This is a genomic window from Lysinibacillus sp. CTST325 (assembly GCF_054665055.1).
On the sequence record NZ_BAAFHO010000008.1, the window covers coordinates 57,672 to 115,342 of the forward strand.

At 36.4% G+C, this 57,671-nt stretch carries 56 protein-coding genes, 1 other RNA gene and 1 pseudogene (2 of these 58 cut by a window edge); 30 read left to right on the forward strand and 28 right to left on the reverse strand.

The window, feature by feature from the left end; all coding sequences use genetic code 11:
• Positions 1-1,208, forward strand: the 3' portion of a protein-coding gene (locus ACYQ73_RS17535; protein ID WP_460013681.1) for a DASS family sodium-coupled anion symporter. 274 nt of this gene lie to the left of the window's left edge; the window shows 1,208 of its 1,482 coding nt (coding positions 275-1,482); the start codon falls outside the window, past its left edge; the stop codon is at positions 1,206-1,208.
• Positions 1,209-1,388: 180 nt separating this feature from the next.
• Positions 1,389-1,652, forward strand: a complete 264-nt coding sequence (locus tag ACYQ73_RS17540; RefSeq protein WP_460013682.1) for a hypothetical protein — start codon at positions 1,389-1,391, stop codon at positions 1,650-1,652.
• Here ACYQ73_RS17540 and ACYQ73_RS17545 read toward each other — a convergent pair.
• Positions 1,641-3,161: a succinate CoA transferase gene (locus tag ACYQ73_RS17545; protein ID WP_460013683.1), complete on the reverse strand. Its 1,521-nt coding sequence runs from the start codon at positions 3,159-3,161 to the stop codon at positions 1,641-1,643. The two genes, ACYQ73_RS17540 and ACYQ73_RS17545, sit on opposite strands and share 12 nt — an antisense overlap.
• A 344-nt stretch (positions 3,162-3,505) precedes the next feature.
• Here ACYQ73_RS17545 and chrR point away from each other — a divergent pair, with 344 nt between their 5' ends.
• Both chrR and ACYQ73_RS17555 read left to right on the forward strand, forming a co-directional pair.
• Positions 3,506-4,237: a class II chromate reductase ChrR gene (chrR, locus tag ACYQ73_RS17550; RefSeq protein WP_460013684.1), complete on the forward strand. Its 732-nt coding sequence runs from the start codon at positions 3,506-3,508 to the stop codon at positions 4,235-4,237.
• A 196-nt stretch (positions 4,238-4,433) separates the two neighbouring features.
• Positions 4,434-4,859 (forward strand): hypothetical protein, encoded by a 426-nt coding sequence (locus tag ACYQ73_RS17555; RefSeq protein ID WP_460013685.1) that lies wholly within the window; start codon positions 4,434-4,436, stop codon positions 4,857-4,859.
• Between the two features lie 67 nt (positions 4,860-4,926).
• Here ACYQ73_RS17555 and ACYQ73_RS17560 read toward each other — a convergent pair whose 3' ends face one another.
• The gene (locus ACYQ73_RS17560; RefSeq protein WP_460013686.1) at positions 4,927-6,606 is read right to left on the reverse strand and encodes a hypothetical protein; all 1,680 of its coding nucleotides are present in this window, start codon (positions 6,604-6,606) and stop codon (positions 4,927-4,929) included.
• A gap of 154 nt (positions 6,607-6,760) precedes the next feature.
• Between ACYQ73_RS17560 and ACYQ73_RS17565 the strand changes: the two genes are divergently transcribed.
• The 3 genes from ACYQ73_RS17565 (at position 6,761) to ACYQ73_RS17575 (ending at position 9,780) form a co-directional block, all read left to right on the forward strand.
• Positions 6,761-7,420, forward strand: coding sequence for a lysoplasmalogenase (locus ACYQ73_RS17565; RefSeq protein ID WP_460013687.1), 660 nt, complete (start codon positions 6,761-6,763; stop codon positions 7,418-7,420).
• A gap of 74 nt (positions 7,421-7,494) precedes the next feature.
• The gene (gene pepT / locus ACYQ73_RS17570) at positions 7,495-8,724 is read left to right on the forward strand and encodes a peptidase T (RefSeq protein WP_460013688.1); all 1,230 of its coding nucleotides are present in this window, start codon (positions 7,495-7,497) and stop codon (positions 8,722-8,724) included.
• 90 nt (positions 8,725-8,814) lie between these two features.
• On the forward strand, positions 8,815-9,780 hold the full coding sequence (locus ACYQ73_RS17575) for a DMT family transporter (RefSeq protein ID WP_460013689.1): 966 nt from the start codon (positions 8,815-8,817) through the stop codon (positions 9,778-9,780).
• Between the two features lie 62 nt (positions 9,781-9,842).
• Here the strand turns inward: ACYQ73_RS17575 and ACYQ73_RS17580 are convergent, their stop codons facing one another.
• On the reverse strand, positions 9,843-10,331 hold the full coding sequence (locus ACYQ73_RS17580; RefSeq protein ID WP_460013690.1) for an N-acetyltransferase family protein: 489 nt from the start codon (positions 10,329-10,331) through the stop codon (positions 9,843-9,845).
• Positions 10,332-11,125: 794 nt separating this feature from the next.
• Between ACYQ73_RS17580 and ACYQ73_RS17585 the strand changes: the two genes are divergently transcribed.
• The 4 genes from ACYQ73_RS17585 to ACYQ73_RS17600 all read left to right on the forward strand — a co-directional run bounded on the left by ACYQ73_RS17585 (position 11,126) and on the right by ACYQ73_RS17600 (position 13,658).
• Positions 11,126-11,833, forward strand: a complete 708-nt coding sequence (locus ACYQ73_RS17585; RefSeq protein WP_460013787.1) for a Fe-S oxidoreductase — start codon at positions 11,126-11,128, stop codon at positions 11,831-11,833.
• Positions 11,834-11,999: 166 nt separating this feature from the next.
• Positions 12,000-12,491, forward strand: a complete 492-nt coding sequence (locus ACYQ73_RS17590; protein WP_460013691.1) for an RNA polymerase sigma factor — start codon at positions 12,000-12,002, stop codon at positions 12,489-12,491.
• A gap of 5 nt (positions 12,492-12,496) precedes the next feature.
• Entirely contained in the window at positions 12,497-12,982 is a 486-nt protein-coding gene (locus tag ACYQ73_RS17595) for a zf-HC2 domain-containing protein (RefSeq protein ID WP_460013692.1), read from the forward strand.
• Positions 12,983-12,998: 16 nt separating this feature from the next.
• Positions 12,999-13,658 carry a YesK family protein gene (locus ACYQ73_RS17600; protein ID WP_460013693.1) on the forward strand — a complete coding sequence of 220 codons (660 nt, stop codon included), beginning with the start codon at positions 12,999-13,001 and terminating at the stop codon, positions 13,656-13,658.
• A gap of 420 nt (positions 13,659-14,078) precedes the next feature.
• Here ACYQ73_RS17600 and ACYQ73_RS17605 read toward each other — a convergent pair whose 3' ends face one another.
• The gene (locus ACYQ73_RS17605; protein WP_460013694.1) at positions 14,079-14,759 is read right to left on the reverse strand and encodes a GNAT family N-acetyltransferase; all 681 of its coding nucleotides are present in this window, start codon (positions 14,757-14,759) and stop codon (positions 14,079-14,081) included.
• A gap of 12 nt (positions 14,760-14,771) precedes the next feature.
• The gene (locus ACYQ73_RS17610; RefSeq protein WP_460013695.1) at positions 14,772-15,884 is read right to left on the reverse strand and encodes a mandelate racemase/muconate lactonizing enzyme family protein; all 1,113 of its coding nucleotides are present in this window, start codon (positions 15,882-15,884) and stop codon (positions 14,772-14,774) included.
• Between the two features lie 122 nt (positions 15,885-16,006).
• Here ACYQ73_RS17610 and ACYQ73_RS17615 point away from each other — a divergent pair, with 122 nt between their 5' ends.
• On the forward strand, positions 16,007-17,209 hold the full coding sequence (locus ACYQ73_RS17615; protein ID WP_460013696.1) for a hypothetical protein: 1,203 nt from the start codon (positions 16,007-16,009) through the stop codon (positions 17,207-17,209).
• A gap of 197 nt (positions 17,210-17,406) precedes the next feature.
• On the opposite strand, the gene nhaC is transcribed toward ACYQ73_RS17615, so the two are convergent.
• The 8 genes from nhaC to ACYQ73_RS17655 all read right to left on the reverse strand — a co-directional run bounded on the left by nhaC (position 17,407) and on the right by ACYQ73_RS17655 (position 26,849).
• The gene (nhaC, locus tag ACYQ73_RS17620) at positions 17,407-18,852 is read right to left on the reverse strand and encodes a Na+/H+ antiporter NhaC (protein WP_460013697.1); all 1,446 of its coding nucleotides are present in this window, start codon (positions 18,850-18,852) and stop codon (positions 17,407-17,409) included.
• Positions 18,853-19,128: 276 nt separating this feature from the next.
• Positions 19,129-20,244 (reverse strand): amidohydrolase, encoded by a 1,116-nt coding sequence (locus ACYQ73_RS17625; RefSeq protein WP_460013698.1) that lies wholly within the window; start codon positions 20,242-20,244, stop codon positions 19,129-19,131.
• Between the two features lie 256 nt (positions 20,245-20,500).
• The gene (locus ACYQ73_RS17630) at positions 20,501-20,644 is read right to left on the reverse strand and encodes a hypothetical protein (protein WP_460013699.1); all 144 of its coding nucleotides are present in this window, start codon (positions 20,642-20,644) and stop codon (positions 20,501-20,503) included.
• A gap of 339 nt (positions 20,645-20,983) precedes the next feature.
• The gene (locus tag ACYQ73_RS17635; protein WP_460013700.1) at positions 20,984-23,023 is read right to left on the reverse strand and encodes a TRAP transporter permease; all 2,040 of its coding nucleotides are present in this window, start codon (positions 23,021-23,023) and stop codon (positions 20,984-20,986) included.
• Positions 23,020-23,535, reverse strand: a complete 516-nt coding sequence (locus ACYQ73_RS17640; RefSeq protein WP_460013701.1) for a DUF1850 domain-containing protein — start codon at positions 23,533-23,535, stop codon at positions 23,020-23,022. Before ACYQ73_RS17640 ends, ACYQ73_RS17635 begins: the two co-directional genes overlap by 4 nt.
• A gap of 293 nt (positions 23,536-23,828) precedes the next feature.
• Positions 23,829-24,821, reverse strand: a complete 993-nt coding sequence (locus ACYQ73_RS17645) for a TAXI family TRAP transporter solute-binding subunit (protein ID WP_460013702.1) — start codon at positions 24,819-24,821, stop codon at positions 23,829-23,831.
• A gap of 500 nt (positions 24,822-25,321) precedes the next feature.
• Positions 25,322-25,873 (reverse strand): superoxide dismutase family protein, encoded by a 552-nt coding sequence (locus ACYQ73_RS17650; RefSeq protein WP_460013703.1) that lies wholly within the window; start codon positions 25,871-25,873, stop codon positions 25,322-25,324.
• A gap of 187 nt (positions 25,874-26,060) precedes the next feature.
• Positions 26,061-26,849, reverse strand: a complete 789-nt coding sequence (locus ACYQ73_RS17655) for a 3D domain-containing protein (protein WP_460013704.1) — start codon at positions 26,847-26,849, stop codon at positions 26,061-26,063.
• Between the two features lie 269 nt (positions 26,850-27,118).
• On the opposite strand from ACYQ73_RS17655, the gene ACYQ73_RS17660 reads away from it, so the two are divergent.
• Positions 27,119-27,301, forward strand: a complete 183-nt coding sequence (locus ACYQ73_RS17660; RefSeq protein ID WP_460013705.1) for a putative motility protein — start codon at positions 27,119-27,121, stop codon at positions 27,299-27,301.
• Between the two features lie 136 nt (positions 27,302-27,437).
• Complete coding sequence (locus ACYQ73_RS17665; RefSeq protein ID WP_460013706.1) at positions 27,438-28,547, forward strand: response regulator; 1,110 nt, start codon at positions 27,438-27,440, stop codon at positions 28,545-28,547.
• Positions 28,548-28,764: 217 nt separating this feature from the next.
• On the opposite strand, the gene ACYQ73_RS17670 is transcribed toward ACYQ73_RS17665, so the two are convergent.
• Positions 28,765-29,787, reverse strand: coding sequence for a GGDEF domain-containing protein (locus ACYQ73_RS17670; protein ID WP_460013707.1), 1,023 nt, complete (start codon positions 29,785-29,787; stop codon positions 28,765-28,767).
• Between the two features lie 536 nt (positions 29,788-30,323).
• Between ACYQ73_RS17670 and ACYQ73_RS17675 the strand changes: the two genes are divergently transcribed.
• From ACYQ73_RS17675 to ACYQ73_RS17700, 6 genes are all read left to right on the forward strand, one after another.
• Positions 30,324-33,353, forward strand: a complete 3,030-nt coding sequence (locus ACYQ73_RS17675) for a hybrid sensor histidine kinase/response regulator (protein WP_460013708.1) — start codon at positions 30,324-30,326, stop codon at positions 33,351-33,353.
• Positions 33,354-33,554: 201 nt separating this feature from the next.
• Positions 33,555-33,758: a hypothetical protein gene (locus ACYQ73_RS17680; protein ID WP_460013709.1), complete on the forward strand. Its 204-nt coding sequence runs from the start codon at positions 33,555-33,557 to the stop codon at positions 33,756-33,758.
• 15 nt (positions 33,759-33,773) lie between these two features.
• On the forward strand, positions 33,774-34,463 hold the full coding sequence (locus tag ACYQ73_RS17685; protein ID WP_460013710.1) for a response regulator transcription factor: 690 nt from the start codon (positions 33,774-33,776) through the stop codon (positions 34,461-34,463).
• On the forward strand, positions 34,460-35,440 hold the full coding sequence (locus tag ACYQ73_RS17690) for a sensor histidine kinase (protein ID WP_460013711.1): 981 nt from the start codon (positions 34,460-34,462) through the stop codon (positions 35,438-35,440). The genes ACYQ73_RS17685 and ACYQ73_RS17690 overlap by 4 nt, the downstream gene beginning before the upstream one ends.
• Positions 35,441-35,556: 116 nt before the next feature.
• A complete protein-coding gene (locus tag ACYQ73_RS17695) occupies positions 35,557-36,318 on the forward strand; it encodes an ABC transporter ATP-binding protein (protein ID WP_460013712.1) in 762 nt (253 codons plus the stop codon).
• Entirely contained in the window at positions 36,308-38,152 is a 1,845-nt protein-coding gene (locus ACYQ73_RS17700) for an FtsX-like permease family protein (RefSeq protein ID WP_460013713.1), read from the forward strand. Before ACYQ73_RS17695 ends, ACYQ73_RS17700 begins: the two co-directional genes overlap by 11 nt.
• A 689-nt stretch (positions 38,153-38,841) precedes the next feature.
• Here the strand turns inward: ACYQ73_RS17700 and ACYQ73_RS17705 are convergent.
• Positions 38,842-39,282, reverse strand: a complete 441-nt coding sequence (locus tag ACYQ73_RS17705; protein ID WP_460013714.1) for a DUF2269 family protein — start codon at positions 39,280-39,282, stop codon at positions 38,842-38,844.
• Between the two features lie 328 nt (positions 39,283-39,610).
• Between ACYQ73_RS17705 and ACYQ73_RS17710 the strand changes: the two genes are divergently transcribed.
• Positions 39,611-40,249, forward strand: coding sequence for a YfbR-like 5'-deoxynucleotidase (locus tag ACYQ73_RS17710; RefSeq protein WP_460013715.1), 639 nt, complete (start codon positions 39,611-39,613; stop codon positions 40,247-40,249).
• A gap of 102 nt (positions 40,250-40,351) precedes the next feature.
• Positions 40,352-40,864: a zf-HC2 domain-containing protein gene (locus ACYQ73_RS17715; protein WP_460013716.1), complete on the forward strand. Its 513-nt coding sequence runs from the start codon at positions 40,352-40,354 to the stop codon at positions 40,862-40,864.
• Positions 40,865-41,078: 214 nt separating this feature from the next.
• Here ACYQ73_RS17715 and ACYQ73_RS17720 read toward each other — a convergent pair whose 3' ends face one another.
• Positions 41,079-41,417: a zinc ribbon domain-containing protein YjdM gene (locus ACYQ73_RS17720; RefSeq protein ID WP_415732860.1), complete on the reverse strand. Its 339-nt coding sequence runs from the start codon at positions 41,415-41,417 to the stop codon at positions 41,079-41,081.
• A gap of 246 nt (positions 41,418-41,663) precedes the next feature.
• On the opposite strand from ACYQ73_RS17720, the gene ssrS reads away from it, so the two are divergent.
• Positions 41,664-41,856: non-coding RNA, 6S RNA (gene ssrS / locus ACYQ73_RS17725), on the forward strand.
• A gap of 380 nt (positions 41,857-42,236) precedes the next feature.
• Here ssrS and ACYQ73_RS17730 read toward each other — a convergent pair.
• Together ACYQ73_RS17730 and ACYQ73_RS17735 are read right to left on the reverse strand one after the other, a co-directional pair.
• Positions 42,237-42,440, reverse strand: coding sequence for a hypothetical protein (locus ACYQ73_RS17730; RefSeq protein WP_079563224.1), 204 nt, complete (start codon positions 42,438-42,440; stop codon positions 42,237-42,239).
• A 30-nt stretch (positions 42,441-42,470) separates the two neighbouring features.
• A complete protein-coding gene (locus tag ACYQ73_RS17735; protein ID WP_460013717.1) occupies positions 42,471-43,100 on the reverse strand; it encodes a hypothetical protein in 630 nt (209 codons plus the stop codon).
• Between the two features lie 776 nt (positions 43,101-43,876).
• Here ACYQ73_RS17735 and ACYQ73_RS17740 point away from each other — a divergent pair.
• Entirely contained in the window at positions 43,877-44,365 is a 489-nt protein-coding gene (locus ACYQ73_RS17740) for a MarR family transcriptional regulator (RefSeq protein WP_460013718.1), read from the forward strand.
• On the forward strand, positions 44,355-45,554 hold the full coding sequence (locus ACYQ73_RS17745; RefSeq protein ID WP_460013719.1) for an MFS transporter: 1,200 nt from the start codon (positions 44,355-44,357) through the stop codon (positions 45,552-45,554). The genes ACYQ73_RS17740 and ACYQ73_RS17745 overlap by 11 nt, the downstream gene beginning before the upstream one ends.
• A 244-nt stretch (positions 45,555-45,798) precedes the next feature.
• Here ACYQ73_RS17745 and ACYQ73_RS17750 read toward each other — a convergent pair whose 3' ends face one another.
• Together ACYQ73_RS17750 and ACYQ73_RS17755 are read right to left on the reverse strand one after the other, a co-directional pair.
• Positions 45,799-46,260 (reverse strand): NUDIX hydrolase, encoded by a 462-nt coding sequence (locus tag ACYQ73_RS17750; RefSeq protein WP_460013720.1) that lies wholly within the window; start codon positions 46,258-46,260, stop codon positions 45,799-45,801.
• 200 nt (positions 46,261-46,460) lie between these two features.
• Positions 46,461-46,742: pseudogene (locus ACYQ73_RS17755) on the reverse strand (aminoglycoside phosphotransferase family protein); the annotation flags it as partial.
• A 697-nt stretch (positions 46,743-47,439) separates the two neighbouring features.
• Between ACYQ73_RS17755 and ACYQ73_RS17760 the strand changes: the two are divergent.
• The gene (locus ACYQ73_RS17760; protein WP_142509672.1) at positions 47,440-47,661 is read left to right on the forward strand and encodes a TM2 domain-containing protein; all 222 of its coding nucleotides are present in this window, start codon (positions 47,440-47,442) and stop codon (positions 47,659-47,661) included.
• A 104-nt stretch (positions 47,662-47,765) separates the two neighbouring features.
• On the opposite strand, the gene ACYQ73_RS17765 is transcribed toward ACYQ73_RS17760, so the two are convergent.
• The gene (locus tag ACYQ73_RS17765) at positions 47,766-48,047 is read right to left on the reverse strand and encodes a zinc ribbon domain-containing protein (RefSeq protein WP_460013788.1); all 282 of its coding nucleotides are present in this window, start codon (positions 48,045-48,047) and stop codon (positions 47,766-47,768) included.
• A 370-nt stretch (positions 48,048-48,417) separates the two neighbouring features.
• Between ACYQ73_RS17765 and ACYQ73_RS17770 the strand changes: the two genes are divergently transcribed.
• Positions 48,418-48,660 carry a DUF3923 family protein gene (locus tag ACYQ73_RS17770; protein ID WP_460013721.1) on the forward strand — a complete coding sequence of 81 codons (243 nt, stop codon included), beginning with the start codon at positions 48,418-48,420 and terminating at the stop codon, positions 48,658-48,660.
• A 218-nt stretch (positions 48,661-48,878) separates the two neighbouring features.
• Here the strand turns inward: ACYQ73_RS17770 and ACYQ73_RS17775 are convergent, their stop codons facing one another.
• Together ACYQ73_RS17775 and ACYQ73_RS17780 are read right to left on the reverse strand one after the other, a co-directional pair.
• Positions 48,879-50,060: a NupC/NupG family nucleoside CNT transporter gene (locus ACYQ73_RS17775; RefSeq protein WP_460013722.1), complete on the reverse strand. Its 1,182-nt coding sequence runs from the start codon at positions 50,058-50,060 to the stop codon at positions 48,879-48,881.
• A 388-nt stretch (positions 50,061-50,448) separates the two neighbouring features.
• Positions 50,449-51,030, reverse strand: coding sequence for a tetratricopeptide repeat protein (locus tag ACYQ73_RS17780; RefSeq protein WP_460013723.1), 582 nt, complete (start codon positions 51,028-51,030; stop codon positions 50,449-50,451).
• 369 nt (positions 51,031-51,399) lie between these two features.
• On the opposite strand from ACYQ73_RS17780, the gene ACYQ73_RS17785 reads away from it, so the two are divergent.
• Entirely contained in the window at positions 51,400-52,530 is a 1,131-nt protein-coding gene (locus tag ACYQ73_RS17785) for a CamS family sex pheromone protein (protein ID WP_460013724.1), read from the forward strand.
• A gap of 70 nt (positions 52,531-52,600) precedes the next feature.
• Here ACYQ73_RS17785 and ACYQ73_RS17790 read toward each other — a convergent pair whose 3' ends face one another.
• Positions 52,601-52,723, reverse strand: coding sequence for a hypothetical protein (locus ACYQ73_RS17790; RefSeq protein ID WP_460013725.1), 123 nt, complete (start codon positions 52,721-52,723; stop codon positions 52,601-52,603).
• Positions 52,724-52,823: 100 nt separating this feature from the next.
• On the opposite strand from ACYQ73_RS17790, the gene ACYQ73_RS17795 reads away from it, so the two are divergent.
• A complete protein-coding gene (locus ACYQ73_RS17795; protein ID WP_460013726.1) occupies positions 52,824-53,279 on the forward strand; it encodes a hypothetical protein in 456 nt (151 codons plus the stop codon).
• 166 nt (positions 53,280-53,445) lie between these two features.
• Here the strand turns inward: ACYQ73_RS17795 and ACYQ73_RS17800 are convergent, their stop codons facing one another.
• The 4 genes from ACYQ73_RS17800 to ACYQ73_RS17815 form a co-directional block, all read right to left on the reverse strand.
• Positions 53,446-53,859 carry a VOC family protein gene (locus ACYQ73_RS17800; protein WP_460013727.1) on the reverse strand — a complete coding sequence of 138 codons (414 nt, stop codon included), beginning with the start codon at positions 53,857-53,859 and terminating at the stop codon, positions 53,446-53,448.
• A gap of 186 nt (positions 53,860-54,045) precedes the next feature.
• On the reverse strand, positions 54,046-54,684 hold the full coding sequence (locus ACYQ73_RS17805; RefSeq protein ID WP_460013728.1) for a 3-oxoacid CoA-transferase subunit B: 639 nt from the start codon (positions 54,682-54,684) through the stop codon (positions 54,046-54,048).
• Positions 54,684-55,391: a CoA transferase subunit A gene (locus tag ACYQ73_RS17810; RefSeq protein ID WP_460013729.1), complete on the reverse strand. Its 708-nt coding sequence runs from the start codon at positions 55,389-55,391 to the stop codon at positions 54,684-54,686. Before ACYQ73_RS17810 ends, ACYQ73_RS17805 begins: the two co-directional genes overlap by 1 nt.
• A gap of 107 nt (positions 55,392-55,498) precedes the next feature.
• Positions 55,499-56,377 (reverse strand): LysR family transcriptional regulator, encoded by an 879-nt coding sequence (locus ACYQ73_RS17815; RefSeq protein ID WP_460013730.1) that lies wholly within the window; start codon positions 56,375-56,377, stop codon positions 55,499-55,501.
• A 295-nt stretch (positions 56,378-56,672) separates the two neighbouring features.
• On the opposite strand from ACYQ73_RS17815, the gene ACYQ73_RS17820 reads away from it, so the two are divergent.
• Positions 56,673-57,671 carry the 5' portion of a short-chain fatty acid transporter gene (locus ACYQ73_RS17820; protein WP_460013731.1) on the forward strand. 315 nt of this gene lie beyond the right edge of the window, so 999 of the gene's 1,314 nt are visible here — the first part of the coding sequence; the start codon lies at positions 56,673-56,675; its stop codon lies beyond the right edge, outside the window.

Consider the following 57,671-nt stretch of genomic DNA (forward strand, 5'->3'; position numbering starts at 1 on the left):
CATCGGATGCCTTAAAATTAGCATTAAGCGGATTTAGTAATTCTGCAGTTGCACTAGTAGCCGCAGCTCTTTTCTTAGCGGCAGCTATGCAAATTACCAATTTACATAAACGGCTTGCGCTATGGATACTTTCACTAGTAGGAACAAAAACGAAAGCCATTGTATTCGGTGCTATTTTAGTATCTATTGCACTCGCATTCTTTGTCCCTTCTGCTACTGCACGTGCAGGCGCAGTTGTGCCAATACTACTTGGAATGGTAGCAGCATTTGGTTTACCACGTGATAGTCGACTTGCTGCTCTACTTGTCATTACCTCGGTGCAAGCCGTCTCTATTTGGAATATCGGTATTAAGACGGCTGCAGCTCAAAATATGGTCGCTTTAAACTTCATCAAAGAACAGTTTGGTGTGGATATTTCTTGGGGTGCTTGGTTACTTTATGCTGCCCCCTTCTCAATCATCATGTCAATCGCTCTATTTTTCATTATGATTACACTAATTAAGCCTGAAACAAGTAATATTGAAGGTGGTAGAGAAGTAATCAAAAAACAGCTTGCGGAACTTGGTCCATTAAAAGCTCCCGAAATTCGATTAATCATAACATCGGCAATTTTACTATTTTTCTGGGCTACTGAGGGCAAACTTCACCCATTCGATACGACAACCGTCACAATCGTTGCTATTGCCATTTTATTAATGCCAAAAATCGGAGTCTATTCATGGAAGCAAGTTGAACCGCATATTCCTTGGGGGACAATTATCGTCTTTGCTGTAGGAATTATGTTAGGAACAGTCTTGCTTAATACAAAAGGTGCATCGTGGTTATCTGATAAAGTATTCGGTTCACTCGGTTTAGATTCTATGCCAATTCTTGCAACAATTGCTCTTGTTACTTTATTTAATATTCTAATTCATTTAGGCTTTGCAAGTGCAACAAGCTTAGCATCTGCGCTTGTACCGGTATTTATTGTTTTAGCCTCAACATTAACGACTAATGTCGATCAGGTTGGTTTCGTTATCGTACAACAATTCGTTATTAGCTTCGGCTTCCTCTTACCTATTAGTGCACCGCAAAATATGCTTGCCTATGGTACAGGAGCCTTTACAACAAAGGATTTCTTAAAATCCGGTATCCCATTAACGATTATTGGATACATCCTAGTTCTTCTATTTTCCGCGACGTATTGGAAATGGATTGGATTATTGTAAGGATAAGGGATCATCACCATAACGCGTGGTTGATTTCCGTTCCGGCTGGGCGCTTTGTTGCTGTCGCTTCGCTTTCGCACAGATAAAACATTTGTTGCTGTCGCTTCGCTTTCGCACAGATAAAACATTTGTTGCTGTCGCTTCGCTTTCGCGCAGAGCAGAGCTTCCTGGGGGCGTCCGATGAGCCGCTTGGGCCAACACGATGTTGGTCACGAAGGCGTTATCACAGGACTTGATGGTTTTAGCCTTCGTTCCCCTATCACTGATCCCCAAGGAGTCGCCCAGCCTCCACTCCAATCAACTAATATACATGACATATGTTTTTATAAATGTCATCCACAACTTTTGATGATGAGCCAGAAGAAGCCGTTATTAAAACAACAAGAAGCCTTGAAGGAACAAGTCAACTGTCCTTCAAGGCTTTTATTACTATTATTTCGATAAAGCAGGGTTCTTCATCGTACCATTCTTTGCGAAATTCACATGCCAGGAGAGCGCTTTTTCTAGATTGTGTGGCGTATGGTGTCCACCTGTTGCTTCATTGGCATCGTTAAAATACTTCCATAATTGCTCACGATATTCCGGATGTGCACAGTGATCGATAATGAGCCCAACCCGTTCTTTTGGAGCAAGTCCACGTAGGTCTGCTACTCCTTGCTCTGTGACGATTACGTCTACGTCATGCTCTGTGTGGTCTACATGCGAAACCATTGGCACGATACTAGAAATATTTCCGCCTTTCGCGTAAGATTTCGTGACGAAAATACCTAATCTCGCATTACGCGCAAAGTCTCCGGAGCCGCCGATTCCATTCATCATTTTTGTGCCAGAAACATGTGTAGAATTCACATTACCGTAAATATCCACTTCTAGTGCTGTATTAACAGAAATTAACCCGAGTCGGCGAATAATTTCTGGTTGGTTAGAAATTTCTTGCGGACGTAATACTAGTTTATCTGCATATTTTTCAAAACTACCATAAACTCGGTTTCCAACTTCTTCAGAAAGGGTAATAGACGTAGCGGATGCAAAGTTTACCTTCCCTGCATCAATTAATTCGAATACCGCGTCTTGCAGTACTTCTGAATATACTTCTAAGTTCTCAAACTCAGAATCTTTAAAGCCTAATAAAACGGCATTTGCTACTGAGCCTACACCTGATTGAATTGGTCTTAAACTTGTTGTTAAACGACCTACTTTAATTTCTTCACGTAGGAAGTTTAATAAATGAGTGGCCATAATATCTGTTTCTTCATCTGCAGGAACGATCGTTGAGGGTGCGTCTAAAATATCTGAAATCACAATGCCTTTTACTTTATCTAAATCTAGTGGTATACCAATTGTGCCAAGCCGATCGGATACATTTTGTAATGGAATCGGATCACGTTCCCCCTGTGGTCCCGGTACAAAAATATCATGGACACCCTCTAATGCATCAAGCTGAGCTACGTTCAACTCAATGATGATTTGGTCTGCTTCTTGCACAAAAATCGGGGAGTTACCAACTGAAGTTGTAGGAATTAGTAAGCCGTCTTCTGTAATAGCAGCCGCTTCAATAATCGCAAAATCAATAGGACCAATAATGCCTTGACGTACTAGCTCTGCATTATGTGATAAATGCGCATCAACAAATGTAATTTCGCCACTGTTGATTTTGTTACGAATACCGGCATCTGCTTGGAAAGGTCCACGTTTACGAATAACGCCAGCTTCTGCTAAGTATTGGTCAACTTCTGGGCCAAGTGATGCACCTGTATATACATCTACCTTGAAGCTCTCTTTTTTAGCTTTCTCCACAAGTGCAAGGGGTACCACTTTAACATCACCAGCACGTGTAAACCCGCTCATTCCAAGTACCATACCATCTTTAATCCAAGATGCTGCTTCTTCTGCTGTTACAACCTTGCTCCGTAGCTGTTCATTACGAAGCTTTTTTGCCAACTTTTCTGCCATTCCTTATTCCTCCATCCCACTTTATTTTGTTTAACTAAATTACTCGGTTTAATCCTTCTGGTATAGTCATCCAATTATTAGAAATCCAACCAAATAAACCGTCCACATATAATTTTAAACTATTTAGAATTTTTAATCTATAACTAACAAAATATTTTATATTACGAGAAATTTTATGCATTCTTAAATTATTTAAAAATAGTTCCAACATCTTCTAATCCATTTCACCTTGGCGTAATTACAGCTGTCGCTACAAAATATTTCCTGAAGGTAGATAAATTCGATTTTGAAGAAGAAGCGTGATATGCTCTTGATATATATAAAGGGGAAAAGGAGATTTTATAATGGTCAAAGAATTATTACGGAACCACTCTTCGGTTCGTATTTATGATGGAAATCCGATTTCGAAGGAAGTTATTGAAGAATTAATTTCCACTGCACAAATGGCTGCTACTTCCCATTTTGTACAAGCTTATAGTGTAATTTGGGTAACAGATGCGGAGAAAAAAGAAAAATTAGGGTTGCTCTCTGGTAATCCTCGTCAGTACGAAACTTCTGGCGGTGCCTTTGTCTTCTGTGTAGATTTCAAGCGTCTGCAATCAGCAGGTAAATTAGAAGGTGTAGATATTGTGGCTGATTCGGCAGAAAACGTACTTGTTGGAGTAGCCGATGTAGCATTATTCGCGCAAAACTTTGTCGTTGCTGCGGAATCTATGGGGTATGGAATTTGTTACATTGGAGGCGTGCGTAATAAGCCTGAAGAAATCAGCGAATTATTCAATCTACCTGACTATGTTTTCCCACTATTCGGCTTAACAATTGGGGTTCCTGCTCGTCGTAATGAAGTAAAACCACGTTTACCAGTTGCAGCAGTATTACATGAAAATGAATACAATGCAGACAAATACGAGGAGCTTTTACCAGCTTACAACGACACAATGGAAACATACTATAACAATCGCTCATCCAACCGAAAAATTGATAACTGGACTAAGCAAATGGCTGATTTTTTAATTGAACAACGCCGTCCTCATATCAATGAATTTTTAGCGAAAAAAGGTTTCAATTGGAAATAATTTCATCAGCAAACTGTGTGGAGTTACTATCGTATGATAGTAACTCCACTTTTCATTGTCCGTACTCTACACCTAGTATTTTTGTCCAAATTGATATGTTAAATTTAGGTTAAATTAAACAAAAAGACTCTTTCCTTTTTAAACAATTCCATTAATACTAATAGATGACCGCTATGAAAAAAGGAGTTATGTATAAATGTCCTATGTCAATAAACATCTTGCTCGTACCTTAGAACAACAACATAAGCGAAGTGTAAGAAGTTTATTTTTAAAGATTCAAGACTTAAATAATGAGTGTACATTATTAAGAAAACGACTTGAACCACAGATCGACTTAGCTTCGTATAAGAATGCTATTGATTATGTGAATCAATTTGTTTCCCACACTACCATATTCAACTTGAAATTTATTACAAATACACAAAATCTAGAGGTCGTAGTGTTACATGCACTTTTATTAGCACATATAGTAGAAAACGAAGATTCTTATCCTTTTGAATATGAACATAATTTACTACAAGGGTACATTCATGAAATATTTGCATTAAACGATCATGCAAAAGCACTTTTTACTAATCACCAGGAAAAGATGCTTCACTATATGGAATCTCAACCAACATAAAAAGAGACGATCTTCGTAGCATAGTACTACTAGATCGTCTTTTTTCTTCATTCAAATTGATTTATTTCTATTTTAATCCTTTAATAATCAATGATCGAACTGGTAAGAACTGCTCTCCTGTATCACCGTAAGTGAGAATAACATCATCACCTTCTTGCAAATAAATTGCAAGCGGTTCTGTTTCTGAGCTTACTAAATAGTTTTCACCGTTATTTAGTAAAAATGATACAACTGTATAGTCTCCGAGACGTTCCTTGTAAACGCGAAGCACCTTGCCACTTGCACTTTTCTCTTCCGCATGTGAGCTTCCTTCGACTGTAGTTCCACCGCGACTTAAGGCTGTTTTATATAATTTTAATGCCTCTTTAGGAGTTGTCGCATATACGGAAATTTCAGGATTTGCCGCAGATACGATGAAATAATTTTGTAAGAAACCATTTGAATCAAGTACCGCGGTTAGCCAGCTAGCTTCGCCGTAAAAGTTATACAACACCGGCATTTCTCCAGACCATTTTTTCTCGATAAATTTCTTCTCGATAATTTGCAAGTTACCTTGTGAATCCATATAAGAAGCGTCTTGATTTCCAGTATAATAGGTTGCTTGACCTGTTCGTGCATTTGTTAAGGAATAGCCAAGCATTGAATCGACACCCTCTTTAGGGCTCGTAAAGTCTGTGAAATAATACATATCGCCCTTCTCGTCAAAAATCGGGCTTACATTTGCCTCTGTTCCCTCATCAGAAGGAAGTTTTACATCTTTCTTACCAAACTTACTATTCCAAAATCCATTTACATAATTACCGAAATAGCTATTTTGTAAGCTTACTGTCTCTGGAGAAACCGCTCCATCAATAAATTCTGGGACATCCTCCAGCTTAATAACTTCTGATTTTCCTGTTAGCGCGTCTACAAGCACGATCCCTTTTACATCGAAGCCATTACGTGCTGAAATAAATTCACCATATGAACGAATATAGTATGGTTTACCGTCATCATCTATTTCAAGTTGTACATCTCCACAAAAAACAAGGAATGGATGTTGTAAACGTATATGACGCTCTAAATTTGAATTTAAATAAGCAGACGGAACATACTTCATTTCCTGCTTAACAAATTTAGGATTATCCGCCGAATCCGTTGCACTCATCATAAAGTAACCAGGAGTCGACCCGCCGTTCATCCACTTGAAGAAACCAGAGAACTCAACTGGTGCAATATAAACATACTCACCATTCACTTTTTGAATTTGTAAGCGCCCTAGCTCATAATAACTCGTATTCGGTACTTGTCCGAACGCTTTTTTCATCTTATTGCGCGCAAATTTAGGAGGAACACTAGCTGGTGTTTGTGTTTCATCGAATGGTTTTATTTCAACCTCTTCCTTCATTTCAGCTGATTTGAATTTTTCGTTAGCATTCCATAAAGGAGCTGATAATACATACACTGCAACACCTAAACTAGCTAAAAATAAAACACCTTTTATTTTTCTTTCTATACCACCTGCAAGAAGCGCGCCGCCTAATGTTAATAGTATAATAGCGGGCCAAAAAGCAAGCCAGTTTACATCCATTTTTGTCACATATACTGTTATACCAGTAGCTAAAAACCCTAGTACAAATACACCGATAAAGAAGTATCCAATGACCTTTTTAGATCCGCCATCTTCTCGTTTTTTTGTTATAAGCGGTGTTAATAAAACACTCGCGATTAGCCCAATGACTGCCGAAGCTATTAATAGCTTAGTCATTTTGTTCACCCTCTCTAACCTTACTGTCCACTTATTTACGGCTACATACCAAAAAAGTTTCATACATAAGATGAATGAGTACCCTCTCGTACATTTCCTTTACAAAAGAATAAAGGAAATTGTTACATAGATAAAGAATTTCAAAGAAAAGGAGATGAGAAATTTGTCTAAAAAAATTTTAATAGCATTTATTATTTTGTTCGGTCTTTATTATGTTTTTTTCCTGCCCCATATTGCAGAAAGCTTGATACTGATCTTTAAAGTTATTCCAATGTTTTTAATCATTATCTTAGCCGCTACATCAAAAAATTTAGGCATTAAAAAGTATCAACTACTGATTGTCATCGGACTTGTGTTTTGTATGGTCGGCGATTATACGCTACAGTGGTTTCTAATTGGGCTAACAAGCTTCTTAATTGGGCATATTTTTTATATCCTGGCCTTTTCTTCTACTAATGAACGACAAGTCCCTACTTGGGCGAAGATTGTCTTACTCGTTTACGGTGCAAGTATGGCTCTGTGGATTGCAGGTACAGTGTTTTCATCAGGAGATATCGTGCTTGGTATCGCGGTTATCGCCTATATTTCCGTCATATTAACGATGGGTTGGACTGCGATTCGTACAGGTTCTACATTTGCAACGATTGGCGCTCTGCTCTTTATTTTATCAGATTCCTATTTAGCTATTAATAAATTTGTTATGCCTTTACCTTTTTCACATGAGTTTATTATGTTGACATATTACAGTGCCCAAATACTCATTGCCTTAAGTATTTCTCAATATTCCGAAATCCGAAGTAAAGTGTTACAATAATATCAATTATGACTCGGCATAATTACGTCCGGAAGCTGAAAGAAGTTAAACATACACATTAGGAGGCCATACTTATGAAAGAACAAGTAATCGAGCGTTTAATTCGTTATGCAAAAATTGATACACAATCTGATTTCACAAGCGAAACAACTCCTTCAACACAAAAACAATTTGACTTATTGCATGTACTAAAAGATGAACTTGCTGCAATAGGCTTAACTGACATTACATTAGATGAAAATGGTTATTTATTTGCGACACTCGAAGCAAATACAGATAAAAAAGTGCCTACTATTGGCTTTTTAGCACATGTGGACACGACAACAGATTTTACTGGCACAAACGTTAATCCACAGCGCATTGACAACTATGATGGTGGGGCGATCCAGCTCAATGAAAATCTAGCGATGTCGCCAACAGATTTTCCTGAACTTAAAAATTATGTAGGTCAAACGTTAATTACAACGGATGGTACTACGTTATTAGGTGCTGACGATAAAGCTGGTATCGCAGAAATTATGACGGCTATGGAATACTTAGTAAATAATCCTTCTATTAAACATGGTAAATTGCGTGTAGCATTTACACCTGACGAAGAAATTGGCCGCGGTCCTCACAAATTTGATGTGGCTGCATTTGGAGCCGACTATGCTTATACAATGGATGGCGGACCACTTGGCGAGCTACAATACGAAAGCTTTAATGCTGCAGGCGTCAAGGTTGTGACAAAAGGTACGAGTGTACACCCTGGTTCTGCGAAAAATAAAATGGTCAATGCCATCACAATGGCGATCGCTTTCCAAAATGAAATGCCTACTGCTGAAGTACCAGAAAAAACGGAAGGCTATGAGGGCTTTATTCACTTAATGGGCTTTAACGGTGCGATCGAGCATACTGAGCTTTCTTATATCGTCCGTGACCATGATCGTCAAAAGTTCGAAGCGAAAAAACAGTTAATGCTTGATGCTGCGGCAAAAATTAAAGCCCAATATGGCGAGGATGCTTTAAGCATTACTATGGAAGATCAATACTATAATATGGGCGAAAAAATTGAGCCTGTTAAAGAAATCGTTGACATTGCACGTACTGCAATGGAAAAGTTAGATATTACTCCAATTACATTACCAATCCGTGGCGGCACTGATGGTTCACAGCTTTCTTACATGGGCTTACCAACACCAAACATTTTTGCAGGTGGCGAAAATATGCACGGTAAATTCGAATATGTATCTGGAGAAACGATGGAGAAAGCTACACAAGTGATTATCGAAATCGTACAGCTCTTTGAACAACAAGGAAAATAATTATGAAGAAGGGACTACCCCTTCTTCATAATTTTTCCGAAATTAATAACTGAATTTTCAAATTACATAAAGGATTTTGAGGTGAATTTATTGAAAGAAATTGCATTAGGCATTTTAGCCTCACTTTTTTTTGCTGTTACTTTTATATTAAATCATGCAATGGAAATGCAAGGTGGTAGCTGGCTTTGGAGTGCATCTCTGCGCTATTTCTTCATGCTCCCGTTTTTACTTGTGATTGTCTTCTATCGAAAAGGTTTTACCCAATTATCAGGTGAAATGAAAGCACAGCCTGTCGCTTGGCTACTTTGGAGCTTTATTGGATTCGTATTGTTTTATGCACCACTGACATTTGCAGCAGCATTCGGTCCAGGTTGGCTCGTTTCTGGAACATGGCAATTGACAATTGTCGCTGGCGTATTACTAGCTCCCCTTTTTGTTTCAGTAGTAGCTGGGAAAACAGTACGTCAAAAAATACCGCTTATTTCATTATTAATTTCATGTGTCATTTTAGTCGGCATTTTACTTATTCAAATACCACAGGCACAATCTGTTCCGTTTAAAAGTTTAATGCTTGGTATTTTACCTGTTGTCATCGCTGCATTTGCCTACCCTCTTAGTAATCGCAAAATGATGGAACTCTGTGGCGGACGCATCGATACATATCAACGAGTTCTTGGCATGACCATCGCCTCGCTGCCTGCATGGATTATTCTAGCTATTTATGCATTAGCAACGGTTGGGCTTCCTTCCATGAACCAAGTGATGCAATCTTTGCTTGTAGGTATAAGCTCTGGTGTTATCGCTACAACTTTATTTTTCATTGCAACGGACCGTGTTCGCGATCACCAAGGCAAGCTTGCAGCAGTCGAAGCAACACAATCGACGGAAATACTCTTTGTCATTATTGGTGAAGTATTATTGCTCGACATTGCATTCCCAAATCCAATTGCACTCGCGGGCCTAGGGGTCATCATTGTTGGTATGCTGTTACATAGCTACTATACGATGATACTCGGGAAGAGAAGCGCTGTTCATAGCAGTAGCACTACTCAGTAATATTAAAAATGTACATTACTAAATTTACTTTTAGTAGTGTACATTTTTTATTATAGAGAGCACTATAATTTGTAAATCATTGTTTTAGATGTTCCTACTACTTCATAATCTTGAAAACCTAGTTCGTTATAAATATTAATGGCCGAACTATTTTCAAGGTCTACACTCAGTGAAATGCTATTGTATCCTTCATCCTGCGCTTGTTGAATTATTTTACGCATCAGTAAAGTGCCTACCCCTCTTCCTCTTACGTCTTTTGAAACAGCAATTCCTATTTCAGGCGTATTGCCATCAATATATCCATAACTTTTATTATTTTCATCAAACAATCTGTACCAGACTGCACCAACAGTTTGATTTTCTGCGTCAAAAGCAATCAAAACTGTATCTCCCTTTCTCCCCCAACCTTCATGATATTTTCTTATGCCAGGCGAGTTTAGTAAAACTTCTTTTGATGGTTTATTCTCAGGAATATGAATAGATTCATATAACATATCTAGAAAGAACTCAAACTCTTTTTCATTACCTTCGAAGTTTCTAATAGAAAACATGAAATAATCACCCCTTCTTAACTAAGGTATATTATACATTAAATTGTAATTTTTGGTATAATAATCAAAGGTTACATATTTTTAAATGTACGCTATATATTAGTGTTGATTGGAGTGGAGGCTGGGCGACTCCTCGGGGATTAGAGATACAGAAACGAACGTGTTGGCCCGAGACCCTGGAGCGAAGCGAAGCGGCTCATCAGACGCCCCCAGGAAAGCGCCTAACCGGAACGGAAATCAACCACACATTATGGCGAGTTCATTTTTATAGGAATACTTTGAAGATTTATCGGAACATTATCTCATTTTATCGGAACAATTTTAGCTTTTATCGGAACAATATCTCGTTTTATCGGAACAATATCTCGTTTTATCGGAACAATGGCAGTTCCAATCAAAAAAAGACGACTCAATCACAATGGAGTGAGTCGTCTAGAGATTTTACGTTCCCAAAAAATGAGGGGGGTTTTAGGAGCGTTATCATGAACTAGCAAACTTCTGGAGAAAAGTAGCTAAAGTTCATCCTCTCTACACTGTATTGTAGAGGAGGAATAATCTTTATACGATAATGATAATCATTATCAATTATAAAGTCAACATTAATCTGAAAATTTTTTAAAGTTTTTTTATACCTTCTTCAACGAGCGGCCTTGGAATTGCATGAGGCTGCGACATTTCAAAACCTACCTTTCAGATATGTTTAATGCATTTTACTATATTGCATTCCATTTGTGAAGCAAAAATGATTAATTTATAATTGTAGTAGCAGAAGATTGAAAGAAAAGGTGATGACAATGCCAGCATTAACGATGGATCAAGTTCGACAATTGAATTCCTATAGCATTTATACGACAGAACCAAAGCGGACATTATTTACATTAGCGGATATACATAAGGACTTTTATCATCCTGACTTTTTAAACCTTATGATGGGAATTACAGACGCAGCAACGGAAACAGCCGCTATTTCTCACTTTGCACGCCGCTACGGTATGTTTTTCGCTATGCAACTTTACATGCTAGCTGCCTACGACGAGGTGTGGGCCGGTAAGCCAATCGAGCTTCGCTTTGATGCAGCAAAAGAATTCGACAGTTTTACAGTCGCAATGTTTGTGAACCCAAATGATTGGCGCTATGTCGAGGAGGAAGAACGTCAAACCGTTATTGAGAAGATTCTATATGATGGGCATGTTATCGTTCAACAGCTCCGTAAAGTAACATCTATTTCCCCTCTTACTATTTGGGAGAATTTCTTTGGATATCTACTATGGCATTATCATATATTGCTTTCTAATCCCGGTCTAGCCGATCAAGCAATGGAGGATATTGAAGCTTTAGAGGACCCTAAAACATGGGCCCGTTTCTCCAACAAATCTTGGTGGGCACAATATACAGGAGGTCAAAGCCCTACTGATTTAGTGAACGTCCCCGTGCGAAAATCATGTTGTTTTTCAAAAGACATACCTGGCTTAATGGCTTGTGGCTTTTGCCCGATGAAATAAAAAAGTCTTATCCCTCACATCAAAAATATTAATGAAAAAGAATCCATGTTGATCAATTTTTTATTCAAACTGGATTCTTTTTATTTTTTACTATTACTAAAAAAAGTTAAAACTTTTTCCAATTTGAGTCGTCTCTTTAGTGCGCGATATCTTACGGAGGATAAAAATGATTAATCAAAATCCATTTGAGGTGATTGAAGAGATTTATGAGGAGCATTACACATATTTGCGGAATTTTTTAATTGGATTGACTAAAAGTTATGACGTAGCCGATGACATCATTCAAGAGTTATTTGCAAAAATCTTAACGGATCCATCAAAAATTCAACAAGTTACTTATATGAAAAGCTGGTTAGTGAAAGCAGCTAAAAATACACTCCTCGATCATTACAAAAAAAGAAAACCAGCGCTGTTTCATGATGAAAGTGTAATTGAGAGCTTATTAATTGATAATCAAACACCTGAATCAAAAGCAATAATAAATTCCCAAATTATAACTATATTAGGTTATTTATCTACGAGTGATAAGGCCATTTTTTTAGCTAAGTTTCACTATGGTTATGATTATCAAGAAATAAGTACACTTTTGGATATACCTATCCCTACATTAAAGTCCAAGATATTTAGGATGAGAAAACAGATGGCTAGAAAGAGGTGAAAAAGATGGAGGATTCCCAAAAGATTCATATTCTTTCGCGGGAGTTAATCTCTGTATTTGATGAGCTAGAACAGGAAACAAAAGATGTGGTTTTGGAACATATTCAAGACTGTAGTGAGTGTAGGCAATTATTTAATGAATTAGCTGAAGAAATTTACCCGATGTTAGAACAGAGTGAAGAAGTAGAAATAAAGCCATTAAAGAAATTAGTTCAGTTTAATCATGGCCTTAAATGGTTATTTATTTCCATTAGAGCCCTCATTTTATTTTTTATCATATACTCTTCTTTTCACTTTTATAACTGGGAACTGTCTGCTGATGCAGCCATTGAATATATCAAAAATGTCACTTTCATGTTCTATTTCCCAGTAGCTATTTTTTTATCAGTATTCACGATGACCTTTTTTACCAAGAGGTGGATTATACTCTCAATTCTTTTTGATTTGGGGATTATATTTTTTTTAGATACATTTATCTCGATTTTCTATTAATGCATTAATACATGGGGTGAACAAATTGGGAACGATAAGTTTAGTTGGTTTCATTATAGGGGCATGTATTTTCCTTTTTACTTTAATAGCTATGAAAAAAACAGGAAAGTTCTACTTGGCTCCGATTGTGACATTTTTAATTGCTGTGTTTACTGTCCTATACGGAATGTTCAAAGTGGGAGGCTTTGAAGGGATGGGTTATGGCATTATTGGAGTAGGTATTTTGATAGCTGCAATAGCTGGGACGTTGTTACTTCCTTTTACGAAAGGCTTAAAAAAATCTGAATTTAACAAAGTGGATAAATCAATCTTGTTTATAGTCCCGGTCCTTATTTTTGCTATTATCGGTTGGGCGATCACTTTAGATAAAGGCTATTGGATCAATGAAGAAGGCGTTATTGCGGCTGGTAACGATACATCCTCCTACTACGAGGTATCTACGATTTCTGAAGGAATGAAACAAATTCATATTCAGTTAGGCGAGAAATATGAAGGAAAGCATCTGGAAGTAGAAGATGTAAAGACCATAGGGACCACTGAAATCACAGTTAAGGTCGTCGATAAAGGAAAAAAAACGAGACTCCCCTTTATAAAGATAGGTTTAGAAAAAATTGTTGAGCCGTTAGTGGTCCAAACAACTGATGGAGAGATCATCAATTCTAAATTTAATGACTAAAAAAACAACTTTAATGTAAATTGTAACTGTATACCCTTATTATCAGTCATTGTTATATAATTAAACAATTATATTTTTGACCCCGTCCTATAATTAGAACGTGGTTGGGCTTTGCTTTGAAAATTAAATAACTTTATTGTTATTTTTACATGGATTTGTTTTTTTATCATGGCTATAATACTATTTTGGATCAGCTTGTCGACTCATACTAATGATGAGGAGCTGTTGATTTTTCACGGAGAGTGGCGACTCCTGCGGGATTAGCTTGAGCTGAAAGCCCCGCAGGAACGTAGTGACGAGGAGATTGAAGCCAAGCCCGCGGAAAGCGCCAACTCGGAGTGAAAATCAACCATTGTTTATTGATCCGCCTTAATTTATATATTATTCTTTTGTCGACAAGGTAAGGCTTTTTACTATTATTTATTTTTCATAAACGACGAACCAATCATTTTGATCCTCATACATAGAAGTACCTATATATCCCTGCTTCAAAAGCTGTTGCTGACCAACTGTATCATCCATCGAAATCGTCTTCTTTTCTGTAAAGGTTGGTAGCTCTTGTCGCAAGTCTTTATAAAAAACATATCGTAGCTTATCTACATACTTTATCTTTAATCCCTTTACAACTAACCCTTGAGAAAATTTATCTTTCAAGCTAGGGATATTATATGGCTTTACTGTTGAGCATACATAATCATATTTTTCTAAATCGATATGGCTCATGACAACTTGGGCTAATGTTTTTTGTAATCCATAGCCACGATATGTTGGTGAGACATTCGATATTTCTTGATATAAAACTTTATGAAATTCATCCTCGGCAATCCTACAATCATAGCCAAGGTGCTCGTCATCAACAGGTGGGTTCAATAGTGCGCGAAAGGCAATTAACTCATCCCCTACGTAAGCACCAATCATCATGCCATTGCCACTTAAAATATAGTCAAATTCCTCAGCGCTTAATGGTTGTAATATACTTTGGTCTGCTAAGGATTCATAAACCTCAAGCTGTAATTTTTCAATTTCTTGCAAATGCTGAAGATTTAATGTTGTCACAAAAAACGGCGTTTCACCAAGCATGCCTTCATAAATTCTTTCCATTTCGCCGCCTCCTTAAGCTGTTACAATTGTTGAGAACTTACATAATTCTTTAAGGATCGCTTCATCTACGTCAACACCTAATCCTGGTTTTTCATTTAAACAAATAAATGGAACATCATAGTGTAAATTTCCGACATCCTTAGAGAATTTTAATGGACCTGTTAATTCTACACTTGTCATTATTTTTTTAGAGAATGCTACATGGAAGCCAGCTGCTGAACCAACTGATGATTCTACCATTGAACCGATTTGACATTCAATACCTGCCATTTCAGCCATTACTGCTAGTTTCATAGCAGGATAAATGCCACCGCATTTCATTAATTTAATATTGACTTTATCTGCTGCACGCTTTGCAATAATTTCACGCATTTCACGTACACCGCGAAGTCCTTCATCAATCATTAATGGGACATCTGTTTTCGACTTCACTTCTACCATGCCATCAATATCTTCACTATCTACTGGCTGCTCTAACCAATCGATATTTAAATCCTTTAATGCACGTAAGCCTTGTAATGTAGTGGACGCATTGCCCCATCCTTGGTTTACATCTACACGAATGGCGATGTCTTCACCAACACGTTCACGCACCGCTTTAATACGAGCAACATCACGAGCTACCTCTGTTCCTACCTTCATTTTAAATGATTGATAGCCCATCTCTACACGGTTAGCCGCCTCTTCTGCCATCGCCTCAGGTGTTCCAATGCTCAGCACATGCGTAATCGGGAATTTCTCATGATAACGTCCACCTAATAGTTGGTACACTGGAACTTGTAACGCTTTGCCTGCAATATCGAAACAAGCAATGTCAATCGCTGCTTTCGCTGCCGGCACATCCTTCACAACTTTGTTCAATTTATCATGAAGCTTTTCAAAGGTCATTGGATTTTCTCGAATGATTGCCGGAGCAAGCTGATTCTTTAATACAGCATATGTGCTCTCCCACGTCTCCCCTGTTACGTGCTCATCTGGTACTGCTTCACCGTAGCCTACAATACCTGTGTCTGTCGTCACCTTCAAAATAATAGAAGGCATCGTATCATATGTAGCATAACTGATGATAAATGGATCAATAAGTGGTAAATGGATTGCAAAAATTTCTACTTGTTGGATTTTCATTTTTATCAGTCTCCTGTATAATATAGTTGTCGCTAATACGTCGTTAATTATTGAAAAAATATAGAAGAAAAGGAACGTTGCCTATGTCTACTAAAATAGCGGTTATTTGCTCTAAAGCATTTATGAAGCGTATAAATAGTATCGCACAAAACATAGAGAATATTCAAATAGATTTTTATCTTTACAAGCAACCTACAGAGGCTCCCGCTTTGTTAAAGGAAATGAAGCCATGTGATGCCCTTTTATTCGGAGGAACACTACCCTATTTACATGCCCAATCTGCACTGTCAGAACTGCCCATACCTTGGAATTATATAAAACAAGATGAGACGGCAATTTCCACAACTTTGCTATCGCTTATAGCCAATCATGCAGTACCTTTAAATAGAATTTCCATTGATGTTATGAATCCTGCTATAGTCGAAAATGTTCTAACAGAAATAGAGTATTATGGACCAAAACCATATATTCAGCCTATTTCTATTACTAAACCTACTCGATCTATATTGCAGCATCATATAGCTTTATGGGAGGCTAATAGCATTGACTTTGTCATAACAAGTATCCATAGTGTGTTTGATGAATTACAAGCTCTTCCAATACCTGCAATGCGCATGTTAGATGCAACTAACTCCATTATTCAATGCTTAGAGGAGACGAAATCCCAATCACTTCTTTCAAAATCCGAATCTGTTAAAGCAGTTGTTGGACTATTGGAAGCTCCTGAAGATAAACCTATAGACTATAACCTGTTAACGCAAATCACAGCAGCTACACATGCAACTTATAAAGAAATTTCAGCATACTCTTTTGAGCTATATACGACAGCTGGACATTTGCAAAGGGCACTTGAAAAAGAGACCTTACAGAACTTATTACATCAAACTGATAAGCCATTTAAGCTAGCATTTGGTTATGGTCATTCAATATTTGAGGCTAATCAAAATGCTAAGAATGCCTTAACATTTGCTAAACCTTGTGAAATTTATATACTAGATGAACATAAAAATTTACTAGGTCCATTTCCAAAATCGGAAGTAAAACTAGCTTTAAAAACAGATGACCCTTATGTTTTACAAATGGCAAAGCAAACAAGCTTAAGTCCATTAAATATTTCCAAGATCATTCATTTTAGCCGAGAGCGACAATCAGCGCAATTTACATCCCATAATCTTTCAGAATACTTACAAGTTACACGTCGCACTACAGAGCGCATTATTAAAAAATTAGTGGATAACGGCTATGCTAAAGTAGTTGGTGAAGAAATGACACACCAACAAGGTCGCCCACGTACAATATATGAATTGAACTTTGCCATCTACTAAGATCCATTATACCTCGGCATAATTGCGTCCCAGATTCAGCTTTGTGCTTAGGCCTGCACAAGGGCCGACACAATGTCGGTCATTTCGGCAGTGCCAGGACGTGGCTTTTTTACCGATGCAGGTCCGTTAGCCTTTATAGAAAAGCTCTCGCAGATGCCTTGCATCCGCGAGACTTTTAGTTAACTATCAGAAGAGATTTAGTCAGCCATGACCATCTCAGCATCATTTATTTCTTGCTCTTTTTTACGCTTCTCTGCTGCTTCCATTTCTTCCGGTGTCAGCTTAACAATCGCAAATCCGATATATGCATAAAAAATTGAAATAATAGGTACCAGGAAATTAATAATTGCATATGGCGCATATTCCATTGCCCCTACACCTAATGTTGCTAAAATAAAGACTCCACAAGTATTCCATGGGAAGAATACAGAAGTAAGTGTGCCCCCATCCTCTAACGCGCGAGATAAGTTTTTTGAATGTAGGCCACGCTCTTGATAGACATTCGCAAACATACGTGATGGAACAACAATTGAAATATACTGCTCAGAACATGTAGCATTTGTTGTAATACACGCAGCAATCGTTGAAGCAACTAGGCTTCCTGTAGATTTAGCAAATTTCACAATGACATCCATAAGTGCTTTTAACATGCCGGAATATTCTAACACCCCACCGAATGTCATAGCTACAATTGTCATTGAAACCGTATTCATCATCGAATCTAAACCACCACGGTTAAATAGGTTGTCCACCATGTCATTGCCAGTTGAAATCACAAATCCTTCTTGTAAAGCATGTACAGCCATTGTAGGTGTACCGCCTTGTACGAAGATTTGTAGTAAGAATCCTGAGATTATTCCGACAACTAAAGCTGGAATCGCAGGTACTTTTTTCGCTACCAATACAATTACACCAACTGGTACAAGCAATAACCAAGGAGAAATAACGAAACTGTCCTCCATTACTTTTAATGTTGTTAAAATACTTTCTGATTTCATGGAGATATCTGCAAAGCTTCTTCCCATAATTCCAAATACAACAATTGCAATGACTAGAGCTGGAATTGTTGTATAAAGCATGTGCTTAATATGATCAAATAAGTTTGTGCCTGTTAAACCTGCTGCGAGATTAGTAGTATCCGATAATGGTGACATTTTATCACCAAAGTATGAACCCGAAATAACTGCTCCAGCAATCATTGCTGCAGGGATTCCCATACTTAAACCGATACCCATACCAGCAACACCGATTGTTGCCATCGTCGACCATGAGCTACCAATTGCCAGTGATACAATAGCACATAACAGCATGATTGTTACTAAAAACCAAGCTGGAGAAATTAATTTTAAACCAAAATAAATCATTGTTGCGACAACACCGCCGCCAATCCATGCGCCAATTGTCAAACCTACTAAAATAATTATAACAATCGCTGGTAAAGCTAGACGTATCCCCTTATACATCATTTCCTCAATTTCTATCCACTTAAATCCATGCATTTTAGCAACAATGGCTGCTACAGTTGTTCCAATAATAAGAGGTACGTGAGGACTTTGCTCTAACACAACTACTGTAATTAGCATAGCTATAATCATTATTAAAAAAGTCAGAAGTGCCCAACCAGCATTAATATCCTTTTTCATATCATCCATCCCCTTTTTTTGCACCAATAGCCAATCTCGGTTGTCAAAGACGCAAATATTTTTTTACGTTTTTTAGCATAATATTCAAAAAATTAAAAGTCAACGCAAAAATTTTATGCTTCTCGAGCGATTTCGACTGTTTTTGCGCATAAAAACGCTTTCAAATAGCTATTAAGGACAATGCAAAATATTCATACATTTCTACAAAAAAAGAAAAGAAAAAGGAACTTTATCAAAAGAATTTTGCACTTTTGATATAGCTCCCTCTCGCTATCATTATTCGTATTCTGGTTTTTTTTCTAACACACAAGCAAGTACTTTTGCAGCATCCATTAATGCACTTCGTTCAAAAGTCATTTTTGGATGATGTAATCCTGGAGTTAAGTTGGCCCCGATACCAACCATCGTTGCTTTTAGTTCAGGTTTTTTAACTGTGTAAAAATGAAAATCATCGCTTCCAGGTGTTGTTATTTCCCCAGCTAAATGCTCTTCCCCAAGCGTTTCAATAATTGCGTCTTTAGCCATACGCGCGGCAATTGAAGAAACTTCAGCACCAGGTGTGAAATCTATCCATTTCCAGTCCATATCAATCTCAAACTGCTGCTGGATTGATGTTAAGCCAAACTCAATACGACTACGAAGTAATTCTAGTTGGTTATTACGTTGCGCTCGAATATCCATCGAGAAGCTCGCAGTACCTGGAATAATATTTGTACTACCACCATCTGCAACAATCTTCGTTAACTTTGCAGAATGAGGCTCAAAAGGTGATAAATGTATGCTATGGAGCATTTGTTGTACGGCCATAATAACATCGATTGCATTTTTCCCTTGATGAGGTCTAGCACCATGGGCATCAGTGCCTCGTATTGTTCCTTCTAAAAAATAAGCTGCACCGTGATGGATAGCAGGTGATACCTTGCCAAGCGGTAGCTCTTCAATTGGTCTTAGATGAACACCAAATAAATGCGATACGCCATCAACAGCTCCACGCTCAAAGGCTGCACAAGCGCCATTCCCAAGTTCTTCAGCAGGCTGGAAAATAAAACGAACACGATGTTGCAATGGTCGGTCTTTCAGCAGTAATAAAGCACCAAGTACCATCGTTATATTTGCATCATGTCCACACGAATGGTTCGCTTGCCACTTCCCATCCACTTCCTGCCATAAAGCATCTATATCTGCACGTACAGCAACAATTTCATCACCTGTACCAATTTCAGCAATTAGCCCTGGAACATCCCCTAACAAACGATAGGATACGTTTAACTCATCTAAAATGGACGCAATCTTTTTAGTAGTTTCGAATTCCTTCCAGCTTACCTCTGGGTATTTATGAAAATGATCAAACCATTGGTAAATTGTTTCTTCTAAGATTACAGCATTTGACATAACTACACCTCTATACGCATTTTTGTTTCCCATTATACAGGAAACTATTTCATAAAAAAAAGAGGACAATGACCATAACGTGTGGGTTGATTTCCGTTCCGACTGGGCGCTTTCCTGGGGGCGTTCAGTCGGAACGAAAATCAAATTTATATATGACATACATTTTAATAAATATCACTTTCAATTTTTCTGTAAAAGAAAAAGAAGGACTGTGTTAAAAGTTTTTCTACCTTTAGCACAGTCCTTCAAATATTTATTATAAACTTGTAAAAAAACCTTCTGGATATTCTTCATAATGTACCATCGTTAGTTGCTCCTCATTTTTTTCCTCTTCCATAGTAAGCTCCAGTTCCTGATCCATTAGATATGTTTCAAATTTTGAGTTCAACAACTTTTTCATTTGATCATCTCTCCTTTTAATTTAATTGAATTTTCTGATAAAAGAATTATACAATGACCTTTGTAAAAAAAGCAATAAACGATGCTCATTATGCATAAAAAGTATAAAAACTATCTACTTTTTAGATTGAAATTCGAAGTTAATCAAAAAAAGAGATGTATCAAATTACGATACATCCCCCTTCATGGTAAGACTTATAAACCAATTGCTCTGTATATGAACACAGACCTTGCGCGCTTTCATCGTCTCGTAAACATACAAGGTACTTACTAGCTCAAAAAATGAGCAGATTCTAGTTATTTAATAATTTTGTTGGTCCTAAGCCCTTTTACCTATCACTTAAGCTATAGCACTCGTTTTACTTTTTTGATCGTCATCACCGTTACCTTTATTTTGCGTTACATATTGAATAACGAACATAACAATAAAGATTGCTAAACCAGCCCAATCCGAGAATTTTTCTGGATAGATCAGAAGTAAACCAGCTGCAATGGCAATAATGCGCTCAAACCAAAGCATTTTGCGATACCAGAAACCGATTACTCCCGCACCTATAGCTACCATTCCTGTAATGGCCGTGATTACTACCCATATAATTTCAGGTATAGTTGTATCAATCATTAGCAATGCCGGTGAAAATACAATCATATACGGAATAATAAACGCCGCAATAGCAAGCTTCGCTGAGTTTACACCTGTTTTAATCGGATCTCCACCAGAGATTCCCGAAGCCGCAAAAGCTGCAAGTGCAACAGGCGGAGTTATATCGGCAATAATACCAAAGTAGAATACAAAGAAGTGTGCCGATAATAAAACAACTACCGGTACTAATTCCTGTGGTGTATTCGGTGATAATAATGCTACAATCGCAGGAGCAGCAATTGTTGATGTAATTACATAGTTCGCTGTTGTCGGAGCCCCCATCCCAAGAATTAGGGAAGCAATCATCACAAAAATCAGCGTTAAAATAATACTACCACCAGCTAATTCTACTAAACTATTAGCTAAGCTTAAGCCCAGACCCGTTTTCACAACAACCCCTACGATAATACCCGCACAAGCCGTTGCCGCTACAACACCAAGTGCTGTACGAGCCCCTTCAACTAATGCATCAATAACATCCATTGGTTTTAAACGTGTTTCTTTATTAAACATAGCAACACCTATAGAAATAAGAATACCGTAAAGCGCTGCATGCATTACTGGTGTACCTGTTAACATTAAAACGATGATAGAGATTATCGGTAATAAAAGGTAAATTTTCTTAAATACCTCTCGACGATTTGGCATTTGATCGTCACGTAAGCCTTTTAAGCCTACACGTTTCGCTTCGAAGTGAGTCATAATCCAAATACCTGTAAAATAAAGCAATGCAGGTATCGCCGCCGCCTTCGCAATATCCCAATACGTAATTCCGCGACCGATAAATTCAACCATTAAAAACGCTGCCGCACCCATAATCGGAGGCATTAATTGCCCACCTGTAGATGCGGCTGCCTCAACCGCACCCGCGAATTCTTTACGGTACCCTAGCTTTTTCATCATCGGAATCGTATATGATCCAGATGTCACAACATTCGCTACAGAGCTTCCCGAAATCGTACCTTGAAGTGCACTTGAAAATACCGCTACTTTTGCAGGACCACCAATTAATTTACCTGCAATAGCTACTGCTAAATCATTGAAGTATTGGCCAACGCCCGTTTTGACAAGGAATGCTCCAAAGAGTAAAAACACAAAAATAAATGTGGCAGAAACACTAATCGGTGTTCCAAAAATCCCATCTGTCGTAAAATACATGAGATTAACAATACTCTCAAAATCTTGCCCTCTATGCGCCATAAAATCCGGGAAATACGGTCCGAAATAGGCATAGATTAAGAAACATATAGCAATGATGGTAATCGGTACACCTACTGCACGGCGAGCTGCTTCAAGCACCAACACGACAGCTATGAGACCTACAATAAAATCTGTTTGCGTAATGGTACCGTTACTATTAACAAGCTCTGTATAATTCATTGTCCAATACGAACCTACTACAATGGATAATACCGCTAAAATATAATCGAACCACGCTATTTTATTCTTTGCTGCTTTTTTTCGAGCAGGGAATAGCAAGAAAATTAGGGTCAAACCAAAACCTAAATGTATCGTACGCTGAATTTGCGCTGGGAATTGGCCTTTAATTGCTGTGTAAAGCTGGAACAATGAAAACGCTAGTAGTCCAAAGAAAATGACATGCTTCATAATGCCCGATACCGTTCGGACATTGGATTCAATATCATATTTCTCAAGTATCGCTTGTTGCTCTTCAGCTGATATTTGTTCGAATTCTTCTTTTTTCACTTCGTCGTTTGATTTATGCTGTGTCGTCATTTCATCCTTACTCCTTTCCATTGTTCATAAAGCGATAAACGCTTCACCTCAAATAAATAGGATTTTCCCCTTTGTAAGTCTTTTTTTAAATCGTATTCATAATTCTCGTAATCTAATACAAGGTCTAAATCCAAATCGCCAATATAGATCGTAAAATTTTCAATGACTTCATTGTCAAACTGCAAAAAATACTTACCATTGCGTTCTGTTAATGTTTGATTTTTTTCTGCATAGCTCGGCATGCCGATTGCTAAACTCTCATACTCCATCCCTAACATTTGAATACGTGTTCCGTCTATGTATTTATAATGTTCGAGTACATCCGTTTTATGGATAGAGTGAGTATATCTAATTTCAAATGTATCCTCAGTTGTCAGTGGTATATAATGCACTACCGGATCATTTATACGCGTTTCCGTAAATGCGAATACCTTTTGAAGAGGAAGAAAAATGACTAGACAAAAGCAAATACATAAAAAAGCTAAAACAATTATTAATGTTCTCTTTCGCACTGCATCTGTTCCCCCACATCAATTATGTCCCGGCATAATTCAATGACATCCGCCGGAGGCTTTAGACCAACAAATGTTTTTTGCGCGAAAGCGTAGTGCTAACGCAGCGACAGGTACAGGTGTTTGAATACCCACTGAAAGAAGTTAAAGCTATTCGCTATTACTCACGACTTAGACTTAACGGACGAAAAGAGACTCGAAGCTTTACGCAATCCGAGCCTCTTCGTATTAAGAAAATAACTTTTTACTCGCTCTAAGCTATAGTTTGATAAAATCCAAACCCGAATGTACTGTTATTTCTTTTCATCAAAGTATTTTTGAGCACCTGGATGAACATCAATACTGATACCTTGTAAGCCAGTCTCAGCTTTGATAAACGCCCCTTTTGCATGGGAAATTTTACCTGCGTTATCATATATAGCTTTCGTCATCGAATAAACAACATCTTCTGGAAGATCTTTTTTAACCGCTAGCATCGCCAGTACTGAAACTGTTTCAGTATCATTTGCAATACCATACGTACCTTTTGTTACTGTATCTTTTGCATAGTAAGGATATTTAGCAATTAACTCATCTGCTTTACCAGCATCCATACCGATAATATTCACTTTAGTTGTCGCGTTTAATGCCTCTACTGCACCAGTTGGCGTACCTGCAGTAATAAACGCTGCATCAATTTGGCCTGATTGAAGACCGTCAGTAGACTCACCAAAGTCAAGGTTTTGTGCTTTGATATCATCCATTTTTAGACCATGAATTTCAAGTAATTGTTCAGCATTTGCGTAAGTTCCAGAACCTGGCGCACCTACAGAAACCTTTTTCCCTTTTAAATCAGCGTAAGTTTTTATACCTGACGCTTCAGTCGTTACTAATTGTACTGTTTCTGGATAAAGTGCACCTAAAGCAGCAATTGAATCGATTTTTTTGCCATCAAACATAAATTTTCCTTCAGTAGCGTAATAAGCAATATCTGATTGTACAAAAGCAATTTCACCTTTACCATCTTGTAATGCCGTCATGTTGGCAGCAGATGCTTGAGATACTTCAGCAGTTGTTTTAATGCCCGTTTCTTTAGAAATAAAATCAGCAAACGTTCCACCTAGTGCATAGTAAGTACCTTGTGTTCCACCTGTTAATAAGTTTAAAAATTTCGGCTTTTCAGACGATGCCGATTCGCCCTTATTCGAGTCCTTTGAACCTGTTCCGCTATCAGACCCACACGCAGCCAAAATCAATAGCGCAAAGGCACTTAATAGCATTAATAGCCTAAATTGTTTTTTCTTCACAGTAACCTTCCCCCTTGGTTAAAAATAAGAATCTATTTAAAATTATCAAACATAGTATAATAATGTCAATCTATTTATTGTAAATTCAGTCTTTTATAATTATGCTATTTCTCTTAAATACTCATTATTTCCAACGTTTATCAATAACTCCTTCACACTAAATTTATCTACATTAAGCTATTAAATTCTTTTTTTCAAGAAAACATTTTTAGTTGCCACATGTATGAAAAATGCATATTTTATTTTTATCTTTTATAAAAACGTATGTTATGTATATAAGTTGATTGGAGTGAAGGCTGGGCGACTCCTTGGGGATTAGCGATAGGGGAACAAAGGCTAAAACCACCACGTCCTGTGATAACGCTTCGCGACCAACATCGTGTTGGCCTGAGACCCTGCAGCCAGGAAAGGAAATTAATCATTCGTTGTCGATTTTTACCCTCAAAACAAAAATACTGTATCTAAAGTGATTTACTTCAGATACAGTCGATTCAATTCCCTTATTGAATAATGCCACACGCAATTCTTGCACCAGAATTACCGGAAGGATCTGTTTTATAATCATCCTCAGATTCATGAATGATTAATGTAGTGCCTCCATCACGTAACAATGAGTTGGCAGCACCTTTTTCTAATGTTTGCCCTTCAGCTAAGAAACTCAGATCCACTTTACCATCTTCTCCAACTTCTAAATTCGGAAGATCTCCTAAATGGTATCCCTTAGGATTATCCTTCCCATGCTCTTTACTCGTTGGATTAAAATGAGGACCCGCCGATTCAAATGTTGGTGGTTCACACTTCCCAACTGAATGAATATGAATGCCATGTTTTCCGGCTGGCAATCCTGATAGTGCGAGTGTCACCTTAACCCCATTGTCCTCTTCCTCAAAATATGCATTGCCATAGCTTTCATTATTTTTACCAATTACTTTCGCAGTTGCAGTTGGTCCTGAACTTGCGTTAACTGCCACTTTTTGCTCCTTCTTTTCAAAGAAACTACAACCACCGACAAATACTAATAAAGAAATAATTATTAAGCTCATTTTTTTCATGAAAATACCTCCTCTATTTCAGATGGTTGCCAACAATCCTTCCACTTATGCAATTCCACTGAGAATTTTGTGAATTGTTGGTTACGGAGTAAACTTTGTACACTTGGCTTTTAATCCATGTTGATTCTTAAAAACAATGCAAAATAAAAGGATATCTCCAACCAAAGGAGACACCCTTCTATTTACATTAATTTAAAATTTTTACAGTTACACTTTTGACGCCCCACTGACGAGCTTGTCCCTCGGTAGGAATAAATACATCAATTTTATTACCTTTTATCGCTCCGCCAGTATCTGCTGCGATTGCTTCTCCGTAACCTTCAACCCAAACTCTTGTACCAAGAGGAATTACACGCGGATCTACGGCAATTACCTTTAGGTTCGGATTCGATCTGATATCTGTTCCATTCGCTGTAATCCCCGAACATCCTTCACAATACGCTGTATAGGCAGTTGCTCGCATAGTTAACGTTTTGCCTGTATTTGTTGGAGCACTCACTGTATTTGTTTTTGTGCTCGATGTCGTTACTTTCTTTTTACTTGATGTCGTTGCTACCTTTGTAGTTTTGCTTTCGGCTGTTTTAGGTTTTGCCGCTGATGCTTTGATAGCTAATGATTCGCCTACATAAATTAGATCAGATGAAAGGTTATTCCATTCCTTTAATTCTTGCACTGACACTCCATTTACACGCGCAATTGTAAATAATGTATCCCCGGCTACAACGAAATGTTGATCTTTCAACGAACTATCAATTTTCGGCTCGACTACATTTAAATCTTGCTCTGGATAAAACCATGTCGAGTCTGTCTCATTCAGTAGCTCATAATCTCCTAAAGTTAAATTGTAAATTTTCGAGATTCCCCACAATGTATCGAATGGCCTAAAAGCGAGTTTGTCCTTAGCAAATGATGGACTAGCAAATAAACTTACTCCCAAGATCAAAGTTACAACTAAAGCTAAAGCTTGTTTTTTCATATTTTATAACCTCCATATTTTAATATTTTGCAGTCTGCTACTAGCACACTAGAGTAAGGCTCTTTTACACAAGCAATGCTAGAGAATGCAATTAGTAACTCAGGACATCGGACCTGATATTACGAATTATTACTATAAAGGAGGAAAAATATACAATATCGATTATATTTTTGGTAAATTGAACAATTTTACGGTAAAACTATTTGCAATTTTTATATGTTGGAAAATCAGTGCTTTTATCCGATAATATGGTAAAGGAGGAATGTAGGGTGGAAGTTAATACAATAATGTCTTCTCAGATTATGGAGCTACAACAAACTGTACGAATGAGTGTTATGCAAAATGCGCTCAATCTAAATACTGCAGCTGCTACCGAATTATTAAAAGATCTGCCACAGCAGCAAGTGGCCATACATCCACATAAGGGGTCAGTAATTGATATTTCAATTTAACCTACTTCACTACTTATCAATTATTCCTCGGCATAATTGCCGCTGACGCTTTGCTTTCGCTACAGAAAACATTTGCTGAAAGAAGTTAAAATTAATATTTGAAAGTTGGTGCCCTTTTTTGATTCGAGTGATAATAATGGATGATGAGCCATTAGCTCTTATAAACATGGAGAAAAAGTTAAAAGAATTTAATTCAATAGAGGTCATTAAATCTTTTACAACTGCAAAAGATTTGCTTGCAGAGGGACCAAGCTTGGATTTCCAAGTAGCATTTTTAGATGTAGAAATGCCTGGCATGAACGGTTTAGAGATTGCACGGCTATTAAAAGAATGGAACAAAAACATTTTTATCGTATTTGTCACTGCGTATCGGGACTACGCTGTCCAAGCTTTTGAAATTCACTCCATTGACTATTTGCTGAAACCTATTTCAAAGGCTCGTCTAGAGACAACTATTAACAGAATCCAAGAACTCCTTCACTTAGAAAATACATCTACTCCTATACAAATACGAAATAAACCCGCGCTTACAATACAATGCTTTGGAGGATTCGTTGTTTTACACAATGACAAAGTAGTCCATTGGAGAACGCTTAAAACAAAGGAATTATTCGCCTTTCTTTTTTCCAATCTTAATAACCATGTACCTCGTGATACAATCATCGATGAATTATGGGCAGATACAGAATTTGAAAAGGCAAGAGTTCAGTTACATACAACAGTTTCCTATTTACGCACTACGCTTTCAGCACTGGGCTACTTAGAAGTCATACAGTATGCAAATGGCTGCTATATTTTGCAACTAGAAAATTTTCAATGTGATGCTCATGATTTAGAGCATATTTTAAATGGTAAAACAGAGACTGGAAAGATTGATGTAGAGAAGGCTGAGGCACTACTACAAAACTACCACGGTGAATTTATGGCCTCATTAGATTATCCCTGGATTACTAGTAAAGCAAATTTTATGAACAATAAATTTACTCTTTTACTTCATGATTTAGTAGAGCATTATACAGCAATACATGATGTAAAAAAACGAGAGGAAATATTACTTTTAACGATAGAGCATAATCCATATTCCGATAAAACCATCCGTCAGCTCATAAAGCACTATATAGAAGTGGATAACCGAGTAGGTGCAGTAAAGGTTTACAATTCCTTTAAAAGTACCCTGTTAGCGGATCTCGGTATTTTACCCGAGCAAGAAACAACTGAGCTGTTTAATGCTATATCGGTTGAATAATTTTAATCTATAAAAGGCATCGAGAAGATAACTCTCAATGCCTCTTATCTTTGTATTCATTTCACCAGTAATGAAAATCAACTGTCTTAGTTGATTTCCGTTCCGACTTATATACTAACATGCGTTTTGCGAATATCATTTACGGTATTGAATCAACAGACCTGTATTTAATATTAATTGTAAAAGAAAAAATTTATTATTTGAGTTTGACTGATATTCATTTAATTAATTCTCCAGATAATTCTTCGACGACACAGATACAATTCTTCCCTGACTGCTTCGCCTTATATAATGCCTTATCTGCCATTGTAATGATCTGATTAGCAGTCTTAATATTTGCTGTAAATGCTGTAATACCGGCAGACATTGTAACTGGCCTTCCACATGCCGTATCTAACAAGGCCTGCTTAATGCGTACATTCTCCGCCAATTCTAATGCTACATCTATTGTTGTGGATGGTAATATAACCATAAACTCTTCCCCACCATATCGAAAACACATTCCCTGTTGCTCAATGTTCTTCTGCATATGATTTGCGAAAGCTTTTAAAACTTCATCCCCTACAGTATGCCCATATGTATCATTTATACTTTTAAAGTCATCCAGATCTATTAACACTACTGTATGTGGCACTTTATTGATGATTAACTCATTTAAAATTTGATCCATCCTTCTACGGTTAGGAATTCCCGTTAAGGAGTCTAAATTCAGTTGACTCGTTAAATCTAATATTTCGCTTTCCGAACTTATGACCATGTTTTGCACTACTTTTTTTAATGAATGTGCTTCGTAATACCAGTCATCCATTTCTTCAAGCTTCTGTACTTCTTCTCTCTCCACGCTAGTAGAAAGCTTTTTTAAAGGTCGTGCAATTTTGAAAGCAAGCCATACAGCTACTACAAAAACTGCAACTAACCATAATAATAAAGGAACAATTATACTTTTTATGAACGCACTAAATGAAACAACTCGTTCATCAAGTAACTTGTCTACCACTTGCACCATATAAGGTTCAATCGACTTATTTTGATTTGGTTCCATCAGTTTTTCTTGTACGTAGCTCTCCGTGATTACCGAAACTTCCTTCACATAATTTTCCTGCATGGCAAACTTATTTTGCATAAGAATGTCGTTAAAATTTCGATAGCTACTCCAAATACTAATACTAGCAGTCGCAAGTACAACAATTACCGTCATACTAACAATAACAAACGATAACTTTAACTTGAATTTACCCACAATAGATCATTTCTCCCATTGAGATGATTTTTTGTAAAATTTTAACACACTTTAACTCACAAATTATTTATTCCTTCATCATACGTCACGCCTCTTAAAAAAAACTTAAACTAATGACTCTCCCTCAAAATATGTACTTGACGGCACAGTAAGAGGGGGTATCAAACCTCACGCTACGCCCTCAGGGAAGCAAGTAGCCCGTAGCGAAAATCAGCTCCCCTACCCTTTCTGATTAGTCTGAAAGTAACACTTTTAAAAATTTCTTATTTCCATTTTCTAAATTTCATGGCATGGTAAATATAGTGCTTTTAACTTCTTTCAGCTAAAGTTAAAGCCTCCGGCGGATGTCACAGAATCGGAAATGAGTTAATAAAGGATGTCATCGCATCCATGCGATACCGGCTAACTGACCTGCATCATGCCGCTGACGCTACGCTTTCGCACAAAAAACATCTGCAGGCCTAAGCACAAAGCCGATTCCGGACGCAATTATGCCGAGGCATAATTGATTACAAGAAGAAATTTTGGAGGTTCTTATGTCACTGTTGAAAAAAGCGACTATACGACATTCACTTTTCATTATTTTAATTTTCATATTGCTTACTACCCTTCGTTTACTTTGGCTAGCATACTTTCTCCCTTCAAGTAATCAACCGATTGCCCAGGAAGGTATATTTGATATACGGGATCAGCAGTTATCCGACGAAGAAGTTCTTAACTTAGATGGTGAATGGCTCTATTATCCCGGATCATTAATAGATCCCTTAAACATTAATACCCAATCATTTGAACAAACTACCCGAACGGTTCCCATGCGAGATTCAAAGGCAACGATACAACGCTATGGTACATACCGTTTAAAAATCTTACTCAATCACGATGCTCCCGAAGATCATCGTTATGCCGTTCGGATTCCTGCAGTGTCGACTGCTTCAGCATTATATATTAATGGGAAGTTGGTTGAACAATCAGGGAAAGTAGCTACTGATTCACATAGTCATAAAGATCAAGCCGCTCCTTATACTCTTTACTTTACAAATAAGCAGCCTGAAATTGACTTAATTTTACATGTATCTAATTTTGATACATCAGTAAGTCCTAACATTGATAAAAGAATTTTATTTGGCTCTGCTTCTGCTATGACACATCACCAAATGATTAACGATCTATCTCTTACAACAATATCGATAACACTCATATTGTTCGCACTTTTTAGCACCCTTGTGTTCTTGTTTATTCATCCAAAGCCAATTGTTTTACTGTTCACAGTAGGTTTTCTTTTGCCTTTAGCAGATGAATTAATTTCATATGACCAATCTATTATCACTTGGTTACATCTCGATTATGTATGGTCATTTAAGCTATCTACTATCATTTATCTTGGGTCTTCTTTTTTCTTTGTTCAATTTATGCGTGTTTTACTAGTCAAATATCATAATGCTAAAAGCTTTCAGTGGCTCTTTGCTTTCTATGGCCTTTCAGCATTTTTCATTATCGTCTTACCGATTAATTGGTTATTCACAATAAATTCTCTTTACTTTATACTTTATGTCGCTTCATTTTTATTTGTAGTAGTACTCGCTTTAAGAGAGTATCTTGAAAATCAAAAACAGAGCACTACCTTTATTGCATTGACGGCCCTTGGTACAATGAATGGCATCATATGGGCGTATATTAAAACCATCTATGATTTTGATATACCAATGTATCCGTTCGATTATTTATTTGTCATGCTCGGTTTTTCGGGTTATTGGTTTAAACGCTTTTTTGAAAACCAAGCGCAAATTAATCAATTGATTACTAAATTACAAAAGGACGATGCATTAAAGGATGAGTTTTTATCCAGTAGCTCACAAAAACTGTGGGATCCTATGAATAAAATGATTACATTAGGACAGTCCATTTATGATAACCCAAACAATAAGCTTATGGCTGACGATAAGCAAAACCTGAAGCATCTTATTGATATCGGGAGAAGCATGTCCTTCACATTAAATGACATACAAGATTTTTCTCGTTTAAAGGAAGGTAATTTACATCTCCATAAAAAGAACGTCAGCATTCAAGGTAGCATTTATGGCGTTTTCGACATGTTACGCTTTATAACAAGTGGCAAACAAATTCAAATGAATTCAACGATTCCTAGGACATTCCCTAATGTAATTGTTGATGAAAATAGATTGATTCAAATTCTTTTTAATCTCCTGCACAACGCCATTAAATATACGAGTGCAGGATCAATAAAAATCAGTGCCCATATAGAAAATACTATGGCTGTTATCCACATTCATGACACTGGGTTAGGCATGGATGATGCTACCCAAAGCCGTCTATTTTCCCCTTACGAACAAGGCAATGACAACAATGACGGAATCGGTCTGGGGTTATTAATTTCAAAGAAGCTTATCGAATTACATGGTGGAACTTTGCAAATACATTCTGTTCCTAACAAAGGCTCGGATGTCTTTTTCACCTTACCATTAGCAGAGGAAAACGTTAATGAAGAGCAAGCTTATCTAGAGGAAGAGGACATGCAGCTTCCTATTGCAGAAAATAATTCATCCCCGACAATGGAAAACCAATTCAAAATTTTAATGGTCGATGATGACCCTGTGAACTTAACAATTATGCGTAGCTTATTTGCAACTACAGAATATGCTGTTACTACAGTTACTAGCAGTGAAAAGGCATTAGAAGTACTACAGCAAGAGGATTGGGATTTAGTCATTATAGATGCGATGCTACCATATATATCTGGCTATGCTTTAATCGAAAGTATTCGAGAACACTACTCATTACTTGAATTGCCTGTCTTATTACTAACAGCTCGTAGTTATCCCGAGGATGTCTATACTGGTTTCGCCCATGGTGCAAATGATTATGTTACGAAGCCTATTAATTCATTAGAGTTAAAGGTAAGGAGCAGAGCTTTAATCGATTTAAAATATAGTATCAATCAACGATTACATTTGGAAACAGCTTGGCTTCAAGCCCAAATACATCCTCATTTTTTATTTAATACATTAAATTCAATTGCATCACTTAGTACGATCGATACAGATCGAATGATTGACTTAATGCATCATTTTGGTGAATATCTACATGCAAGCTTTGATGCGCGAAATTTACAGCGAGTAGTGTCACTTAAGGATGAGTTAGAGCTAGTACGATCATATCTCTATATTAATCAGCAGCGTTTTGGGGACTTACTAAACATTGAATGGGATATTGATGACAATATAAATATTGAAATCCCCCCTATCTCCCTACAAACTTTAGTCGAAAATGCCATTTGTCATGGTGTATTGAAACAGGAAGAAGGCGGTACAGTTTGTATCCGTATAAAAGATTTTCCGAATCATGTAGCAGTAAGTGTTGTAGATGATGGCGTTGGGATTGATCCAAGTATATTAGATGAACTACAATCTGGTAGTAATTCACCAAACGCTGGCGTAGGTCTGCGCAATACGGATTTACGTCTTAAAAGGATTTACGGGCAGAGATTACAAATTAAAAGCACACTAAATGAAGGAACAACTGTCACCTTCCATATTCCTAAAACATAAATGAAAGAGGTCATCACCTTCCCAATAGGGTTTGTGGTGGCTCTTTTTTATAATTTCAAGTTACAATTACTGTATTCAATGGTGAATATTAATGGATTTCTAAAAATCAGGGTACATTAAAAATATATAAATAAAGAAGGCTACTCAGCATATCGTGGGGTTGATTTCCGTTCCGACTGGGCGCTTTCCTGGGGGCGTCCGATGAGCCGCTTCACTCGCAGGGCTCGCTCCAGGGTCTCGGGCCAACACGATGTTGGTCACGAAGGCGTTATCACAGGATGTGATGATTTTAGCCTTCGTTCCTCTATTGCTAATCCCCAAGGAGTCGCCCAGTCTCCACTCCAATCAACCAATATACCTTTATATATTTTAATAAAATACCCACTTTTTAGTGATAGCCTATAAAGAAAGGTCGATACTATGTACAAAATATACATAATAGAGGATGATCCCAATATTTCAAAGATTATTGTGGAGCATTTATCAAAATATCAATTTGAATGCCATACCGTCCAACAATTTAATCATATAGCAGAAGAATTTCAAGCTATTCAACCTCATCTCGTTGTTATGGACATTAACCTACCAACCTATGATGGGTACTTTTGGTCGCGCAAAATCCGTCAGCTATCCAAATGCCCTATCATCATTGTATCTGCGCGTGTGAATGACATCGATCAAGTGCATGGTATTGAAAATGGTGCGGATGATTTTATCACTAAGCCCTTCTCGCTAGATGTGCTTATGGCAAAAGTGAATGGTCTTATTCGTCGTACATACGGAGAATATGCTTCCTCCGAATCTAATTCGATATCAATTGCTAATACAACATTAAATGCTAATACAGTTCGCCTTTACACCGAGAAACACGAGAGCCTGTTAACGTTAAAAGAGATGCAGCTTAGTAAATTACTATTTGAAGCTTATCCTAATGTTGTTCCTCGTCAAAAATTGTTAAGTGCCATTTGGGATGATGAATCCTTCGTTGAAGAAAACACTTTATCTGTTAATATTGGCCGATTACGCAAAAAATTCGAGACTATCCAATCTAGACTAGAAATTAAAACAATTCGTGGACTTGGTTATCAATTAGTGGAGGCAGAAGAATGAAGCTGTTCTTTCGAGATCATGTAAGTGTCATCATTCTTTATTGTGTAAGCTTTCTATTATTACCCTGGATCATTCATTCATTGGATGATTTATCTTCACACTATCTTTATTTTATCTTTCTCGTTAGCTTCCTATTTACCATTTGGCTGATTGGACGTTATTATCGCAGAAAAAAGCTCTATGCTCATTTACAGAACAACACATTAACAAGCGATGACCTCCATCTGTATGAACCACAGGCTGGAATTGAACAAGCTTACAGCCAAAAACTACGACAAATGCAATATCTATACTTAACACAGCAGCAACATTTAGAGGAGCAAGGAAAAGAAAAGCAGCTTGTACTTTCACATTTTACCCATCAAATGAAAACGCCATTGTCGGTTATTCAACTGCTTATCCAATCTAATGCAAATAGCCAATCCGAGCATTTGCAAACAATTAATCAAGAGTGCGATAAGCTGACGTTTACCCTTAATCAGCTACTAACTTACGAACGCACATCTAATCTTGTGGCTGATTTAAAAATAGAAGCACTCTCATTAAAAGAGCTTATTAAAGAAGTTGTTAACGATTTAAAGGATTATTTCATTGCCAAAGAAGTTTTTCCAAAAGTGACGCTTGTTGAAAATACTATTATTTATTCAGATCGAAAATGGTTAAAAATTGTGCTTTATCAAATCATTAATAACGCCATTAAGTACGGTGAGTCCGAAAGTTCTATTCAAATTATTTATGACGAAGCTACTTTACGAATTAAAAACTATGGAGATACGATTCCTGAGAGTGAAATTTCACGTGTCTTTGATTTATTTTATACAGGTGTGAAAGGTAGAACGAGCGGTGAAGCAACAGGTATAGGCTTGTATTTAGTGAAAAAGATTTTAACTGAATTAGAGCACCCTTTTACTTTACAGTCCCATGAGTGCGTCACTACCTTCTCCATAGATTTTTCAAATAGCGTGAAAAAATTATGATTGTAAGCTCGTAATATGACAACTTTGTCATATTGACGTCATTTAACCAAATAGGTAAAATGCTGCTCCTTCTTTATACTTAAGCTATTCAATCGAAGTAAGGGAGTTGTTCAAAGATGGGAAACTCAATCCTACAAGTGACCAATCTGCAAAAAGAATATATCGGAGAAATCACATACAAGGCGTTGAATGGCATTGATTTTCAACTTGGTGAGAACGAATTCGTAGCCGTCATGGGGCCTTCTGGAAGTGGAAAAACTACATTTTTAAATAGCGTGTCCACCATCGATCGCCCTACTATTGGCGAAATTCTTATAAATGGTAGAAATCCATATTCGTTAGATGATGAGGAGCTTGCAAAGTTCCGGCGTTCAGAATTAGGCTTTGTCTTTCAAGATTTTAATCTTGTACACACATTAACGGTGAAAGAAAATATTTTATTACCGTTAACTTTAGATAGTTTACCTGCCGATAAAATGCAGCAACGACTTCAACATATATCTCAATTTCTTGGAATTGAAGAGCTTCTTTCAAAACGAATTTATGAAATTTCTGGTGGACAAAAACAACGTGTAGCTATTGCTCGTGCAGTTATTCATGAACCGAGTTTATTGTTGGCAGATGAACCTACAGGAAATCTCGATTCAAAAGCAGTAAATGATGTCATGAATTTATTTAGTTCTATTCATACTGAACTGAAAACTTCCATTTTAATGGTGACACATGATCCTTATGTAGCAAGCTTCGCAAATCGTATTATATTCATTAAGGATGGTAAATTATATAACGAAATTCATCGCGGTCATAATCGTAAACAATTTTACCAGGAAATCATGGACACACTCGCTTTTTTAGGTGGTGGACAGCATGAGCTTTAATCATATCGTTATCCAAAATATTTTACGTGATAAATGGACCTATGTTTCGTATTTCCTTAGCAGTATGTTTTCTATCATTATTTTCTTTTTATTTACAGTCATTGTATTTCATCCAAGTCTTGCAGGTTTAGATCCAGACTCAACACTTGGCCTTGCATTAATGTTAGCAAGTTTGCTCGTCTATTTGTTTTCATTTATCTATATCGCCTATTCCATCATGGCCTTTTTAAAGAAGAAAACAAAAACACTAGGTATTTTTATGATTACTGGTGCATCCATGAAACAAATTCGTACGCTCGTTTTTCGTGAAAATATCCTTATTGGTGTATTGGCGATTATTACAGCAATCATTCTTGGGCTTGTCATTTCGCCTCTCTTCTTAATGGGTGCCAAAGTTGTTTTAAAGGCAGAAACTTTCAGTATGTATTTCCCTATGAAAGCTATCACGTTAACGATTGGTTTATTCCTTGTATTATTCGTTGTTATTTCAAAAGTAATGACAAGATTTATTAATAAAGAAGCTTCTATTCAACTATTAAAAAGTGATGTTGTCATCGAAAAGTCGATAAAACCACATTATCTTTTATTATTCATTAGTATTATGATTTCTATTGGTTTAGGCTATTTTTTAAAAATAGAACATGACATTGTAGATAGTCTCGGTATTCTTTTCTATATAGTGTTTTTCGTGAGTGTTCTTTGCACAACTTATTTAATCATCTCACAAGGAATGCGTTCCCTGCTAAAAGCTTTTGAGAAATCGTCAGCCTATATGAAACAAACGAATATGCTACTTGCTTCCAATCTGAATGCAAAAATGAAATCACATGCAAATATGCTATTTTTAATGACTATTTTATTAAGCGGCGTATTTTTATGTACAAGCATTTTATTTAGTTCTTACTACAATGTTGAAAAAGATAGTGAGGCGAATTATCCATACAGTTTTCAGTATATTGCCACGCCAAAGGCTGATCCAAGTATGGTAGAAGCTGATATTAAAAATATTGAAAAACAATTATCCGCAGTGGATTCACAAAAATATTTTATTGAATTTAAATCGAATGAAGATCAACGACTCGGTTATATGTCAGCTTCCGATTATAACTTGTTACACAATGAAAAGGTTGGCTTAGGTGCAAATGAATTTTTAGCAGTTGCTGGTAATCGTAAAACATTACCAATTACTAATGTAAGTGGTGACAAATATCTAAAGCAATTAAAGCTTGTATCTGTAAATGAAAAAAATCTATTAACAACAGGTTTCCAACAAACGTATTTTATTGTGCCTGATGAAGTTTATAACAGCATCAAATATCCCGTCTACAAAACCTATTTATTTGAGCTAGACAATTGGATGGCACATACAGAGTTGGCGAAAAAAATTATTGAAGATTTCCCACATATATATGAAGAACGTTATGTAACTTCAAAAATCGAATTGTATGACGCAGAGATGTTTACAAAAAGTGTTATGTTCTTTATCGGATCTATGTTGAGCTTAATTTTCTTAAGTGCAGCTATGAGTATCCTCTACTTCTATTTACAAACGACACTTCTTCAGGAAAAAGAAAAGTATGCTGGCATACGAAAACTAGGGCTATCTAAAAAAGAGTTATTCACTGTTGTTTCTAAAGAGCTGGCAATCCTTATATTTGTGCCATTCGCGATAGCCATTACGATGTTATTCGCTACATTATTAGCTATGCGAACAATGGTTTCAGCAGCATTTTTACAAGTCTCTATGATGAGCTCATTATGCTTCTTTGCCCTGTTCTTCGTTAGTTATATATTTATTCGCAAAAGCTATTTCAAACGCTTGCTTAGCAATTGATGAAAAAATCCGTACTCCTCTCGGAGTGCGGATTTTCATAGTGTTGAAAAACAAAATTAAAGGTGATCTTTGAGAATGTTGTGGCGCATTGAATGAAGGTGATTTCCGTTCCAGGCTACTCGCTTTCCTGTGGGCGAGCGTCGAGCCACTTCCTCCGCTGGCGTTGCTGTCGCTTCGCTTTCGCACGGAAAACATTCGCTCCGTGCAGGGTCTCGCCTGTCTCGCTTTCCCACGGGAGTCGAGTAGCCCTCCACTCCAATCAGCAATAGTGTAGAACTTTTATAAATTTTATTCATTTCAAAAGTGAACACTATTGCTACCCAACTTAATCTACAAAAAAGACTTATTACAGTGACGCAATTGTACGCCTGTTATTCTAATGCTTCGTTTCCTAAGACATCTGTTGCTGCCGCTACGTTAGCACTACGCTATTGCATAAAATTGCTTTAGTATCGTTTTATAACTATAAATTAGAGTGTCATGCCAGAAGATATTTGCTATGTGAAGTGGTTGATTGGAGTGGAGACTGGGCGACTCCTTGGAGATAAGCAATAGAGGAACGAAGGCGTCATCACATCGTGTGTTGGCCCGAGACCCTGCAGCGAAGCGAAGCGGCTCATCGGACGCCCCCAGGAAAGCGCCCAGTCGGAACGGAAATCAACCACACGTTTTGGTGATGAGCCAGCTTCTTACCAAAGTACAGGTTTTGCTACCATTAGCCATAACATAATTAGCAATAATAAAATGTACATCCATGCTTTGCGATGTAACAATGAAGCAAATTTTTGCTGGTCATAGGTAGATGTATTAAATGTCTGTAAAGTCGGTTTGAACGCTCTTGCTAAAAAAACAATGGAGGCCAACATCACAAGAAATGTAAGAACAATCCACGAGGTACTCCAATGATAGCCCGCATGCCACATTAATAAAATACCGGACGCAACAAGAACATGCCCCGAATGCTTGACGATTGTAATTGCTCCTTTAAAAGCCTCAATATATGGAGACATTTCAATATGAGATGCTGTACGCATTTTTTTAACAATTGTTAAAACAACGAACAATGGCCCAATCGAAAGAATGGCACTTAAAATATGTATGTAAAGAAGAAGTGTATAAATTGAAATCACGGTGCATACTCCCTTTTAACTTTTTTCAGCAAATGTTTTATGTAGCGAAAGCGAAGCGTCAGCTACAAGTGTTTAATGTAACGTAAGTGAAACAGTAGTTACAAATGTCTCCCCCTCTATAGGTGGTGAGATGAATGCGGGTTTAAGTTACTTAAATTATGCCGAGGCATCATTGATTCAGTCCCCCTCATTATAGCACCAACATAAGCGTGCTTTATCGTCAATTGTGAATCCTTTGTAAACGCAAAATGAATCATTGTTAATTTGTTTGAAATTTGCACAAAGAGGGTATGGATTATAGTAACATGCACATATAGACCCAAAAGGAGTGATTTTTATAGGAATTCATCAATTTTTTACAAGTCTTAATGATCTAGAGCGTATTATTCGTTGCCCTGGACGCTTCAAATTTGAGGAGCACAATGTGGCTGCTCACTCTTGGAAGGTATCGCAGTATGCGATGTTCTTTGCCACACTTGAAGAAATGAACGGAGCTACGATCAATTGGAAATCATTATATGAAAAAACCATCAACCACGACTTTGCTGAAGTATTTATCGGCGATATTAAAACACCGGTAAAGCATGCGAGCCCAGAGCTTAAACAAATGCTCGCACATGTAGAAGACAAAATGATGGAGAAATTTATTATTGATGAGATCCCACAAGAGTTTCAGGCTGTCTTCTTTGAGCGCATGAAAGAAGGCAAGGATAAAACTATCGAAGGTCGCCTACTTGAGTTCGCTGATAAGCTTGACCAATTTTATGAAGCCTTTGCTGAGTTAAAACGAGGAAACACAGATAAAGAATTTGTGCATATGTATCAATCAGCCCTTTCCAAGATTTTAACTATTCCTCTTCAAACGTCGGTTCACTATTTCCGTACTGAGATTCTGAAGGATGCTGTGAAGGAAAAAACACATATCGATATTCAAGCTTTGACCAATGAAGTATTAACATCAAATTAATAAAGTGCATGTAAGTTTTCCGAACGAATTAACTCACGGAAGGCTTTTTTTATTTTCTCAAAAAAGTCGTATAATGAAAGGAGATCGATTGGAGGGAAGATTTTGTCACAGGAATGTTCAATTGTAGAGGATTTATTACCTTTGTATAAAAAACAAGCGCTCCAAGCAACTACTGTAGAATTCGTCGAACAACATTTAGCTACTTGTGAGCATTGTCAGCAGCTCGCTACTTCAAAGCAATCACTGGGCTATCTTTTATTAATGAAAAGAACGATAACGTTTTTCCATCTTGTTTTTATCGTACTATCCTTTATGTTTGCCATTAACTCTTCCTTACTTGGCAATCAAACAAGCTTTGCTATATCTTACGCGATTTTCGGCTGTCTTACTTATTTCTTTTACAGAAATATTTGGATTGTTTTTGCTATCAGCTTTGTACCTGTTTTCGTATGGGCTATTATTAACAATATCAATAATTCACTCTACGTCACCCACTACTCCTTAACGGAAATTGGTACGCTGCTAATTGGAGCTAGCTTCATAGCCATTTTACATACTATTTTTGCACTATTCGGTGCGGTCTTTGCTATTCTATTTCGTAGGTTTACAAAATAATGTTACACCAGCAGAAAGAAGTTGTCTCCATGTAACTGAGGACCAACATGATGTTGGTCACTCAGTCATTGCCACAGGGCGTGGCAACGACTGAGTTCCTCTATTTCAGTAGGTGTTTAGACAGCTACTGAATAAAAATAAAAAAGAGTCGATTTAGAATAGCCTTCCAACATCAAGTTTGGGGCGCTTCATATCACGACTCTTTTTACAGTAATTATGCTTTTTTAACGAACTCTGACTTTAATTTCATTGCACCAAAGCCATCGATTTTACAATCAATATTGTGATCGCCTTCAACGAGACGAATGCTTTTCACCTTTGTCCCAATTTTTAACGTTGAAGAACTACCCTTAACCTTTAAATCCTTAATAACTGTAACGGAATCACCGTCCGCAAGTAGATTGCCATGAGCATCCTTTACGATTAACGTATCTGTCTCCTGCTCCGTTACATCAGTGCTCCACTCATGCGCACATTCTGGACATACAAAGTTTGTTCCATCCTCATATGTGTATTCAGAATTACATTTTGGACAATTTGGATAAGCTGCCATTTCCGCTTCCTCCTTTTACTTTTTTGCTAGGTAAACCCTATATATTCCCCTATCTTTACATACTTCGCCCTATTAAGTAAAGGACGTTCGTATTTTTTGTTCGTATTTGTGAAAAATATTCGAATCTGTTTTATGCTTTTGGAGATATTTCATTCTGGATATTCATGATTTGGGACACTCGCCCATTGACTTTTTTGTACAAACCATCTTACTTGCAAGTTTGTTTAACATGCCTTATTATATCCTTAAAGGCTGCATTGTTCGTATAATATTAAGTTTTAACCTTTAAGCTGTAAAAGGGAGTTTTATTATTGGAGTTGGAATGACGGGCCTCACACTAAGGTGCATGAGGATAAGCAGGAAAGCTTCTGCGAACACCCACTTTGAGGAGTGGTGGTTTAAAACTTTCTATAATAACTACGGCATACGCGGCTTTTTAATTTAATCATACAGCCACATAGGCTTTGAAGCATTTCTCTCATAGTGAAAACTATGGGAGATTTTTTGTTGTGGGGAAAAAATGGGGAAATCGTTGGGGGAATTAAATATTCTACCATTTTTACTCTATTGTTTATATCTAATCACAATATGCTTATATATTTAATAGCAAGATTTACAAAAGAAAAAGCAAATCCATTATGAGACACATTTGCCTTTTCATTTTATTAAAATTCATCATTAAGTAATCCTTGCAAGGTGCGTAGTAAAGCGTTTCTTAGCAGAATTAATTAGTGAATATCTAAATAAATGTAAACCAGGTACTTAAATGAGTACCTGGTTCAGTTTGTAGACAATTTTAATTTTCTTTGAGTTTGTCTACTACATTCTCATAATATCAATCATTCTCATAATATCATCTGATATAACTAATAAAAACACTAAGACACTAGTGACGATTGCATATTTTTTTGCTTTTGTATCAGCATTATTGAAGGTAACAATAATTGTCTGCAAGCTAAAAAAAACAACTAATGACCATAAGAGTGGTTCAATGATTAAACCAAATAAACCTTCTATTGCCACTAAAATAACCTTCTTTCATAGGTAAGATAATTAAAATGAAGAATCAACCGAGTAACTATCATTTTTTACTCTTAAATATACATAATCTGTGCGGAGATTTGCTCCTTCTTTAGGTCTTACCTTCGCTTTAATTCCACCGTATGCCGAATATTCTAATGTTTCTTTTGGACGAAATACACCTGTATCTATATAATCCCATTCGAAAGCACTTACAGCTGTCGAGTAAACTCTAGAAATTTCGTCATAAGCTCCTTGATGGGTACAAAAATCTGCCTTAAATCTTAGATTTACAGAAGGTATAAGCGTTCCGGCGTACACTGTAACCCCTTTTACGCAACTATATCCTGAACTGTTACTCCAACTCCCACCAGTGGTACCTTCAGATAAAGGTGTTATTAAATTGGTATCACTATCGATTGGCGGTTCAATTACATTGCCTTCCTCAGCGTAAAAAGTAGCTTCACTGAAATCAACTCCAGTTACTGAACCATTTGAATACGTCGTGACTTGAGAATAAGGAGTTGGATGTTCTGTACCCAAACTTCGTTTAATAGGTTTGATCAACCCATTCTCTTCTTTTTCCAACGAAACGTTTTCTTCTACAACACCTTGATTACTAAGAGAATCTACGCTTTCCGAGGCAAAAGCTGAAGAGCTCATACCCAAAAAAAATAGACCGAGGGACAAATCTGCTGCGTAAATTAGTTTTTCATCTCCGGTACTCCTTTAAATGTTAAATATCACAAATAAATTGTAATATTTAACATTTTACGCTCGTTTTTACATCTAGTAAAGCAGAAAATTAAGAAATATTGGAAATTATCAATGAGACGAAGGCGTTGAAAGCTTAGCATCAGTTATAATAATGGATGGTGTTATAAACAGTAAAAGACTAGAAAAAACTTCTTTCAAGAAGCAACAATCTATACGAAAACAGCCTTTTATTTTATACAAATAATTTAGTATTTCTTGTAACGAATTTCGGTTTCGTTCTATATATAAGTATCACAACTAAAAAATGAGAGGAGGTATCTAGTCTTTTAAGTTTCTTTTCTAACTCAAAAAAAGAATTTTTACTCATATCTCTAACCCCTTTCAAAAAATATACTAAATATCCTTTTATAACTTATTTCCTTCTTTATTATGCCAACCTGCTCCGTTAGCTCAATAAGAAAAAAAGAGCTGCATATGCAACTCTATGATCTTCAATTAACGCCATCCGTTAGCCATCCATGAAGCACAAAAATCAGCTCTTCACCACAGAAAACGAAAGATGATCACGTTCTTTCATGGGAGTTTAATAAGAACAGAGACGCTTCTTCAACAATTGCGCCTGTTTGTTTAACAGTTAATTTACACTTGACACCTATTTTTGTTAACTGGTAAACTAATATCATTAACCGGTTAACAAAAAACGAAAAGTTAGGTAATACATTATGAATCATATAGACAAAAAGAAGGAAGCATTGAATGCTTTGCAACAATTTATCAAAGAAAGAGAAGCCGTTCAAAAGAGTAAAAGCTTCAGTAAAAAAAATGAAGAAAACTCCATTGTTATGGATTGGACTCTCACTCAATTACACATTGTTTCAGCCATCAATGCTCAGGGATCTGCGAATAATACATCCCTTTCGGAAACGTTAAACGTCTCCAAGCCAGCCATTACAAAGGCAATCAAAAAAATGCTAGAGAAGAACGTTATTGTCGAGACCAGACAGGAGACCAATCAAAAAGAAGTTCACTATCTCCTTACTGATTTCGGGAAGCAACTTGCCTCTATCCACGATCAATTGCATGAGAAGGCAAGGAATCAATATCTGCGCCTATTGGATAGTTTCAATACAGACGAGTTAGAAACCATTATAACTTTTTTAGAAATGATTACTGACAAACTAAAAGGTGATGACGTTCCATTTGGAGAATAAATATTCAAAAGAGTGTAGCTCAAAAAAATCTTTTGTCTTATATGCCCTGAGTATTAGCACGTTTTTTGCTTCTTTAAGCCAGAACATCTATACGCCGATCATTCCCCTTATTCGGGATTCGTTTGAAGTATCCATCAGCTGGGTGAATTTTACGGTCAGTAGCTTTATCTTTATTATTGCGGTGATACAGATTGTTCTGGGAACAGTGGTTGATCATCAAAATAAAAAAAGATTATTGCTCATTAGCCTTCTTTTGATGGGCGTATCAGCAGTCATTTGTACTTACACCAACAGTTTTACGTTGTTTACGCTTTTCAGAATGATTCAGGCAATCGGGGCCGGGATAATCCCTTTAGTTGCAATTAGTATGATTGCACAGTTATTTGAAGGTGAAGCAAGAGGAAGTGCCATGGGAACGTATCAAATCCTGCTTACCCTTGCTCCCGCCGTTTCACCTGTGGTTGGAGGTTTTATTGGAGAGTTTTTTGGTTATGAGGGAATTTTCCTTTTTCTTTTGATTATGGCAGTTTCCTTGCTGATGTTCATTGTTTATCTGCTGCCAAGTGAAAAGCAGGATGAAACTGACGAAAAACCGTCCAAAGGATTTTTCCATGCATATAAGGCAGTCTTTTCCCATTATATTGGAACAAGTATTATGATCGTCAGCTTTTTAGTGTTTTTCATCTATTTTGCTATTCTCGTCTATCTGCCGGTCTTGCTCCATGATCATTATCATGTATATTTACAGTTCATTGGATTATTATATTTACCTTTGACAGTCAGCATGATTGTTGGAAGTATGTTATTTAAAAGGTTACAGAAAAAAATATCCCTAAATACTTTGTTTATCTCACTGTTAATTGTTATGCCATTGCAGGTCATACTATTTGGTGTACTTCACGCTCAATCACTTGTGGGGTTAAGCATTATCTTATTTGGTTATGGAATTATGGTTGGATTTTCCGCTCCCCTTTTCTCGACGCTTATTAGCAATGAGTATAGCGAGCACCGAGGAACAGCTTTAGGAGTTTTTAACTTCGTCCGTTATTCAGGTATGGCGCTTGGTGGAATGTCCTCCGCATTATATCATGTACTGCCTAGTTCTGCTTTATTTGTGCTGTTTGGTGTTTTACTGCTCTTGGTTTCCATACTACCTTATAAAAGATTTCAAAGCAGGAATGCTTCATAAAGAAACAAAAAGCCAACGGATATAGACACTTTTAATATCTGTTGGCTTTCTAGTTTTCACTTCACAAACTGGCCCGAGTGTTGAACACCAATTAAACAACACTATTCAACTAAACTGCCACGTTAATTCAATAAGAAAAAAAGAGCTTCATTTGCAACTCAATTATTTTCAAATAAAGCACCTGTTAGTTGATTAAGAAAAAGGTTGTTATCTCTACCCTTTTTGATGGTCGAACTCCGTCAGATTATTTTATTATGGGCAAAGTCACATGGTTTACCCAATCCTGAATGAATCGCTCTTGATGTGCGTTCAAATGAGGTAGGTCATATCGAGTAAAGAATCTATGTTCGTGACTTTCTTCTGTTTCATGAATTAATTCCCCTGAAAAACAACTTGAATGGAAAATGATCTGGATGCTGAAAACCTTATCTCCATTCGGATATTCTGCAAATCCTTCTTCTCCTGAATAAAGACCAAACAACTTTAATTGTTCAACTATCAATCCTGTCTCTTCAAATGTTTCGCGCACAGCAGTTTCAAGAAAGGTTTCTCCAGGCTCCATAACACCGCCTGGGATACCCCAAACATCCCGATCTTTTCGATGTTGTAGTAAAATTTGATTCTCTTGTTCAATAATAATTCCACAACCAACAGTCATTAGCACTTCATTTCCAATTAACTTACGAATGGTTTGTATGTAGTTCATTATTTCCCCCTTAAATCACTAATTTTTATTTATTCCTTTAAAGTTATTATTACGATTATCGTTCCTATAAGTTCCAATTTTTGAATATTTTCCTTAAACTTAACTGCACCGTTAGCTCAATAAGAAAAAAGATGCTGCCGCTGCAACACCTTGTTTAACTCTTGCACCCGTTACTTTAAGAGATGAAAATCACCTATATTTTATAGTAACCATTTTTTTAATCTCGCTAAATTTCCTTCTAGAAATAACGCATTTTTTTCAATTCCTCGACGTTTACACCATCCAATACTATTGATTGCATCAGTAAATCGATAGAAAGGTAATACATTTTCTAAGTCAATTAATGGCCTGATACTGTTATAGCCTTCTTGATATGCATTATACAAGTTAACATCAACACTTAAAAAATCGCGATACAGTTTGGTAAAATCGATTTCTGTTGAACCAAATCTTACGCTTTCAAAATCTATTATTCCTGAAACTATGGGAGATTTTTTGTTGTGGAAAAAAAACGTGGAGATCGTTGGGAGAATTAAATATTCTACCGTTTTTACTCTATGGTTAAATCTAATCACGATACTTATATTCACAAAAGAAATAGCAAATCCATTATGAAACACATTTGCTTTTTTCATTTTATTAAAATTCATCATTAAGTAATCCTTGCATTGCAATTATACGATAATCACCTACTATCATTTTCCTCTATTGCCTCTCAATTTTAACATTTCTTTTCTAAATACAGCTTCTTCTTCAGGAGAAATTCCACTAGTGAACTCTTCCATATACTTAATTGCTGCTTTAGCTAATACTTCACCGATTGGTTCACGAGTAGCAAAAGGACTTGTTTTTCTTCTTGATTCATAGTTCCCATCCCATCATCTTTTTTCTCTTTCATTTGATACTACCACCCTTTATATAATTTTCTGTTCTTTATATTAATGATTGTAATTTTAAGAGGCTTGGGTATCTGGGTATTAATCATTTTTTTATTATTTTTATCGGCAAATTCACCGATAAAAAAGGTTATACAATCTACCTAATAAACAGCAATGAATAATACAATGGTTAACTATGGTTGGCACTTATTTCAAGTAGAGAAAACCGTAAAAGAATGATAGACTTTTGAATGGTAATGTAGTTAATTATTACTACATAAAAGAAAGGTGATTGATAAAAATGCAACAACAAACTTCTGAAAAAAACTATATAGTAATGATTTTACTATGTTTCTTTTTAGGTGGCCTAGGAATACACCGCTTCTACGTAGGTAAAATTGGTACTGGTATTTTAATGATTATAACTTTGGGTGGACTTGGTATCTGGTCATTGATCGATTTAATTATGATTATTGTGGGCAAATTCAAAGATAAAGAAGGAAAAGAAATAAAACCTTCTTAACAATAACGGAAAGGCGTTGGCTAACTGCGGTTAGCTGGCGCTTTTTTGAATGGAGAAATGTTGTGCATGGAATACTTCTTCCGTTTTAACACGGCTAGCATATCTCAGCTTGTTCCTCTTGGTGTTTCTGTACTTTTTTTAATGATTTCTTCGATGTCGTCCATAGTGTTACGGGCTGCATTTAAATCTGCGTTAACTTCGTGTTTGCAGTTGATACATATGAATTGTTCTTGAGTTGATCGATACACTTCTTTCCTCACTTTGTTGTGAACGAATCCGCAATGATTACAACGTTGAGAAGTATAAGCGGGTTCGACTTTTATGACTGTAATTCCGTGCTCTGTTGCTCCGTTCGTACAACTAGAAGTATGAATAACTTTTCCCAGGACAAATCACTCTCCATTATTGGAGGGTGATTTTTTTTATCAAAATGAGCTAATATTGGTTGTCTGTTTTTTGTTCATTTAATTTGTCATTTGCTTTTGTTCATTATTAGGGATTCAGTCTTAAGGCTGATAAGTAGTACCGCCTAAAGTTTGTTTCCAGTAAAAAGGAAAAGTGTTACAATTAAAAAACATTAATCGGAGCATTAAGATTCATCAATCGAGATGACATTTATTAAGAGCGTATCGATTTAGAATAATTAATGATCTTCATTCTGGCTGCTCGACTCCTTCGTACTAATATCCTGTTTTTCTCAAAAGCTAAGTTATGGCGGTAAACAAAATACAAGAAAGAAGGTGGTTATTTTTGAGCATGAAAATATGGTGGGCTTTAAATATTGTATGGCTATTCATTTTTGCTGCTGGGGCCATATTTATTGGAGTAAGAGAAGTTGATTATACAGGGGTAGTTCAAACTCCGGAAGTTAGAATGATCTCATTCATTATTTTGGGTATTGTATTTTTATTTGTTGTACTATTTCAACTAATGCTACTCATCTTTATTCATTTTGTTAGAAAAGGTCAAACTAATACTTCAACAAAAAGACTATCTTAATCAAGGTGGTCTTTTTCGCTTTTTTAGTCATTTAAAAAAAGTAGCTTTTTTATATGTACTAATGTAAAAGTATCTGTGTACTATCTAACTCCCCTTCTATTCTTCTTCAACTAAACTGTACCGTTAGCCATCTATGAAGTGTAAAAACCACGCATTTTAGTCATAAAAAAACTGCACTCCATTAGATAGAGTGCAGTCAACTGCTTCTTTTTTATAAATTAAATAACCAAACCAACAATTGTAGCTGTTAAAATACTAACAAGTGTTGCTCCGTACAACAACTTTAAACCAAAACGAGCAACTACATCTCCTTGCCTTTCATTCAAACCTTTTACTGCTCCGGCAATAATACCGATCGATGAAAAGTTTGCAAAGGATACAACAAATACAGAAATGATAGCCAGTGTATGTGCACTCATAGATTTAGCTACTTCTCCAAGGCTTACCATTGCAACAAATTCATTCGTTACTAATTTGGTTGCCATAATTCCTCCGGCAGAAACAGCATCTGCCCATGGTACACCCATTAGGAAAGCTATTGGCGCAAAGATATAACCTAAAATGTCTTGGAAGGATATACCGAAAATCATATCAAATACTGAATTGATTAAATCCATTAATGCTACGAAACCGATCAGCATAGCTCCAACAATGACGGCTACTTTAAATCCATCCATGATATATTCTCCAAGCATTTGAAAGAAAGTTTGCTTATTTTCATCTTCAATCGCTAAGATATCTTCACTTTCTTCTACGCTATACGGATTAATGATTGAAGCAATAATAAATCCACCAAACAAGTTCAAGACAATCGCCGTTACAACATATTTTGGTTCAATCATCGTCATATATGCTCCAACAACTGACATCGAAACGGTCGACATTGCTGATGCGCATAATGTATACATTCGCTGAGGAGTAATCTTATCTAATTGTTTTTTTACAGTAATAAATACTTCGGATTGACCTACCATTGCAGAAGCAACAGCATTATAGGATTCCAATTTCCCCATGCCACTTACTTTACTTAAAAATAAACCTATCCATTTCATGATGAAAGGAAGAATTTTGAAATGTTGTAATATCCCTATCAATACAGATATAAAAATAATTGGTAATAACACATTTAGGAAGAAGGAATACTCTCCTTTATTCGCTAAACCACCAAAAACAAAAGTCACGCCCGTACTTGCGTAAGACAATAAATGATCAAATACATTTGTAAATCCTTTGATTAGAACATAACCAAACTTCGTATTTAGCAGTAATGCTGCAAATATAAACTGAATGATTAACATAATAATTATGTTTTTATATTTTATTTCTTTTTTGTTTTTACTCATTAACAGAGCTAAACCAAAAACAAGTAGCAATCCACAAATGGATATTAAGTATCTCATGAGTTCCTCCTTAAATAATATTGATAATTTTTGCGCGTTCGATATCCGAAACTACAAATCCTTCTGTCACTCATTATGTTCCATTATTGAAACTTGAATAACAGCTATAGATCTTAAAACTGAAATATGTGGATAGTCAGACGTCAGACAAATCACTTCACTATACATTGTTTTCACTAGCAATTCAATAGTTACAAGAAAAAAACTCTGCGAAAAGTGTATCCGCTTACAAAATTATCGTTTATAAAAAAAGACCATCTGTATGATGGTCTTTGCTTGCTACAAGTTTTTGTAAACATTTTACTGATATAAATGAACTTATAGGGATAAATTGTCGCCCATAAATCCGTCAATTTATTTTACATAAAAACGCGTGATCTTTTTACGGCTATTCAGTAAAGTATTTAGCATTCCGTATCTTTATAAAATTCAGTGCTTGTTGGGTAGATTCAATAAGTGATACATCACCTTTAATTTCCCTTAACTTTAATGCTTCATTAAAGCATTTCTCCGCCTCAGCAATTTCCCCTATTTCTAACAAACACTTTCCTTTATGTTGTATGACAAAGTCCATATATAACAAATTATTATTTGCCTTACATTTAACTAAAACTTCATTGAAGATCCCTAATGCTTTCATTGGATTACCGTTATATTTTATTGCCTCTCCAAGACGGATTAATGATACGATTTCACGATTACTGTTGTTCTGATTGCTAGCAATAGTTTCAGTTAAAATGTTAACGGCTTTTTGTGGTTCCCCGTAAATTCTATATAAATTCCCCAGCGTTCCCATTAGAAAATATTTCTCATCTTCATTCGTACTATTCGCCAGTAAATCTTCAGCAATGTCTATCATTTCTTTTAATCTAAAAGGATTAAAAGTTTTTTCGCGAAGATACTCATTGCTATCAAAATAAATTATTTCGTTTATTGTCAAAAGACAGTTTTTAAACTCCGGAAAATTCATTTTATCAATGCCTCCAATAGTTTTTTAATAATTAATAAAAAAATAAAGCGATGATGTAAGTCGGATTTAGATTTTATGACGTACAAAATAGATATCAATTTTTTTATTATATACTTTTACCAGAATCAAACTTAAAATGTAAATATAAAGTTATATTACCAATTGTTACAGATGTGATCCTGGAGCGAAGTGGCTCATCGGACGCGCCCGGTGGAACGAAATCAACTCCACGTTATTGTGATGAACTCATTTTTATAGGAATACTTTGAAGATTTATCGGAACAACTTCAGTTTTAATTAGCCAAACTGAAGTTAGCATAACTTTTGATACGCGATTAATTACATAAGAATCAGTAAGGAGTATTTTAAATGAAAATAAAGAAGAGTATGTTGTTTTTTATATCACCACTATTTCTTTTAGCTTCTTGTAGTGATGATGATCAAGTTATTAAAAATGATGAGAAAATGTATGTATCATCCATTCAACAAAAGGAAATATATGAAATTAAACAACCTGCAAAATCTAATGTTTCAAGAGGGTTGATACTTAGTAATATGAACAATTCATTAAACGTCAGTGAAATTGAAAAAGGATTAATGGATTTATCAGTCAATTACTTTCCTACAAAGAAGTTTTATATGCAGGAAGGTCAATATTTAGATGGTAAAACTATAAATAAATGGTTAGATAGAAAATCAAAAGAAGGTTTTGGTTTAAACCCAGCTATTGAAAAAAGTACTGGCGATGTTTTAGAGGATGAAAAAAATAATCCTAAAATATTATCTCATGTCTTAGAACAAAATTTTGTTAACAAAGAAAATGGAAAAGTAGAAGGAATGTCTTTAGCCATATCCTTAAATGAATTTTATGACATTAGAGTACATGATGATAAAGGCTTAACTTATACAGATCAAGTTAAAGTCGATACAAACGAAGATGAGGTTAATGACGTAGAAAAATACGGTAAGAAAATAGCCGGAACTATAATAAAAAACATAAGAAACAATAACAAAATACCCAATGTCCCTATTTATTTAACTTTATATCAAGAATCCAATAAAAACGATATAATTCCAGGAATATTTTTAGCTCAAACATTTATTCCTGAAGGAGAGGATAAAATAGACAATTGGGATGGTATAGATATAAAAAATTATACATTCCCTTCAGATTCACTTTATAGTTTAGACAAAGAAACTTATAGTAAATTATTAATTTTCAAAGAAGATATCCAGGAAGGCTTTAAACATATAAATCCTAAAATAGTTGGTAAACTTCGATATGAAAACGGGAAATTAACCGAATTAAAAATAGAAGTTAATTCGCCTTTAATAAATGATACTGAATTGATAGGTCTTTTACAGTTGATTAGTACTAAATTGAATACTATTTTATTTGATTATATTCCTATTTCTATTCGTATTATAGATCAAAACCAAGATGTCGGGATTGTCCTCTGGGACCCAACTGAAAAACAGATTTATGCAGCTCCATTATAATTTAACTTCTTTCAGCGGATGTCACGGAAATCGGAAAGAAGTTCATAAAGGATGTTAGCCGTTATTGCATTCATGCGATAACGGCTAACTGACCTGCATTGGTAAAAACGCCACGTCCTGTGGCATTACCGAAATGACCGACATCGTGTCGGCCCTCCTGCAGGCCTGAGCACAAAGCCGATTTCGGACGCAATTATGCCGGGGCATAATTGATTTTTTTATTACCTTCCTTCTTTTTGTATAATTCACCTCCATTTTGCGCATATATGGTAGTAACAAGGGAGGTTATTACATTGAAGAAGTTATTTTATATGTTTTTACTAGCCACACTACTATTATCCGCTTGCGGGAAAAATACCGCTCCAAAGGAAGTTGCAGTCGATAAAAATACTTCCGTTGAAGATATAGTAGGAGCTATCGTTAAAAACAAATTCACTGTTGAAGAAAAAAATGGTATCGTATCAATCTCTATACAGGATACTGATGTGAAAAAAGGTATGAAAAATCAAATGTTGAAAGATTCCACTAAAATATTTGCAGAGCTGTCTAAGCTTCAAAGTGTTAAAACTCCAGCTATTAGTTGGTATGCCCCATTAACAGGATCGAATGGGGACAAATCTATGACTGAGCTTTTAAATATTTACTTTAGTGAAGAAGATTTTAAAAAGGCTAATTGGACAAACTATACTCAGTTAGATATCGAATCCATTGCTACTCATTATCACCAAAGTGCTTCTTTAGGGCAATAGAATATTCCAACAACAGGATACCCCTCCGCGTATAACGAAGGGGTATCTTTTTTCTATTTACTAATTGCTTCGGACAATTTTTTTGCCAGATACCTTTTCCATCTTTCGATATTAAAGTATACCGCAATCATATACCAAGCAGGGTATAAAATGTAAGCTTACCGATTTAAATACCCTCTGTGTTCATCAATACGAGACGCCAGCCATCGGGATCTTCAATTGTGACACCTTTTTCAGCCCAATATGAATTTTCTGGCTCCACTTCAGGGTAGCCCATTTGCAATAAGCGTTCAGCAATAAGCTGTATAGTTGAACGCTTTGGAATATACAACACGAGCAAATTATCCTTTGTTGGTGCTAGGCAAGGACTTCCTTCAATATGCTCTATAAATTCTAAATGATAGCTAGCATTCGGAAGACCAATCATGATACCAGTGTAGCCTCGGTGTCCTGAAAAAGAGCCGATTTTTTCTAACCCTACGCCTTCACAATAAAATTCTTCAATTTCCTTTAATTTATCAGTTGGCCGTGCAACGCGTACCTGCGCTACCTGTAATTCATCTGACCATTGTTGTCTCATAGTTATTTTTCTCCTTTTCTATCATTGTATAATTGCAAAATAGAGTTAGAGAACAGCCAATAGTCTGAAAAATAACAATCAACCTTCATGCTCTTCAGAAATACCCGCGAAGAGACAATATTGCTCATGTGGTTGACTCTTCTAATGAAAAATAACCAGCCCTATCAAAGTACTGGTTACATTTAATCACTTTAAGGCGACACTAAAAGAAGCAGCTGTCTTCTCTTTTACTTCCTCTAAAGTAACACCCTCTGCTAATTCTATAAGCTGCATCCCTTCATCGGTAAAATCGAAAACAGCCAAATCTGTAATTAATCTATGCACAACGCCCTTCCCTGTTAACGGTAGCTCACATTGTTTTTTTATTTTTGACTCACCGTTTTTATTGACATGCTCCATCACGATAACTACTCTTTTTGCCCCGACTACAAGGTCCATGGCGCCTCCCATACCTTTTACCATTTTCCCCGGGATCATCCAGTTCGCAAGGTCACCCGTTTCAGATACTTCCATGCCACCTAAAATAGCAAGATCAATATGACCGCCACGAATCATGGCAAATGATTCGGCACTATCGAAGAAGGAAGCGCCGGGAACAGCTGTTACCGTTTCTTTACCTGCATTAATTAAATCAGGATCGACTGCGTCTTCTACTGGGTATGGACCAATGCCAAGAAGTCCGTTTTCTGATTGTAAAAGAACGTCATAATCAGACGGAATTGCATTGGCCACTAGTGTTGGGATACCAATACCTAAATTGACGTTCATGCCGTTTTGTATTTCTTTTACTGCTCTATTTACGATTCTTTGTCTTGTATCAGCCATCACGCATCCCCCTTTTTCACCGTCAAACGCTCGATACGCTTCTCATAATTGCCACCTAGTAAAACGCGTTGCACGAACACTCCTGGAGTATGAATATGATCTGGATCTAACTCTCCTACTTCAACAATTTCCTCTACTTCTGCAATCGTAATTTTTCCTGCCATTGCAGCTAGAGGATTAAAGTTACGCGAGGTTTTTCTGAAAACTAAATTTCCTAGCTTGTCTGCCTTCCATGCTTTGACAAGGGCAAAATCTGCAACAATACCTTTTTCTAAAATATATTCCTTGTCATCAAAAACCTTTACTTCTTTTCCCTCAGCAATGGGTGTTCCAACCCCAGTAGCTGTGTAAAAGCCCGGAATACCAGCTCCGCCAGCTCGCATACGCTCTGCCAACGTACCTTGTGGTGTCAATTCTACTTCAAGCTCCCCGCTTAAAAACTGCTGCTCAAAAATTTTATTTTCACCTACATAGGATGCAATCATTTTTTTGATTTGTTTATTTGCTAATAAAAGCCCTAAACCCCAATCATCCACACCACAGTTATTGCTTACAACTGTTAAGTCCTTTGTTTCCCTTTGGACTAGTGCCGCAATTGATTTTTCAGGGATACCACATAGCCCGAAGCCCCCTACAGCTAATGTATCTCCATCTTTAATATCAGCGACGGCATCCTCAAACGAATTCCACACTTTCCCCTTCCCCATATCGAAACCCCCTAAAATTGCTCAGTTATTAAGAAAAATTCTACCTCAATACTATTTTATAAGTAAAGGAATTAATTAGAATACTATTTATTCTAAAAGTGCATAAATCAATTTTCAGAACGTATTGTATTGAGTAGCTGCTTTAAGGCAAAAGATTGATATGTATTCTTCTTCGTAATAACACCTAAACGCCACGGCATGTCAAAATTAAGTAACGGAATAATTTTGACATTTTTATTCGTCTGCTTTGCGGCTATTGAATATGGTAAAAGTGTCACCCCTAAATTCGAGGATACTAGCTCTACTATTAAATCCCATTGCGAGCTTTTATAGCCGATTATTGGTGTAAATCCTGCGCTTTTACATGATTTAATAACATAATCATGTAGTGTGAATTCCTCTGTGAAGATAATGAATGATTCATTTTTTAAATCTTGTAATTGAATATGTTCTTGCTGAGCCAATGGATGGGACTCATTAATAAAGACAAAAAATTGGTCTTCCACAAATGATTGGACGGTAAATTTCCTTTCATCTGTAGGTATGACAATAATCCCCATATCAACATCGCCATTTTCAACTAATGTTCCGATCATTTTAGCACCACGTTCCACAAGCTCTAAATGCACCTTTGGATATTGCTTATGAAACTTTCGCGCGATTTCAGGGAAAAATAGTGTGCCAATTAACGGCGGTATCCCTAATTTAATCGTACCTGTTTCGATGTTCGATAAATCATCCAATAATATATGTAAATCGTGTACAGAACGTATTATTTTTTGTCCTTGTTTATAGACGATACTACCAGCGTCTGTTAACTCTATATTGCGTGTAGATCGGTTTAATAACTCTACATGAAGGGCATTCTCCAACTTTCTAATGCTTTTGCTTAATGAAGGTTGTGATACAAAGGATTCATTAGCTGCCTTTGTAAAGCTCCCATGTTCAACAACAGTCATAAATGCTTTTAAATCTCGCAACTCCATAACATAACCCCATTTATTCTAATTTGTTATAAAAAATATTCCAAAAACCCCTATTTAGTAATAAATTCTCCTCATTTTCTACTAATCCTTCTTCTTAAAAATAAGTAGATAAATACAATAGCAATAAGCATTTGTTATGATTTCAATAGTATTTAATTAGGCAATAACAACCATGATTTTATTTCTACATTACGTTCCGTTTGTTGTTCTTAATACCATTTTTATCTTCCTTAATTCATTTTTCTATGTACAATTAGCAATAAGGGATGGCAGAAAAGGAAGGGGGATTTCTAACATGAAAGCGTTAACAAGGATTTCAAATGCTATTATGGAAAAATATTTACCTGATCCATACATTTTTGTCACTATCCTCACTGTATTAACGTTATTATTAGGGGTTGTATTAACAGATTCTTCTCCGCTCGATATGGTGATCTATTGGGGAGATGGTTTTTGGAAACTATTAGAATTTACAATGCAAATGGTGATTGTCTTGGCTGCAGGTCACATTTTAGCCAATAGTCCTGTCTTTAAAAAAGGATTAGCGACAATTGCAAGTAAAATAAAAACACCCGGCATGGCAATTATCATTATTACATTCGTATCACTAATAGCTTGCTGGATTAACTGGGGATTCGGACTTGTCATTGGTGCCCTCTTTGCAAAAGAAATTGCTCGTCATGTTAAAAAGGTAGATTATCGTTTATTAATTGCTAGTGCCTACTCAGGCTTTGTAATTTGGCATGGCGGATTAGCTGGCTCAATTCCATTATCCATTGCGACTGAAGGTCATAAGTTTGCTGACATTATGGGTATCATACCAACAAATGTTACCCTTTTTTCAACATATAACTTATTTATAGTCATTGTTATCGTCTTCACTTTACCGTTGTTTAATCGTTGGATGATGCCAAAGGGAGAAGATACGGTTGAGGTTGACCCTGCTTTATTAGTTGAAGAAAAAACAGAGTTACCTAAACCTGAAAACAACTTTGCTAGCCGCTCTGAACGTAGTTATATTTTAACGACTTTAATTGCTATTATCGGACTTGTTTATTTAGTTCATCATTTTATGACGAAAGGCTTTGTTCTTGATTTAAATGTGATTAATACGATTTTTATTGTGCTAGGGATCATTTTCCACGGGACACCGCAGCGTTTCCTTGCTGCTGCACAAGATGCCATTAAAACAACTACAGGCATCGTTTTTCAATTCCCGTTTTATGCAGGGATCATGGGCATGATGACCGCTTCTGGTTTAGCTGCCGTATTCTCAAAATGGTTCGTTAATATT

Coding starts and splice junctions, on each gene's coding strand:
- ACYQ73_RS17540 (WP_460013682.1), top strand. CDS start 1,389: ATGAGCCGCTTGGGCCAACACGATGTTGGTCACGAAGGCGTTATCACA.
- ACYQ73_RS17545 (WP_460013683.1), bottom strand. CDS start 3,161: ATGGCAGAAAAGTTGGCAAAAAAGCTTCGTAATGAACAGCTACGGAGC.
- chrR (WP_460013684.1), top strand. CDS start 3,506: ATGGTCAAAGAATTATTACGGAACCACTCTTCGGTTCGTATTTATGAT.
- ACYQ73_RS17555 (WP_460013685.1), top strand. CDS start 4,434: ATGTCCTATGTCAATAAACATCTTGCTCGTACCTTAGAACAACAACAT.
- ACYQ73_RS17560 (WP_460013686.1), bottom strand. CDS start 6,606: ATGACTAAGCTATTAATAGCTTCGGCAGTCATTGGGCTAATCGCGAGT.
- ACYQ73_RS17565 (WP_460013687.1), top strand. CDS start 6,761: ATGAGAAATTTGTCTAAAAAAATTTTAATAGCATTTATTATTTTGTTC.
- pepT (WP_460013688.1), top strand. CDS start 7,495: ATGAAAGAACAAGTAATCGAGCGTTTAATTCGTTATGCAAAAATTGAT.
- ACYQ73_RS17580 (WP_460013690.1), bottom strand. CDS start 10,331: ATGTTTTCTATTAGAAACTTCGAAGGTAATGAAAAAGAGTTTGAGTTC.
- ACYQ73_RS17585 (WP_460013787.1), top strand. CDS start 11,126: ATGCCAGCATTAACGATGGATCAAGTTCGACAATTGAATTCCTATAGC.
- ACYQ73_RS17590 (WP_460013691.1), top strand. CDS start 12,000: ATGATTAATCAAAATCCATTTGAGGTGATTGAAGAGATTTATGAGGAG.
- ACYQ73_RS17595 (WP_460013692.1), top strand. CDS start 12,497: ATGGAGGATTCCCAAAAGATTCATATTCTTTCGCGGGAGTTAATCTCT.
- ACYQ73_RS17605 (WP_460013694.1), bottom strand. CDS start 14,759: ATGGAAAGAATTTATGAAGGCATGCTTGGTGAAACGCCGTTTTTTGTG.
- ACYQ73_RS17610 (WP_460013695.1), bottom strand. CDS start 15,884: ATGAAAATCCAACAAGTAGAAATTTTTGCAATCCATTTACCACTTATT.
- ACYQ73_RS17615 (WP_460013696.1), top strand. CDS start 16,007: ATGAAGCGTATAAATAGTATCGCACAAAACATAGAGAATATTCAAATA.
- nhaC (WP_460013697.1), bottom strand. CDS start 18,852: ATGAAAAAGGATATTAATGCTGGTTGGGCACTTCTGACTTTTTTAATA.
- ACYQ73_RS17625 (WP_460013698.1), bottom strand. CDS start 20,244: ATGTCAAATGCTGTAATCTTAGAAGAAACAATTTACCAATGGTTTGAT.
- ACYQ73_RS17630 (WP_460013699.1), bottom strand. CDS start 20,644: ATGAAAAAGTTGTTGAACTCAAAATTTGAAACATATCTAATGGATCAG.
- ACYQ73_RS17635 (WP_460013700.1), bottom strand. CDS start 23,023: ATGACGACACAGCATAAATCAAACGACGAAGTGAAAAAAGAAGAATTC.
- ACYQ73_RS17650 (WP_460013703.1), bottom strand. CDS start 25,873: ATGAAAAAAATGAGCTTAATAATTATTTCTTTATTAGTATTTGTCGGT.
- ACYQ73_RS17655 (WP_460013704.1), bottom strand. CDS start 26,849: ATGAAAAAACAAGCTTTAGCTTTAGTTGTAACTTTGATCTTGGGAGTA.
- ACYQ73_RS17665 (WP_460013706.1), top strand. CDS start 27,438: ATGGATGATGAGCCATTAGCTCTTATAAACATGGAGAAAAAGTTAAAA.
- ACYQ73_RS17675 (WP_460013708.1), top strand. CDS start 30,324: ATGTCACTGTTGAAAAAAGCGACTATACGACATTCACTTTTCATTATT.
- ACYQ73_RS17680 (WP_460013709.1), top strand. CDS start 33,555: ATGAGCCGCTTCACTCGCAGGGCTCGCTCCAGGGTCTCGGGCCAACAC.
- ACYQ73_RS17685 (WP_460013710.1), top strand. CDS start 33,774: ATGTACAAAATATACATAATAGAGGATGATCCCAATATTTCAAAGATT.
- ACYQ73_RS17690 (WP_460013711.1), top strand. CDS start 34,460: ATGAAGCTGTTCTTTCGAGATCATGTAAGTGTCATCATTCTTTATTGT.
- ACYQ73_RS17695 (WP_460013712.1), top strand. CDS start 35,557: ATGGGAAACTCAATCCTACAAGTGACCAATCTGCAAAAAGAATATATC.
- ACYQ73_RS17700 (WP_460013713.1), top strand. CDS start 36,308: ATGAGCTTTAATCATATCGTTATCCAAAATATTTTACGTGATAAATGG.
- ACYQ73_RS17720 (WP_415732860.1), bottom strand. CDS start 41,417: ATGGCAGCTTATCCAAATTGTCCAAAATGTAATTCTGAATACACATAT.
- ACYQ73_RS17735 (WP_460013717.1), bottom strand. CDS start 43,100: ATGAGCTCTTCAGCTTTTGCCTCGGAAAGCGTAGATTCTCTTAGTAAT.
- ACYQ73_RS17740 (WP_460013718.1), top strand. CDS start 43,877: ATGAATCATATAGACAAAAAGAAGGAAGCATTGAATGCTTTGCAACAA.
- ACYQ73_RS17750 (WP_460013720.1), bottom strand. CDS start 46,260: ATGAACTACATACAAACCATTCGTAAGTTAATTGGAAATGAAGTGCTA.
- ACYQ73_RS17760 (WP_142509672.1), top strand. CDS start 47,440: ATGCAACAACAAACTTCTGAAAAAAACTATATAGTAATGATTTTACTA.
- ACYQ73_RS17770 (WP_460013721.1), top strand. CDS start 48,418: ATGAAAATATGGTGGGCTTTAAATATTGTATGGCTATTCATTTTTGCT.
- ACYQ73_RS17775 (WP_460013722.1), bottom strand. CDS start 50,060: ATGAGATACTTAATATCCATTTGTGGATTGCTACTTGTTTTTGGTTTA.
- ACYQ73_RS17780 (WP_460013723.1), bottom strand. CDS start 51,030: ATGAATTTTCCGGAGTTTAAAAACTGTCTTTTGACAATAAACGAAATA.
- ACYQ73_RS17785 (WP_460013724.1), top strand. CDS start 51,400: ATGAAAATAAAGAAGAGTATGTTGTTTTTTATATCACCACTATTTCTT.
- ACYQ73_RS17800 (WP_460013727.1), bottom strand. CDS start 53,859: ATGAGACAACAATGGTCAGATGAATTACAGGTAGCGCAGGTACGCGTT.
- ACYQ73_RS17805 (WP_460013728.1), bottom strand. CDS start 54,684: ATGGCTGATACAAGACAAAGAATCGTAAATAGAGCAGTAAAAGAAATA.
- ACYQ73_RS17810 (WP_460013729.1), bottom strand. CDS start 55,391: ATGGGGAAGGGGAAAGTGTGGAATTCGTTTGAGGATGCCGTCGCTGAT.
- ACYQ73_RS17815 (WP_460013730.1), bottom strand. CDS start 56,377: ATGGAGTTGCGAGATTTAAAAGCATTTATGACTGTTGTTGAACATGGG.